At 43.4% G+C, this 57,671-nt stretch carries 54 protein-coding genes and 1 other RNA gene (2 of these 55 cut by a window edge); 32 read left to right on the plus strand and 23 right to left on the minus strand.

What is annotated here, in order from left to right:
- The 3 genes in view from AAEO56_RS09575 to AAEO56_RS09585 are tightly spaced (at most 51 nt apart) and all read left to right on the plus strand, a layout consistent with a single transcriptional unit that may run on beyond the window.
- Window positions 1-299, plus strand: the end of a protein-coding gene (locus AAEO56_RS09575) for a TonB-dependent receptor (protein WP_341696826.1). 1,171 nt of this gene lie to the left of the window's left edge; the window shows 299 of its 1,470 coding nt (coding positions 1,172-1,470); its start codon lies beyond the left edge, outside the window; it ends in the stop codon at window positions 297-299.
- A 51-nt stretch (window positions 300-350) separates the two neighbouring features.
- The gene (locus AAEO56_RS09580; protein WP_341696827.1) at window positions 351-698 is read left to right on the plus strand and encodes a hypothetical protein; all 348 of its coding nucleotides are present in this window, start codon (window positions 351-353) and stop codon (window positions 696-698) included.
- A 3-nt stretch (window positions 699-701) separates the two neighbouring features.
- A complete protein-coding gene (locus AAEO56_RS09585; protein ID WP_341696828.1) occupies window positions 702-1,463 on the plus strand; it encodes a 5'-methylthioadenosine/adenosylhomocysteine nucleosidase in 762 nt (253 codons plus the stop codon).
- Here AAEO56_RS09585 and AAEO56_RS09590 read toward each other — a convergent pair.
- Complete coding sequence (locus AAEO56_RS09590; protein ID WP_341696829.1) at window positions 1,460-2,218, minus strand: LuxR C-terminal-related transcriptional regulator; 759 nt, start codon at window positions 2,216-2,218, stop codon at window positions 1,460-1,462. The genes AAEO56_RS09585 and AAEO56_RS09590 overlap by 4 nt on opposite strands.
- Window positions 2,219-2,414: 196 nt before the next feature.
- On the opposite strand from AAEO56_RS09590, the gene AAEO56_RS09595 reads away from it, so the two are divergent.
- A complete protein-coding gene (locus AAEO56_RS09595; RefSeq protein ID WP_341696830.1) occupies window positions 2,415-3,470 on the plus strand; it encodes a transglutaminase domain-containing protein in 1,056 nt (351 codons plus the stop codon).
- A gap of 10 nt (window positions 3,471-3,480) precedes the next feature.
- Here AAEO56_RS09595 and bcp read toward each other — a convergent pair whose 3' ends face one another.
- A complete protein-coding gene (bcp, locus tag AAEO56_RS09600) occupies window positions 3,481-3,933 on the minus strand; it encodes a thioredoxin-dependent thiol peroxidase (protein ID WP_341696831.1) in 453 nt (150 codons plus the stop codon).
- 33 nt (window positions 3,934-3,966) lie between these two features.
- Between bcp and AAEO56_RS09605 the strand changes: the two genes are divergently transcribed.
- The 4 genes from AAEO56_RS09605 (at window position 3,967) to AAEO56_RS09620 (ending at window position 9,063) form a co-directional block, all read left to right on the plus strand.
- A complete protein-coding gene (locus AAEO56_RS09605; protein WP_341696832.1) occupies window positions 3,967-4,626 on the plus strand; it encodes an endonuclease III domain-containing protein in 660 nt (219 codons plus the stop codon).
- 294 nt (window positions 4,627-4,920) lie between these two features.
- Complete coding sequence (locus AAEO56_RS09610) at window positions 4,921-6,774, plus strand: DEAD/DEAH box helicase (RefSeq protein WP_341696833.1); 1,854 nt, start codon at window positions 4,921-4,923, stop codon at window positions 6,772-6,774.
- 78 nt (window positions 6,775-6,852) lie between these two features.
- Window positions 6,853-7,623 carry a carboxypeptidase-like regulatory domain-containing protein gene (locus AAEO56_RS09615; protein ID WP_341696834.1) on the plus strand — a complete coding sequence of 257 codons (771 nt, stop codon included), beginning with the start codon at window positions 6,853-6,855 and terminating at the stop codon, window positions 7,621-7,623.
- 525 nt (window positions 7,624-8,148) lie between these two features.
- Window positions 8,149-9,063: a hypothetical protein gene (locus AAEO56_RS09620; RefSeq protein WP_341696835.1), complete on the plus strand. Its 915-nt coding sequence runs from the start codon at window positions 8,149-8,151 to the stop codon at window positions 9,061-9,063.
- Window positions 9,064-9,422: 359 nt separating this feature from the next.
- Here AAEO56_RS09620 and AAEO56_RS09625 read toward each other — a convergent pair whose 3' ends face one another.
- The gene (locus tag AAEO56_RS09625; protein WP_341696836.1) at window positions 9,423-10,079 is read right to left on the minus strand and encodes a TrmH family RNA methyltransferase; all 657 of its coding nucleotides are present in this window, start codon (window positions 10,077-10,079) and stop codon (window positions 9,423-9,425) included.
- Window positions 10,080-10,135: 56 nt separating this feature from the next.
- On the opposite strand from AAEO56_RS09625, the gene AAEO56_RS09630 reads away from it, so the two are divergent.
- The 5 genes from AAEO56_RS09630 (at window position 10,136) to AAEO56_RS09650 (ending at window position 14,368) form a co-directional block, all read left to right on the plus strand.
- Entirely contained in the window at window positions 10,136-10,669 is a 534-nt protein-coding gene (locus tag AAEO56_RS09630; protein WP_341696837.1) for an RNA polymerase sigma factor, read from the plus strand.
- Entirely contained in the window at window positions 10,666-11,448 is a 783-nt protein-coding gene (locus AAEO56_RS09635; protein ID WP_341696838.1) for an anti-sigma factor, read from the plus strand. Before AAEO56_RS09630 ends, AAEO56_RS09635 begins: the two co-directional genes overlap by 4 nt.
- Window positions 11,449-11,607: 159 nt before the next feature.
- The gene (locus AAEO56_RS09640; protein WP_341696839.1) at window positions 11,608-12,297 is read left to right on the plus strand and encodes an SIR2 family NAD-dependent protein deacylase; all 690 of its coding nucleotides are present in this window, start codon (window positions 11,608-11,610) and stop codon (window positions 12,295-12,297) included.
- Between the two features lie 250 nt (window positions 12,298-12,547).
- Window positions 12,548-13,444: an NmrA family NAD(P)-binding protein gene (locus AAEO56_RS09645; protein WP_341696840.1), complete on the plus strand. Its 897-nt coding sequence runs from the start codon at window positions 12,548-12,550 to the stop codon at window positions 13,442-13,444.
- Between the two features lie 12 nt (window positions 13,445-13,456).
- The gene (locus AAEO56_RS09650; protein ID WP_341696841.1) at window positions 13,457-14,368 is read left to right on the plus strand and encodes a helix-turn-helix domain-containing protein; all 912 of its coding nucleotides are present in this window, start codon (window positions 13,457-13,459) and stop codon (window positions 14,366-14,368) included.
- Between the two features lie 203 nt (window positions 14,369-14,571).
- Here AAEO56_RS09650 and AAEO56_RS09655 read toward each other — a convergent pair whose 3' ends face one another.
- Both AAEO56_RS09655 and AAEO56_RS09660 read right to left on the minus strand, forming a co-directional pair.
- Entirely contained in the window at window positions 14,572-14,922 is a 351-nt protein-coding gene (locus AAEO56_RS09655; RefSeq protein WP_341696842.1) for a serine hydrolase domain-containing protein, read from the minus strand.
- A 137-nt stretch (window positions 14,923-15,059) separates the two neighbouring features.
- A complete protein-coding gene (locus tag AAEO56_RS09660; protein WP_341696843.1) occupies window positions 15,060-15,695 on the minus strand; it encodes a TetR/AcrR family transcriptional regulator in 636 nt (211 codons plus the stop codon).
- A 132-nt stretch (window positions 15,696-15,827) separates the two neighbouring features.
- Here AAEO56_RS09660 and AAEO56_RS09665 point away from each other — a divergent pair, with 132 nt between their 5' ends.
- Window positions 15,828-17,237, plus strand: a complete 1,410-nt coding sequence (locus AAEO56_RS09665; RefSeq protein ID WP_341696844.1) for a serine hydrolase domain-containing protein — start codon at window positions 15,828-15,830, stop codon at window positions 17,235-17,237.
- 92 nt (window positions 17,238-17,329) lie between these two features.
- Here the strand turns inward: AAEO56_RS09665 and fsa are convergent, their stop codons facing one another.
- The 3 genes from fsa to ffs form a co-directional block, all read right to left on the minus strand.
- Complete coding sequence (gene fsa / locus AAEO56_RS09670; RefSeq protein ID WP_341696845.1) at window positions 17,330-17,986, minus strand: fructose-6-phosphate aldolase; 657 nt, start codon at window positions 17,984-17,986, stop codon at window positions 17,330-17,332.
- 44 nt (window positions 17,987-18,030) lie between these two features.
- Window positions 18,031-18,834: an SDR family oxidoreductase gene (locus AAEO56_RS09675; protein WP_341696846.1), complete on the minus strand. Its 804-nt coding sequence runs from the start codon at window positions 18,832-18,834 to the stop codon at window positions 18,031-18,033.
- A 142-nt stretch (window positions 18,835-18,976) separates the two neighbouring features.
- Window positions 18,977-19,075, minus strand: an RNA gene (gene ffs / locus AAEO56_RS09680) — signal recognition particle sRNA small type.
- A gap of 88 nt (window positions 19,076-19,163) precedes the next feature.
- Between ffs and AAEO56_RS09685 the strand changes: the two genes are divergently transcribed.
- Together AAEO56_RS09685 and AAEO56_RS09690 are read left to right on the plus strand one after the other, a co-directional pair.
- On the plus strand, window positions 19,164-20,225 hold the full coding sequence (locus AAEO56_RS09685) for a glutaminyl-peptide cyclotransferase (RefSeq protein ID WP_341696847.1): 1,062 nt from the start codon (window positions 19,164-19,166) through the stop codon (window positions 20,223-20,225).
- Between the two features lie 76 nt (window positions 20,226-20,301).
- Window positions 20,302-20,775 carry a hypothetical protein gene (locus AAEO56_RS09690; RefSeq protein ID WP_341696848.1) on the plus strand — a complete coding sequence of 158 codons (474 nt, stop codon included), beginning with the start codon at window positions 20,302-20,304 and terminating at the stop codon, window positions 20,773-20,775.
- 45 nt (window positions 20,776-20,820) lie between these two features.
- On the opposite strand, the gene AAEO56_RS09695 is transcribed toward AAEO56_RS09690, so the two are convergent.
- Window positions 20,821-21,378, minus strand: coding sequence for a fasciclin domain-containing protein (locus AAEO56_RS09695; protein ID WP_341696849.1), 558 nt, complete (start codon window positions 21,376-21,378; stop codon window positions 20,821-20,823).
- A 221-nt stretch (window positions 21,379-21,599) separates the two neighbouring features.
- On the opposite strand from AAEO56_RS09695, the gene AAEO56_RS09700 reads away from it, so the two are divergent.
- Window positions 21,600-21,881, plus strand: coding sequence for a hypothetical protein (locus AAEO56_RS09700; RefSeq protein WP_341696850.1), 282 nt, complete (start codon window positions 21,600-21,602; stop codon window positions 21,879-21,881).
- Between the two features lie 129 nt (window positions 21,882-22,010).
- Here the strand turns inward: AAEO56_RS09700 and AAEO56_RS09705 are convergent, their stop codons facing one another.
- From AAEO56_RS09705 to AAEO56_RS09725, 5 genes are all read right to left on the minus strand, one after another.
- Window positions 22,011-22,595 carry a chemotaxis protein CheB gene (locus tag AAEO56_RS09705; RefSeq protein ID WP_341696851.1) on the minus strand — a complete coding sequence of 195 codons (585 nt, stop codon included), beginning with the start codon at window positions 22,593-22,595 and terminating at the stop codon, window positions 22,011-22,013.
- Window positions 22,577-23,386: a CheR family methyltransferase gene (locus tag AAEO56_RS09710; RefSeq protein ID WP_341696852.1), complete on the minus strand. Its 810-nt coding sequence runs from the start codon at window positions 23,384-23,386 to the stop codon at window positions 22,577-22,579. Before AAEO56_RS09710 ends, AAEO56_RS09705 begins: the two co-directional genes overlap by 19 nt.
- An 8-nt stretch (window positions 23,387-23,394) precedes the next feature.
- Window positions 23,395-23,757 carry a response regulator gene (locus AAEO56_RS09715; protein ID WP_341696853.1) on the minus strand — a complete coding sequence of 121 codons (363 nt, stop codon included), beginning with the start codon at window positions 23,755-23,757 and terminating at the stop codon, window positions 23,395-23,397.
- 9 nt (window positions 23,758-23,766) lie between these two features.
- Window positions 23,767-27,270, minus strand: coding sequence for a response regulator (locus tag AAEO56_RS09720; RefSeq protein WP_341696854.1), 3,504 nt, complete (start codon window positions 27,268-27,270; stop codon window positions 23,767-23,769).
- A 113-nt stretch (window positions 27,271-27,383) separates the two neighbouring features.
- Entirely contained in the window at window positions 27,384-28,589 is a 1,206-nt protein-coding gene (locus AAEO56_RS09725) for a sensor histidine kinase (protein WP_341696855.1), read from the minus strand.
- A gap of 365 nt (window positions 28,590-28,954) precedes the next feature.
- Here AAEO56_RS09725 and AAEO56_RS09730 point away from each other — a divergent pair, with 365 nt between their 5' ends.
- Both AAEO56_RS09730 and AAEO56_RS09735 read left to right on the plus strand, forming a co-directional pair.
- Window positions 28,955-30,511, plus strand: coding sequence for a T9SS type A sorting domain-containing protein (locus tag AAEO56_RS09730; protein WP_341696856.1), 1,557 nt, complete (start codon window positions 28,955-28,957; stop codon window positions 30,509-30,511).
- A 313-nt stretch (window positions 30,512-30,824) separates the two neighbouring features.
- The gene (locus tag AAEO56_RS09735) at window positions 30,825-35,492 is read left to right on the plus strand and encodes a T9SS type B sorting domain-containing protein (RefSeq protein WP_341696857.1); all 4,668 of its coding nucleotides are present in this window, start codon (window positions 30,825-30,827) and stop codon (window positions 35,490-35,492) included.
- A 55-nt stretch (window positions 35,493-35,547) separates the two neighbouring features.
- On the opposite strand, the gene AAEO56_RS09740 is transcribed toward AAEO56_RS09735, so the two are convergent.
- Window positions 35,548-35,877, minus strand: coding sequence for a hypothetical protein (locus AAEO56_RS09740; RefSeq protein WP_341696858.1), 330 nt, complete (start codon window positions 35,875-35,877; stop codon window positions 35,548-35,550).
- Window positions 35,878-36,006: 129 nt separating this feature from the next.
- On the opposite strand from AAEO56_RS09740, the gene AAEO56_RS09745 reads away from it, so the two are divergent.
- Window positions 36,007-37,050: a hypothetical protein gene (locus AAEO56_RS09745; RefSeq protein WP_341696859.1), complete on the plus strand. Its 1,044-nt coding sequence runs from the start codon at window positions 36,007-36,009 to the stop codon at window positions 37,048-37,050.
- A 4-nt stretch (window positions 37,051-37,054) separates the two neighbouring features.
- Here the strand turns inward: AAEO56_RS09745 and AAEO56_RS09750 are convergent, their stop codons facing one another.
- On the minus strand, window positions 37,055-37,675 hold the full coding sequence (locus AAEO56_RS09750; RefSeq protein ID WP_341696860.1) for an L-threonylcarbamoyladenylate synthase: 621 nt from the start codon (window positions 37,673-37,675) through the stop codon (window positions 37,055-37,057).
- A gap of 149 nt (window positions 37,676-37,824) precedes the next feature.
- Here AAEO56_RS09750 and AAEO56_RS09755 point away from each other — a divergent pair, with 149 nt between their 5' ends.
- Entirely contained in the window at window positions 37,825-38,226 is a 402-nt protein-coding gene (locus AAEO56_RS09755; protein WP_341696861.1) for a RidA family protein, read from the plus strand.
- A gap of 73 nt (window positions 38,227-38,299) precedes the next feature.
- Complete coding sequence (locus tag AAEO56_RS09760; protein ID WP_341696862.1) at window positions 38,300-38,755, plus strand: hypothetical protein; 456 nt, start codon at window positions 38,300-38,302, stop codon at window positions 38,753-38,755.
- Window positions 38,756-38,797: 42 nt separating this feature from the next.
- Here the strand turns inward: AAEO56_RS09760 and AAEO56_RS09765 are convergent, their stop codons facing one another.
- From AAEO56_RS09765 to AAEO56_RS09775, 3 genes are all read right to left on the minus strand, one after another.
- The gene (locus AAEO56_RS09765; RefSeq protein WP_407934960.1) at window positions 38,798-39,133 is read right to left on the minus strand and encodes a hypothetical protein; all 336 of its coding nucleotides are present in this window, start codon (window positions 39,131-39,133) and stop codon (window positions 38,798-38,800) included.
- A gap of 169 nt (window positions 39,134-39,302) precedes the next feature.
- The gene (locus AAEO56_RS09770) at window positions 39,303-40,997 is read right to left on the minus strand and encodes a DUF262 domain-containing protein (protein ID WP_341696863.1); all 1,695 of its coding nucleotides are present in this window, start codon (window positions 40,995-40,997) and stop codon (window positions 39,303-39,305) included.
- 129 nt (window positions 40,998-41,126) lie between these two features.
- Window positions 41,127-43,460, minus strand: coding sequence for an ATP-dependent helicase (locus AAEO56_RS09775; protein WP_407934961.1), 2,334 nt, complete (start codon window positions 43,458-43,460; stop codon window positions 41,127-41,129).
- A 423-nt stretch (window positions 43,461-43,883) separates the two neighbouring features.
- Between AAEO56_RS09775 and AAEO56_RS09780 the strand changes: the two genes are divergently transcribed.
- Both AAEO56_RS09780 and AAEO56_RS09785 read left to right on the plus strand, forming a co-directional pair.
- Window positions 43,884-44,462: a pentapeptide repeat-containing protein gene (locus AAEO56_RS09780; protein WP_341696865.1), complete on the plus strand. Its 579-nt coding sequence runs from the start codon at window positions 43,884-43,886 to the stop codon at window positions 44,460-44,462.
- A gap of 81 nt (window positions 44,463-44,543) precedes the next feature.
- On the plus strand, window positions 44,544-44,753 hold the full coding sequence (locus AAEO56_RS09785) for a hypothetical protein (RefSeq protein WP_341696866.1): 210 nt from the start codon (window positions 44,544-44,546) through the stop codon (window positions 44,751-44,753).
- Between the two features lie 301 nt (window positions 44,754-45,054).
- On the opposite strand, the gene AAEO56_RS09790 is transcribed toward AAEO56_RS09785, so the two are convergent.
- Genes AAEO56_RS09790 through AAEO56_RS09800 form a run of 3 tightly spaced genes read right to left on the minus strand, consistent with a single transcriptional unit; the run spans window position 45,055 to window position 47,482 of the window.
- Entirely contained in the window at window positions 45,055-45,717 is a 663-nt protein-coding gene (locus AAEO56_RS09790) for a DNA alkylation repair protein (RefSeq protein ID WP_341696867.1), read from the minus strand.
- 57 nt (window positions 45,718-45,774) lie between these two features.
- Window positions 45,775-45,996, minus strand: coding sequence for a DUF6814 family protein (locus AAEO56_RS09795; protein WP_341696868.1), 222 nt, complete (start codon window positions 45,994-45,996; stop codon window positions 45,775-45,777).
- A gap of 1 nt (window position 45,997) precedes the next feature.
- On the minus strand, window positions 45,998-47,482 hold the full coding sequence (locus AAEO56_RS09800) for an MFS transporter (RefSeq protein WP_341696869.1): 1,485 nt from the start codon (window positions 47,480-47,482) through the stop codon (window positions 45,998-46,000).
- Window positions 47,483-47,674: 192 nt separating this feature from the next.
- Here AAEO56_RS09800 and AAEO56_RS09805 point away from each other — a divergent pair, with 192 nt between their 5' ends.
- The 8 genes from AAEO56_RS09805 to AAEO56_RS09840 all read left to right on the plus strand — a co-directional run bounded on the left by AAEO56_RS09805 (window position 47,675) and on the right by AAEO56_RS09840 (window position 57,035).
- Window positions 47,675-48,286, plus strand: a complete 612-nt coding sequence (locus AAEO56_RS09805) for a flavin reductase family protein (protein WP_341696870.1) — start codon at window positions 47,675-47,677, stop codon at window positions 48,284-48,286.
- Window positions 48,287-50,599, plus strand: coding sequence for an oxidoreductase (locus tag AAEO56_RS09810; RefSeq protein ID WP_341696871.1), 2,313 nt, complete (start codon window positions 48,287-48,289; stop codon window positions 50,597-50,599). It begins immediately after the preceding gene.
- A 15-nt stretch (window positions 50,600-50,614) separates the two neighbouring features.
- Window positions 50,615-52,231: an AMP-binding protein gene (locus AAEO56_RS09815; protein WP_341696872.1), complete on the plus strand. Its 1,617-nt coding sequence runs from the start codon at window positions 50,615-50,617 to the stop codon at window positions 52,229-52,231.
- Window positions 52,231-52,665, plus strand: a complete 435-nt coding sequence (locus AAEO56_RS09820) for an acyl-CoA thioesterase (RefSeq protein WP_341696873.1) — start codon at window positions 52,231-52,233, stop codon at window positions 52,663-52,665. Before AAEO56_RS09815 ends, AAEO56_RS09820 begins: the two co-directional genes overlap by 1 nt.
- A gap of 89 nt (window positions 52,666-52,754) precedes the next feature.
- Window positions 52,755-53,735 carry a carbon-nitrogen hydrolase family protein gene (locus AAEO56_RS09825; RefSeq protein WP_341696874.1) on the plus strand — a complete coding sequence of 327 codons (981 nt, stop codon included), beginning with the start codon at window positions 52,755-52,757 and terminating at the stop codon, window positions 53,733-53,735.
- 244 nt (window positions 53,736-53,979) lie between these two features.
- Window positions 53,980-55,074, plus strand: coding sequence for a cupin domain-containing protein (locus AAEO56_RS09830; protein ID WP_341696875.1), 1,095 nt, complete (start codon window positions 53,980-53,982; stop codon window positions 55,072-55,074).
- A 175-nt stretch (window positions 55,075-55,249) separates the two neighbouring features.
- Window positions 55,250-56,170, plus strand: a complete 921-nt coding sequence (locus AAEO56_RS09835) for a fumarylacetoacetate hydrolase family protein (protein WP_341696876.1) — start codon at window positions 55,250-55,252, stop codon at window positions 56,168-56,170.
- A gap of 112 nt (window positions 56,171-56,282) precedes the next feature.
- Complete coding sequence (locus AAEO56_RS09840; RefSeq protein ID WP_341696877.1) at window positions 56,283-57,035, plus strand: maleate cis-trans isomerase family protein; 753 nt, start codon at window positions 56,283-56,285, stop codon at window positions 57,033-57,035.
- A gap of 30 nt (window positions 57,036-57,065) precedes the next feature.
- Here the strand turns inward: AAEO56_RS09840 and AAEO56_RS09845 are convergent, their stop codons facing one another.
- A protein-coding gene (locus AAEO56_RS09845; RefSeq protein WP_341696878.1) for a zinc-dependent metalloprotease family protein crosses the window boundary here: on the minus strand, window positions 57,066-57,671 show its 3' portion. It continues 18 nt past the right edge of the window; 606 of the gene's 624 nt are visible here — the last part of the coding sequence; its start codon lies beyond the right edge, outside the window; the stop codon is at window positions 57,066-57,068.

Here is a 57,671-nt window from a genome sequence, read left to right on the forward strand (position 1 = left end):
TTAAGGTGTTCCTTTACCCGATGAAAGATGAGGAAGGCAACGTAATAGATTCCGAAAATCTAAAGGTTCACCCGCGTATGAAGGAGTTGTATAAGTTCTTCAAATTTAATGGGAAAGTGGTAGATATTACCGATGTTGAGGAAAACCACCTGAGCATCTTCTCGCGTGAGGTACTTAAAATGATCAGCAAAGGAAAAACAGGCTGGGAATCTATGCTGCCTGCTGGTATTGCGGAAGTTATCAAAGAAAACCACCTTTTTGGGTATGATCCTAAAAAACTTGTGGCAGAACAGGAATAAGCAATTTCTTTACGGTTTTTTCGTTATCTTAGTTATCTAAAACCGACTACGATGAAAAATATAGCAGCAGCAATTTCATTGCTCACCTCTTTAGGACTGTATGCACAAGAAGAAAAGACTGTAGCCAAACCCATAACTGAGGACTACAATTTCATGTGCAAAACCATGGAAATCAATAAGGAAGCCAAAACTATCATCCTAACTGAAGATGCTTCCTATAAAGATAGTATAATAGAAATTACCGGTGCAGAGCAGATTGTTTTTGATCAGGCCAGTAACGAAATAATTGCTACCGGCCCATATAACTTTACTATAGACGGAGCTGTTACTTTAACCCCGGGCGAAGGAACTAAGAAGCTAAGGTATAAAATCGGCGAGGCTGTTGCTTATATAGAATAATACATGAGCGAACGCATCATAGGGATTATGGGTGCCATGCCCGAAGAAATTGATGGTGCGATTTCCCTGCTGAATAATCCGCAACGCGCAGTTATAGGGATGCGCAGTTACACTACCGGAACCATTAACGGGATTAAAACGGTTGTGGTTTTTTCACGCTGGGGAAAAGTGGCCGCTTCTGCAACTGCTGCAACCCTCATACATATCTATAAAATTACCGAACTTATTTTTACCGGTGTTGCCGGAGCCATCGACCCTACGCTGAAAATCGGCGATATTGTTATTGCTAAAAGGCTTATACAGCATGACCTGGATGCCCGCCCGCTGATGGGCCGGTTCGAGATTCCGCTGCTTGGTATCACTTATCTGGAATGCAATACACAACAGCTCGACAATGCCAGGAAAGCTATTACGCCGTTAATCGTTAATAATATATTGCGTGACACGATAGGTGAAAATGTTTTGTCAGAATTCGGGATCGTTAACCCCAATCTTCATATTGGCGATATAGCCAGTGGCGACCAGTTTTTCTCATCTGAATTGCAAAAGCAGCAGCTGAATGAAGCGTTGCCTACAGTAGTTTGTGTAGAGATGGAAGGAGCTGCTGTAGCGCAGGTATGCTATGAGCATAAAATACCGTTTACGGTTATCAGGACAATATCTGACACTGCCGACGAAAAATCACATATTGATTTCCCGATTTTCATCGAAAAAATTTCAAGCAGGTACTCCGTCGCCATAATAGAACAACTGTACCAAAATTAAATCCACCCTTTATCAAATGCAATGCGGATCACCTCATTAGTAGATCCTGCTTCTGTTTTTTTTAGCATGTTTTTACGATGCGCATCAACAGTATGCTTACTGATGCTTAATGCCTTACTGATCTCTGCACTACTAAGCCCGTTTGCCAGTGAACGTAATACTTCCTTCTCCCTTTTGGTAAACAGGTGCTTAACCGGCTTAAAAATATTTTTCACATCTACATCCATATAGGAAGGTTCGCCATCCATGCCAATGAAAGACAATACAGGCTTCAGGTCTTTTTTAAGGTGGCTGATATCCGTATGCACCACAAACGTCCGCACGTTCTCCGGATCGTGCTGGATAATGACATATTGGTTCAGGACACGAATGTACTCACCATCCGCCCTTTTTAGCCTGTGGTCATATTGCACTTTGTATTTAAATAGCTTATCTGTTGGAATGCGGGAAAAAAATACCTGAACTGCTGTTTCAAAATTAAGGTAAAAGGGAACGTCATCCGGGTGAACAAGATTTGAAAAAAAGTCAAGATCGATATCCTGTTTAGGATAGCCAAGCACTTTTTCTATCTCGGGACTGACAAGGTCAAACCCGGGCCTCCTTACATTATTGACTATATAGTAATAATCGCCGATCTGGAAAATATCAAGGAGTTTTTTGTGAAGTGCGATATCAAACGTGAAATCCGTTACATTCTCCTCCGTAGTAATATTTGCCCATATTTTTTGAAGCTCAGAATGCGGGTTAATTTGCATAATTGGTTAATTAGTTGGTCTGCACAAAATACTAAAAATTTGTCATGAACGCATAATAATAGTTCAAAAAACAAGAACTGCCATATTGCAAAATCTGCATCAACAGGATATATACGAATGCTTTTTGTTTTAAACAATGCAATTCATTAAAGGAATAAAATTTGGTGCTTATATCCGGCATGCATATTTTTACTCCATGCAAAAATTCACCCTGCTGATTATCCTGTTGCTATGCTGCCGTTCGTATTCGCAAACCGATACGCTGTCTCACAATAAAGACGGTAAATATGCCGCAATCGATGATTATGCCAGGACCGTTAAATACAAAAATGATCTGGGGTTGCTTTCGCGCGAACTAACACAGAATTATCATTCGGATCTTGAAAAAACACGGGCGATATTTATATGGATAACCGATAATATATCCTATGACTACAAGTTTGTCAACCGCAATAAAAAAATAAAATTCCCGAAATGCAAAAAGAACCAGGACTGTGGCACGATACAAAAAGCATGGGAAGATAAATTTTTACATAAAGTCATTACCCGTAAAAAGTCTATTTGCGAAGGCTATGCCCGGCTGTTCAAACGCTTATGCGATGATGCAGGCATCCAGGGTTCGGTAGTTGCGGGATATACTAAGCAGAAACCAGGACAAGTTGGAAAAATGGGCCCCTTGAGCCATGCCTGGAACGCCGTTCTTATCGATGGCCAATTTTATTATTTCGATGTCACCTGGGCATCCGGATCCTGTGCCCGTAACAAAAAGGGAAAACTTGAAAAATTCCAAAAGGGATATGATGATTATTACTGGTGTACGCCACCGGAAAAATTATACCGCAATCATTTCCCGAAAGACCCACTATGGCTGAAAGATTCCGGATATACCAAAGAGCGTTATCGTGATAATGCTTATATACGGGGCAATGAAATGAAATATCTGGATATTATTGAACCGGAGTCGGGTGTATTAAAAGTAAAAAATGGAGATACCATACGGTTTAAAATACATTATACACTAAACCTTGAGAATCTGGAGATCAATACCAACGTGAAGGAAAAACCGGAAGACCAAAAAGTGGAAGACAACGAGGATGAAGATATAGAAATGGAAGAAGTGGAGAGCACCATCCCTTTTAAAAGGGATGGTGACACTATAGAATTTGAATATATAATCGACCGCAAAAGCACCCGCTACATCGACGTGCTATTCGATTATAATCGTGTTATGCGGTTCAATGTGAAATTTTAAGACTTCAAGCCTACTTCAATATCTGCTCTGTATGCATCTTGCTTTTCACATCAGTAATAACCTCTTCAATTATCCCATTTTCGTCGATAACAAACGTTGTCCTGTGGATACCGTCGAATAATTTTCCCATAAATTTTTTAGGTCCCCATACACCAAAGGCGTTGATAACCGATTTATCCTCATCGGCTATAAGCGGAAAAGGCAGGTCGTATTTATTCCTGAAACTCCCCTGTTTCTTTTGGGTATCTGCGCTTACGCCCAGAAGCTCATAATTTTGAGATTTAAATCGCCCGAAATTATCACGCAGGTTGCAGGCTTCTGTCGTGCATGTCGGTGTACTTGCAGCGGGGTAAAAGAATACTACGAGTTTTTTGCCCTTATAATCAGCCAGTGAATGTTTGTTTCCATCCTGGTCAACTCCTGAAAAATATGGTGCTTTATCTCCTTTTGTAAGTGTCGTCATAAGTGTATATTTGTTTTTATAAATGTACTAAAAATGACCAAGGCACAAAAGGCAAAATTCGTTATTGAAACACTAAGGGAAATTTACCCAACCATACCGGTACCACTGGAACATAAAGACCCTTATACCCTGCTTATTGCAGTACTGATGAGCGCACAAAGCACCGATGTGCGCGTTAACCAGATCACGCCGCTGCTGTTTGCAAAAGCCGATAATCCCTATGATATGGTAAAGCTTACCGTAGACGAAATAAGGGAAATCATAAAACCTGTCGGGCTCTCCCCTGCCAAGGCAAAAGGAATCCACGGCCTGTCGCAAATACTGATCGACAAGCATGGCGGCAAAGTACCACAGAGCTTTGAAGCACTGGAAGAACTGCCTGCCGTTGGGCACAAGACGGCCAGTGTTGTAATGAGCCAGGCATTTGGTATACCTGCCTTTCCGGTGGACACGCACATTCACCGGCTGATGTACCGCTGGGGACTAAGTGACGGCAAGAATGTAGTCCAGACCGAAAAAGATGCCAAAAAACTATTCCCGGAAGCATTGTGGAACGACCTGCACTTGCAAATAATCTGGTACGGAAGACAATACTCCCCTGCCCGTGGATGGGATATCAAAAAGGATATCATTACCGCAACGATAGGACGGAAGAAAGTACTTGAGGATTATTTTAAAAAGAATTCAAAATAATTCTTATCGGTGATATATGGGATATCATTTATAATGTAAATGCCGTGAGTAAACAGAGGCAAACCTTAAATCACACACTTGCCCTTACTTTATAAGGTTAAACGTAGTTTTGTACAATTTTAGACTAATGCACAGACACAAATAAGACACTAAAGAACATCTTCAAAGTCTTGTAGTGGCTTTACAAAAAGTTAACATTCTGATTTTCAATTTCTTTAATTAAAATAAAACTGCAAACTGCATTAGATTATGTCGCTAATATACAGTACCTTTGCAGCAATTTTAAAAATATACATGAATAAATTTGAACAATTAGGATTGAATGAATCGCTTCTGAAGGCGATAAACGATCTAGGATTTGAGAATCCGTCAGAAGTACAGGAAAAAGCGATTCCCCTCTTGTTGGAAAAAGACACAGACATTGTAGCGCTTGCGCAAACGGGGACAGGGAAAACCGCGGCGTTTGGTTTTCCGCTTATCCAGAAAATAGATCCTGAAAACAGGAACACACAGGCACTTATACTTTCACCTACACGTGAATTGTGCCTGCAGATCACGAACGAGATCAAGCTTTACTCCAAGTACATTAAAGGCATCAGCACTGTTGCCGTATATGGTGGGGCAAGCATTACAGAGCAAGCCAGGGAGATCAAGCGTGGCGCACAGATCATTGTTGCTACACCCGGAAGGATGCAGGACATGATCAACCGCGGATTGGTGAACATCTCTAAAATCGACTTCTGTATCCTTGATGAGGCAGATGAGATGCTGAACATGGGCTTTTATGATGATATCGTAAACATCCTTTCTACATCTCCTGACGACAAGAGCACATGGCTTTTCTCGGCTACCATGCCGCAGGAAGTTGCCAGGATCGCGAAAGAATTCATGCGTAAGCCGCTTGAGATCACAGTAGGCCACAAGAACTCCGGTTCGTCTACCGTATCGCATGAGTTTTACCTTGTGAACGCACGTGACCGTTATGAAGCGCTTAAGCGTCTTGCTGACTCCAACCCCGACATCTTCTCGGTAGTTTTCTGCCGTACGAAAAGGGACACACAGGCGGTTGCCGAAAAACTTATCGAAGACGGGTACAACGCAGCAGCGCTACATGGCGACCTTTCGCAGGCGCAGCGTGACAGCGTTATGAAATCGTTCCGTGCCAGGCAGATACAAATGCTTGTAGCTACCGACGTTGCCGCAAGGGGTATCGACGTTGACAGCATCACACACGTTGTGAACTACCAGCTGCCTGACGAGATAGAGATATACAACCACCGTAGTGGCCGTACAGGCCGTGCCGGAAAACTGGGTACCTCTATCGTGATCATCACAAAAAGCGAGCTTCGTAAAATAGCCGCTATCGAAAGGACGATCAAGCAGAAGTTTGAGGAGAAAACGATACCTTCAGGTATGGAGATCTGTGAAATACAGCTTTTCCACCTTGCCAACAAGATAAAAGATGTAGAAGTTGACCACGAGATCGACTCGTACCTCCCTGCCATATATGAAGTGATGAAAGACCTTACTAAAGAGGAGCTTATCAAGAAAATGGTATCGGTGGAGTTTAACAGGTTCATCAACTACTACAAAAAGAACAGGGATCTTTCTGCACAATCTGCAGGCTCTGACAGGCGCGAAAGCACCGGCAGGGACATGGGCGGAAGCGGTGGCGCTGTGCGTTACTTCGTTAACATCGGGTCAAGGGACAACTTTGACTGGATGAGCCTTAAGGATTTCCTTCGCGATACCCTTAGCCTTGGCCGTGACGATGTGTTTAAAGTAGATGTAAAAGAAGGATTCTCTTTCTTTAACACTGAACCTGAGCATACCGAAAGGGTACTTGACGTACTGAACAGCTTCCAGATGGAAGGCCGCAGGATCAACGTTGAAGTTTCTAAAAACGACGGACGCGATAACAATGGCGGACGCAGGGACCACAACGGAAGAAGCGGCGGAGGCAGCTTTGGACGAAGCAGTGGCGGCGACAGGAGCAGTGATCGCAACGCAAGAAGCGGTGGCAGCGAACGCAGGGGCGAATCGTTTGGCGGAGGCAGGAGTGGTGCAAGGACACAAAACCCAACTTCAGGAAGGCCGCCAAGAAGAACCGATTCGGCATCTTCTTCAAAGAAACCGAGAAGAAGCTAAAATAAATATTTAGCTTAAATACATACTAACTACAAAATATCCCGTTTGTTTATTACTTTTACGTCATATAAGCAGCCGATGAGATATTTTGTAGTTTTTTTGTTTTCACTTTTTACCCTGGCCTCTTTTTCGCAGGACCGCCCAAAAGCGGAAACAGTGTCGGGCACCATTATAACCGACATCAGCCAGCAACCGATACCCGGCGTTAATATTATCAATATCAACAGGGTTAAAGGCGTTACAACCGATGTGAAAGGTAACTTTACCATTGAGGCTGCTGTAAACGATACGCTGCACATCTCCTACATAGGGTTCCAGTCCATAAAAGTAAGGGTGACCAATGACTGGATAAAATTTAAGAACGTTACTAAAATACCACTCACCGAGCGCGCTTATACGCTTGAGGAAGTTGTTATTGATAAATACCACCTCACAGGCTATCTTCAGATCGACTCCAAACTGGCGCCTGTAAAAGAAAATTACCGTTATAGTATTACCGGGCTCCCTTACGGCTATGAAGGCGGCGAACACTCCCCTAATGCCTTCAGGAGGGTTTTAAGCAGCATGCTGAACCCTGCCGACCTGCTGAATAATATTTTCGGCAAGAAGCCCAACGAAATGCGAAGGCTCCGCGAAATGAAAAAGGACGACACCGTGCGCAATGCCCTTGCCACCAAGTTTGACCGCGAAACACTCGCTGCGCTCTTAGGCATCACCAAAGATGACATTTCCGATGTACTTGAACATTGCAACTACTCCCAGGAATTCATCGCCACCGCCAACGACCTGCAAATCATGGATGCCATTAGTGGCTGCTATGAGGAATATAAGGTGTTGCACAGGAATTAAGTTTTTGTTGATAGGTTTATTTGTTGATGGGTTGATGGGTTGATTTGTTCACCATAGCTGATTTTCTTGTGGTACGTGTCATTTCGACCGCAGCTTGTGGAGTGGAGAAATCTCTCTTTTTCCTATACCTAAAAATGGAACGCGGATAATCGCACCTATTCTTGTGGTACGTGTCATTTCGACCGCAGCCTGCGGAGTGGAGAAATCTCTCTTTTTTCTGTACCTAAAAATGAAACGCGGATAATCGCACCTATTCTTGTGGTACGTGTCATTTCGACCGCAGCCTGCGGAGTGGAGAAATCTCAAAATCGAAATACAGAAATAAGTAAATTTCCTACATTCATACTTCCCTCCTATTTTAAATAATCAAAATTATTAGAGCGCCTTATTGTGGTGCAGGGTATCATACGCCGATTTTGTTTTTAGGTGGAAATTACGTGGTTGGTAAAAACAGGTGATTTTACTTAAAAGAATTAAAAATCAATTCTATAGATTTGCTTTAATAATTCTTTAACAACACTTGCAATGAAAAAAATATTATTTATCGTTATAGTCTGTATGTTTTTCTCTTGCGAACAAAAAAGCAAATATTCATACATCGAAATTATAGACGATGAAAGTTTATTGGGAGATATTTCTGAAAAAGAAAAAGAGCCAAGAATTATAGAGGCAATAAGTGATTCTATAGCTTACTTAGATGCGTATCAAAAATTTTGTGTATCTAAAAAAGTTAATCAAGATATGATTGATGCATCACAAAAAGTTTATTCAACTCCAAAATCTTTCAAGCTATTAGATGCAACTGGAAAAGACATAGCTCTTGTAAATTTTATTGATAAAGAAAAATTAGAAAAAGAAGTTGAAAACAGAATTTTTTCTCTTGAAAACAATATCATTAAAGATGAAAAAATTCGTAAAAAAGAAGATGAGAAAAATTTCCAAGCGACTGCTAATATTGATTCTTCAAAAATTCGTGAGCTTAAAAAATATTTTGTTATTAAAAGTGATGAATTTTCTAACGAAAATAAAAAGTGGTATACCCCTTCTAACGCACCTAAGTATACTAATATGAATGGTATTTATTTTTATTTTCAAACAGAAAATAATATACCATCAAATTTACGATTTCGACTACAATACTATGCTGATGATTGGTTGTTCTTTGATAAAGTCCAATTTTCCATTGATAACAAAGCTTTTGATTATGTACCCACGAACACAGAAACCGATTCCGGAGATGGGGGCTATATATGGGAATGGTTTGATGAAGGATTGACTATTACAGATAGGGATTTAGTTTATGCATTAGCCAATGCAAAAACTGCAAAAGTAAAATTGATTGGAGATAAGTATTATGATATCAAAACAATCACCAAAAAGCAAATTTTGAATTTTAAAAGAACTTTAGATTTATATAATGCCATGGGAGGGAATTATTAATGAAACCGTATATTTAGTTAAGCTCGCTCTCAAAAATTACTTCCTTATTCGTTCCCGCAATGACGGCTAGCAGAGAAATCCGTGGTCATCCGCCAAAATCCGCGTTATCCGCGTTCCTCTTTGTGATGTTTGTCCTGCAGTAGAATTTGAGATCGTGCCATGTTCTATAAATTTCGTTCGCATTTATAATACAATAGCCTGGTTTTGTTTCAAAAACTATTTTTGTTGTATGATATCTGGTTCCGGCGACATGAAATGTCCGAATAGTACAAATTTTTGTTTCATTTTTGAGATTTCTCCACTCCGCAAGCTCCGGTCGAAATGACACACAGACTGAAAACTGCGACTGCGACTGTCAACTAAACATACCTCTCCTTCACAAAATCAATATCCTTTATACTCTTCTCCGCCCAGTCAATTCGCTTTTCAAGAATCTCTTTTTCGCTAAGATGCCATTGCACATCCGACTGCCGCAGCCGGTGCATCAGGTGTTGTATGATAATGGCTGCCGATGATGATATGTTGAGGCTTTCGGTAAAACCCGCCATGGGGATCTTCAGGAAGCCATCAGCCTGGCTGAGTACATCTTGGCTCAGTCCCAGCCTTTCTGTCCCAAAAAACAGTGCCGACTTTTGCGTTATATCGAAATCCTCCAGCATGCACGAATCCTCATGCGGCGATGTGGCGATGATACGGTAACCATCGGCCTTGAGTTTTGCGATACAGGCATTTACAGAGCTGTAGCGGTGCACATCTACCCACTTTTGCGCACCCATGGCAATCTCCTTGTCTATGGTCTTGCCATACTTCTCCTCTACCACGTTCAGGTCCTGCACACCGAAAACCTCGCACGTACGCATTACAGCACTGGTATTGTGCAGCTGGAAGAGATCTTCTACCGCAACGGTAAAATACCTTGTGCGCTGTGAAAGCACCTTTAGGAATTTGGCGCTGCGGTTTTCGGTTATAAAGGTTTCGAGGTAATTGAGATAGTCGGTATCTGTTGTATTTTTCATAACAGGCGATAAATGTTAAAAAATCTTTCCTATATTTAGGCTGCCAAATTTAAATCATGACACAGGAAGAATTACTCGAACAAATCTACAAAAAAGATGGCAGGGCGTTTACCCTGCTGTATGACATGTATTCCAAAAGCCTGTACGGCATCATCTTCAACATCCTGAAAGACAAGGAAGAAAGCGAAGATGTGCTACAGGAAGTTTTTGTAAAAATCTGGAAGAACATCGATTCTTATAATACTACAAAAGGCCGGTTTTTTACCTGGATACTCAACATTGCCCGGAATTCCTCTATCGACAAGCTGCGATCTAAAAGCCATAATAACAGCCTTAAAAACCTCTCTGCCGACAATTTCGTACATATCCTCGACCATAACAGCAGCGTGATCAATAAAATAGATGCTATCGGGATAAGGGAGTTCATCCAGAAGCTGAAACCGAAATGCATTCGCCTGATCGACCTGCTTTTCTTCAAAGGCTATACGCAGCAGGAAGCCTCGGAAGAACTTGAAATACCTGTTGGTACCGTGAAAACGCAAAATCGCAGCTGCATCAAGGAATTAAGAACTATACTACAAGTACAATGAGCACGAGAGAATACATAGATTCCGGAATATTAGAGCTTTACGTGTTCGGACGGCTCTCTGAAGCGGAGAACGACGAAGTGCACCAAATGGCCGAAAGCAGCCAGGAAGTACGCGACGAGATCATCTCCATCGAAAAGGCGGTCATTAACCTGTCGTATAGCGTGGCTCCTTACCTTTCTGCCGAAAATTATGAAAAGATACGCCAGCAGCTTATAGAGAAGCATTCGGGCGTTGTGCAAATGAAAACGGGGCGCGGCATGTCGCCGTGGCTCGGATGGGCAGCGGCTGTGGTGCTAATGTTCGGCCTGGGCTACCAGTACTACCAATATAACGAAGTGACCAAAGAAGTTGAAGCCGTAAATAAAGAACGTGGCAAGTTTGAGCAAATGGTGGCCAGCCTACAGGTAAAGAACACAGAAAATGAGAAGACGCTTGCCGTTATCAGGGACAGGTTCAGCAAAGTCGTGCAGCTGGAAGGCCAGGCCGCAGCGCCGGAAGCTTACGCCAAAGTATATGTGAACCCTAACAAAAAAGAGATTTACGTGGATATAGCCGGGCTTCCGGCAGCTCCCGAAGGCAAGGTGTACCAGGTTTGGGCTTTGAAACTCGACCCGCTTACCCCTACCAGCATCGGCGTACTTGACAACGCCTCTAAAACCAACGGCATTTTGCAGGTGGAGAATTTTGACCAGGCAGATGCTTTCGGTATCACACTTGAGCCTGCGGGCGGAAGTGCAGTGCCTACTATGGAGCAGCTGTATACTTTAGGGAAGGTATAGATTTATTTCTAGGGTCTAATATTGTTTATACCTCAAATTATCTTTAAATCCTTTGTAGAGACGTAGCAATGCTACGTCTCTACTTCCAAATACCTTTTGAAAGATTACGTAAGACAATCGCCTTGCGTAATACAAGCTTTGAGAGAAAACAACCAATCAATGAAAAAGAAACTTGTTGTGCTTTCCGGTGCCGGTGTGAGCGCCGAGAGCGGTATAAATACATTTCGCGATGCGGGCGGATTATGGGAAGGCCACGACGTTATGGAAGTAGCCTCCCCGGAAGGCTTCCGTAAAAATCCTGCGCTCGTCCTCGACTTTTACAACCAGAGAAGAAGGCAGCTTTTTCAAGTGCAGCCCAATAAAGCCCATACTATTATTGCGGAACTTGAATCGGATTTTGATGTTACTGTCATTACCCAAAACGTAGACGACCTGCATGAGCGCGCCGGAAGTACCAACGTACTCCACCTCCACGGCGAATTGCTTAAAGCCCGCAGTGTCAATAGCTACGAATCATTTAACTGGAAAGAAGATATTAACCTCGGCGACCTGCATACCGACGGCCACCAGTTACGCCCGCATATCGTGTGGTTTGGCGAGGCAGTCCCTGCCATTGCCGAAGCCATAGAAATTGTAGAGGAAGCAGATTATGTAATTGTAATAGGCACTTCGCTACAGGTCTATCCCGCTGCCGGATTAATGGACTATGCAAAGCCCAACGTGCCGATATTCTATATAGATCCTAATCCTGCGACAATTCCGTACCTTACAAATCCTGTGGAGGTTATTGGTAAGGTTGGAAGCGAGGGGATGGAGATTGTGAGGGAGAGACTACTTGATTTGAAATAACACATATTTTTTTGGCGTGCCGGCTCCGTAAACTACGCCGTCGGGCCATCCGCTGTATCCCTCCTATCGTCGGGGATGCCGCTTATGTCCCTCACGCTGCTTCCAAATCATATTTTCATTTAAAAACATAAAAGAGTTCTGTACATAAACAAATCCTTGCGTTATGCAGATTTGGCTACAACGACAATAGATTCGGCTACACCTGTTTTTTTATTGCTGTGCAACTTTGCAGTAACAAAAAAACAGTAATATGAAAATCATTGTAACAGGCTCACTGGGCCACATCGGGAAGCCGCTCACACAGGAATTGGTGCAAAAGGGGCATGATGTAACGGTTATCAGCAGTAACCCTGAAAAACAAAAAGAAATTGAAGCGCTTGGTGCTGCCGCTGCAATTGGCTCATTGGAAGATATCGAATTTCTGACGGCTACATTTATCGGCGCAGATGCCGTTTACAGTATGGTGCCGCCAAACAATTACTTTAATCCTGAACTTGATCTGTTAGCCTATTACATCAGTCTTGGCAACAACTATGCGCAGGCCATAAAGGTATCAGGTGTAAAACGCCTCGTGAACCTTAGCACTATTGGGGGACATCTCGAAAAAGGTTCGGGGATCCTGCTCGGGGCACATAATGTGGAACGTATCCTTAACCAGCTGCCTGCAGATGTAGCTATTACCCACATTCGCCCTACCTCTTTCTTCTACAACCTTTACGGCTACACCGAAATGATAAAGAATGTCGGCGTTATTGCGGCCAATTATGGAGCCGATGAGCTGATTCCGTGGGTGTCCCCTGTTGATATTGCGGCAGCAATCGCTGAGGAGCTGACTACACCATTCAACGGGAGGAAAACACGCTATGTGGGCAGCGAAGAACTGACAGGCAACGAAGTGGCAGCGCTGCTGGGTAAGGCCATCGGAAAGCCTGATCTAAAATGGGTTTTGGTATCTGACGAAGAAGCGCTTAAAAGCCTGACATCTATAGGGATGAATCCAAAAATTGCGGCAGGCCTGACAGAGATGTATGGCAGCCTCCATACCGGATTGCTCTCGGAAGATTACTTCCGAAACAGGCCGGTTATGGGTAAGATGAGAATGGCTGATTTTGCAAAAGAATTTGCTTTGGCATACAAACAAAATTAGCTACATTAGTGCATGGCAGCCACATCACCACACCGGTTCAGGACAATAAGCGAATACCACCAATTCAGGAATTTGCCCAAGCCGCAGCACCCACTGATCAGCCTTGTAAATGTTGCCACCATACAATTACAGGACACTGAACCTAAAGCCATTATCAATGATTTTTATACTATTGCACTGAAAAAGGTCATTAATGGCAAGATGAGGTATGGCCAGCAGGAATACGATTTTGATGAAGGCACTATGTTCTTTATAGCACCCGGGCAGGTTTATTCTATCGAAGCAGGCGGGGTTTTAAGGCATTCGGGATGGGTATTGCTCATCCATCCCGATTTCCTTTGGAACACACCTTTATCAAAGGCTATAAAGCAATATGATTTTTTTGGCTACTCAGTAAACGAGGCTTTATTCCTTTCGGATAAAGAGAAAACGATCATTACAAATATCGCAGAAAATATCGACCGGGAATACAATTCAAATATCGATCGCTTTAGCCAGAATATAATTATTGCCCAACTGGAGCTGTTATTTAGCTATGCTGACCGGTTTTACCACCGCCAATTCCTGACACGGAAAATATCCGGCCATCAGGTGCTGGACAGGCTGGAAAGCCTGCTCGAATCCTATTTCAACAATGAAGATCTTACAATAAAAGGAATTCCGAAAGTTCAGTACATCGCTGAAAGCCTGAATGTTTCATCGAATTATTTAAGTGGATTATTGAAGGTGCTAACAGGCCAGAGCACCCAACAGCACATCCATGATAAGCTGATCGAGAAAGCAAAAGAAAAGCTGTCTACCACTACGCTGTCTGTCGGTGAAATTGCCTACGAATTGGGATTTGAGCATTCGCAGTCATTCAGCAAACTGTTCAGGACAAAGACGAATCTCTCTCCAATAGAGTTCCGGCAGGCGTTTAATTGAAATATCATAATCTTAAGCCCCAGCGAAAGTTCCGCTTTAATTTAGTATCGCAGGCAGTAAATACTCCCCTACTATCCTGTCGGTTTGCGAATGGCCATACGGTTTGTTATAGGACTTCAATGTTATGATGATGACAAGCGGCAGGTCCTTGAAAATGATAAATTCATTGCCTCCATTCCCCGCGCAATAAAACACTTCATGGCTTACGCCTTTGTAATTGTATGTTTTATTTCAAAACAAATAGCCGTAGAATTGATTGTCCCTATCAGAATTTGTATCTGTCGGGTCAGGGTCTTTTGCACCCATGCGGCAGGAAGGAGTTGCTTGCCGTTCCAAACGCCATTGTTTTTATACAGTTGGGCATATTTTGCATAATCCAAAGAGCGCATTTGCAGGCTGCCTGAGCTATTTACTACATGCTGCGGGGTATATTGCCATTGGTAATGCCAGTCCACTTTATCATGGGTATAAACAGTATCGGTCAACGTTATTCCATCCAGTGAAATAGTAGTGTTGGTTTGCCCGAAAAACTGCCCTTTCTGTAATTGCTTCATGAAGTGCAATATAGAGGAAAAAATTTTCTGTAATATAAAAACAGGTTTTGCTTTCTGTAAAATGATATTTTTTCGAAGTATGGTATAGGTTGGTATCGATATTTCATTTAGTTATTAAAAGCATTTATTGGGGCAGGCTATCCTGTTACATGATCGTACAGTAAGTCCACCACAATAGCCATGGCTTTTTTAATTTGCTCTTTACCTTTAGTGGTTGTCATGTCTATCCCGCAAAACGTTTTCCCGTTTACGCCGGCATACATGTTAAGGTAATAATTACCCGAAATAAGCAGTGCCATAACTGCCCGGTACATTTCTGCTTCTTTACCAAAATAGGGATCGGTAATATGGATAAGCAGCTCCTCCCCTATAGCCTCCCTTTCATCTGCAACACGCTTCAACGGTTCGCGGCTTTCGGTTAATCCCCAAAGTATTATTTTACGGAATTCTGCATTGGTATTGATGTAATCAAATTGTTTCAGCAGCATCTGTTTTGAAAATTCCCGTCCGCCATCTGCTATCTCTTGCGGTGCATTCTCCTTTTTTACATTGCTCCAAAAATCAAGCGAACGTATATACTCATCGATAAGCGCATCTTTACCACCAAAATATTTGTATATAAGTTTTTTGTCAAGCCCTGCCGTTGCTGCAATATCATTAACCTTAAGCGCCGAAAAGCCTTGTGCCAAAAGCAATTCGCCAACAGCATCTAAAAATCGCTGCTTGCTTTTTTCCTTATTCCTTACTGTAGCTTTTGTTTTTTCGCCTTCCATAATCGTTGAATTGCCTTGTTAAATTGGAGTAAACAAAAATACAACTATAATTATCACTATTTAGTGACTTTGTATATATTTGCACTTCATCAATCAATTTTCGAATCAGTTAACCATCAATTTATGTTACACATGAAAAAAATCATTTTAATTCTCTTTCTAATTACTTTTCAGGGTTTATTCGCCCAGTCCTCCAAACAGGAAAAAACTCTCGACAGTATTTTCACAATGATGCAAAGGCAGAACCAGTTTAACGGAAGTGTACTTATTGCAGAAAAAGGTAGAATAATTTTGAAAAAGGGCTATGGCTATAGTAATGAAGACACCAGGAGTAGTAATAACCCTGCTACGGTATTCGAACTCGCGTCATGTTCAAAGCAATTTACCGCCGCTGCTATAATGCTGCTTAAAAGGCAGGGCAAACTTCGTTTTGAAGATAAACTATCGAAATACATACCGGAACTGGACTTTTGGCAGGATGTCACAATATATGATATGATAAAGCATACAAGCGGCCTGCCCGATTATATAATGGATATGCCAAAAACCTGGGACAACGCTATAATCGCAACGAACAACGATGTTATAAAGTTTTATGCAGCAAGAAAAGATACATTGGAGTTTGCTCCGGGAAGCATACATCAATACAATAATACTAATTATGTCCTTTTGGCAAGTATTATTGAACAGGTTTCCGGGAAAAGCTATGCAGATTTTCTGAGTGAAAACATATTTAAGCCCCTCAAGATGAAAAACACGTTTGTATACAGCAGGCGGCTACACCCCCAAAAACTAAAGAATTATGCAATAGGCTATACGTGGGCCCACAATTCATTTACCAAAGTGACTTTAGATGATCCCAGGCATGATGATAAAATGACTTATTTTTTAGACGGCGTTGCAGGAAGTGCAAAAGTCAATTCTACCGTTGAAGATCTTTATAAATGGATCACAGCCTTAAAGGACAATACGTTTTTTAGTAAAAGCGAGTTTGAAGAGATGACAGCTGTAACAAAAACATCGAAAGGTAAGGACATCCCGTATGGATTTGGACTGGACGTATCTAAAGGCAAAGACAAGTTTGCCTTTGGGCATACGGGCGGTTGGGATGGCTACATGACATTTACATATCATGATGTAGTGAATGACAGGACAATAATTACATTGCAAAATTTTACAATGGGCGCTTCCCTTTTTCAAAACATAATGGAAGTTTTAAAAGGACAACCCCTCACAACAGAGTATAGGAAGAAAGTTCCTTTACCTGAAGCAGCGCTGACAAAATATACGGGGACTTACATCAGTGAAGATAAAAATGAAGAACATATTATAACGGCTCTGGACGGCCATCTCATCTACAATTCAAAGAAGCTGCAATGGGATATGCGCTTTTTCCCGGTTTCAGGAAATGAATTCCAGGGCGCAAGGTACGGAGGTACTGACGGGGTTATGCGCTTTACACCATTAGAAGATGGCAGTGTAAAACTCGAGATGCTGCAATATGGAGAAATAATTGGAAGTGGGGTGAAAAGTCACCTGTAAGTTTAAACAAAGAGGCTGCCTAATTTTTAGACAGCCTCTGATTATTTTAAAATAGCTCAGATATCTCTCTTTCTACCGGCTATTCGAAATGACTATTTATTACCCTTCTCGAAATCAGCTATAAATTGTGCAAGGCCGATATCGGTAAGTGGGTGTTTTAACAACCCTGTTATTGCAGAAAGCGGACCTGTCATTACATCGGCACCGATTTTGGCACAATTTACAATATGCATGGTGTGACGTACGGAAGCAGCAAGGATCTGGGTTTCGTAACCATAATTATCATAGATAAGGCGTATCTCTTCGATCAGTGCAAGGCCATCGGTAGAAACATCATCAAGGCGGCCTATAAACGGAGATACATAGGTGGCGCCTGCTTTAGCGGCAAGCAATGCCTGTCCCGCAGAAAACACAAGTGTTACATTGGTCTTGATTCCCTTATCAGAAAAATATTTTGCAGCTTTTACGCCATCTTTGGTCATTGGCAGTTTTACAACAATTTGCTCATGCAGGTCGGCAAGCTCTTCACCTTCTTTGATCATGCCTTCAAGATCTATCGCGTTAACTTCAGCGCTTACGTCGCCATCCACAATATTACAGATGTCAACATAATGCTTAAGGATATTATTTTTTCCTGTTATGCCTTCTTTGGCCATTAGCGACGGGTTCGTTGTAACGCCATCAAGCACTCCAAGTTCCTGGGCTTCTTTAATCTGGTCAAGGTTGGCTGTGTCAATAAAAAATTTCATCAGAATAATATTTGTTTAGTTGTATTGAAAAATTTTGTGCAAAACTACAATTTATAATGGTTCATCAGCATTTTTTCATAGACTTTATCGGGCAATATCCTTTTAAGGACAATAGAGAATTTTTGCATAAAGGCGCCTACTTTATAATGTACACCAGGGTTGGGGGTTTTCATTATGGCATATATTGCTTCGGCCATCTGCAACGGGTTGCTCCCTGAATCTACATGGGTATTCATTTCGTTTAGTGTATTGCCATACAGTGTCTCATAAGCCGAGCCTTTAATAACCGGGGCATGGTAGCGGCCCGCAGCTATATTTGTAGCAAAATCGCCCGGAGCAACACTGGTTATGGTTACCCCAAATCCTTTCACTTCCATCCGCAATGCTTCCGTTATAAGTTCCAGGGCGCCTTTGGAAGCCGAATAAACGCTGCGGTATGGCAGGCCCATATATCCGGCTATAGAGGTCACGTTGATGATTAGCCCGCTCTTTTGCGCCCGCATTTGCGGCAGTACTGCTTTCATCACTTCGATTGGCCCGAATAGATTGGTCTCAAAATTGTTTTTAATTTCCTGTGCAGGAATTTCTTCTAACGGCCCCGTAATACCAACACCTGCATTGTTAATTAAAACATCTATAGTGCCCGCTTTGGTTATCACTTCAGCTACGGCTTCGCTGATGCTTTGAGGATTGCGTACGTCAAGGGCTACTAAAGGGAAAACAGAACCGGTTACTTTTTCAGGGTTACGGCTGGTACCGTAAACACTATAGCCTTTTTCATTAAGGAATTCGCCTATGGCTTTGCCGATACCTGATGATGCGCCGGTGATGAAGATTACTTTACTCATTGTTTATGTAATGAATTGCGAAAATAAGGATTTTGTTTCAGACACTAAGTGTTGCGCCACTACCATCGCTATGTAATGAACATTTTAGTAACGTCCCAAAACAAAAAAATCCCCTTACGGAGATCATCTGAAAAAAAGAAAAAAATGGCAAGCGATCTACATCGCACCGCTACAACCACATACCTTTGCTGTGTTCCCACCCTGGAGGAGTCTGCAGGAGCTGGTCGTGTAGGACTTGCCGGTGCAAATATACAATCTTTTTGTATTTTTGCAAACCAATTGCACGTTATAAAATTCATTGTATATTGGCACCATTATTCTATTTAGCCATGAAAAAACATAACTTACTAAAGTTCACTTTATTGACAGGACTCACAGTCGCGTTTTCCAGCGTAATAATAATTTCATGTACTGATGAAAAAAAATTATTTGAGCTGGATCTTACCGATGTGAAGGAACAATATAAGCCCGATGAGACGGTTCCGCTTATTATTGCAAACCCTAAAAATGACGCAATAGACTCCGTGGCTTACTTTGCCAACGGGAAGCGCATCGGCAGCGTGAAGGGCAACAGTAAGTTTAATTTTAACCTGAAAGGAGCCAAGTTCGGCTATCAGGAACTAAAGGCAGTTGTATATACTGATGGCAGCAACAGCGAAGCCACGGCCAGGATCGAAGTAATATCCGGCATTAAAACCGAATTGGTGAGCTTCGAGATTGTCAATAAATACCCCCACGATACAGAATCCTACACGCAGGGCCTTGAGTTTTACCGTGACACATTATTTGAAGGTACCGGCCAGTACGGAAAATCAACCCTTCGCAAGAATAACTATAAGACCGGTGAAGCCTATATACGCATAAGCCTGGACGGTAAATATTTTGGCGAAGGCGTTACAATCTTCAATAATAAAGTATACCAGCTTACGTGGAAAGAAGGCACCGGATTTATCTACAATCCCGACAACCTGCAAAAAGAAAAAGATTTTGCTTATTTTAAAGATGTACAGGGCTGGGGGCTTACACATGATGATAAATACCTCTACATGAGCGACGGTTCTGAAAAAATATACAAGCTGGATCCGGTAACACTTAAAGAAGTGGATTATATCAATGTTTATACCGGCGGTACAAAAGTAAAATCGGTTAACGAGCTGGAATGGATAGATGGCAAGATATACGGAAACATTTACCAGGAAAACGCGATTGCTATTATCGATCCGGCAACGGGAGCTGTAGAAGGCGTTATGGACATGAGCAGCCTCGATAAAGCAGTGACCAACCCGGGAAGGGATGTGCTGAACGGTATTGCCTACAACCCAAAGACGGGAACTGTTTTCGTTACTGGAAAAGATTGGGATACTATGTTTGAGATAAGAATCAAGAAATAGTTGATTTGTTTATCCGGCATTACAAACCTTAAATATAAAGCTACCTTCGGGTGGCTTTTTTTATTACATTAGAGGTATGAAACAGCTCATCTTCAAACTCATCCTCCCGCTTACACTTTTCTCTTTTATATTTGTTACCAAATGGTCGTATGTAAAGGTAGAAGACGGGCCGGACGAAGTGCTGCATGGCTTTCCTCTTCCCTACCGCTGCCCGGGCTGGCATACCTCTATGTCTACCCAATATTTCCTTACCGAAATTGTATTTGACCTTTTGGTGTATTTCCTGTTTTGGCTGGTACTAATTTATCTTGTAAACCGGTTCCTGTTTACTTTAAAGCCGCATAAGTTCACCGTGATCGTGCTTTGGTTCGTTACAGGACTCACGCTTTGCCTGCCGGTATTGCTCGCAACGATACCCGACAATGTTTTTCAGGCCAAAAGGGATTTCAATTATGAAGAAATTGATACCGGTGTACAATTCATGTGGGACAGCGAATCGAAATCCGATTATTATAACAATTTTTCGGAAAAAGGTCGCGGGAAACCATAAAAAAAGCCTTCACTAATGAAGGCTTCCTTTCAACAAAATCACACACTATTTATGCATCAATACGGTGTCGATAACATGTATCACTCCATTTGACTGGTTAACGTCAGCGATCGTAATCTTGGCTTTTCCGCCTTTTTCATCCATGATCCAAACGTCTTTGCCATCCATCATAAACCATAGCTTGCCGCCTTCAACCGTAGTTACTTCAGCTTTACCTCCACCTTTTTTAATAGCAGCCATAACATCTGCAGCGCTCCAGTTACCGCTCACTACATGGTAGGTAAGCACGCCCTGAAGCATTTTTTTATTTTCAGGTTTCAAAAGGGTTTCCACGGTTCCTTTAGGCAGTTTGTCGAAAGCTGCGTTTGTTGGCGCGAATACTGTAAAGGGCCCTTTACCCTGCAATGTTTCTACAAGGCCTGCTGCTTTTACCGCCGCCACAAGCGTGGTGTGGTCTTTGGAATTCATGGCATTCTCTACGATGTTTTTAGTAGGATACATGGCAGCACCGCCTACCATTTTTGTTTTTTGTGCGAATGATGCTGTTCCGGCCATCATTGTAAATGCAACTAAAGCAACTGATAAAATTTTTGAAACTTTCATGATTGGTTTATTTAATGTTATAAAAGCAATTACGCCTTGTAGCCCTATGCGGTTTTGCATGAAATGCAATTTTTGGAAAAGATTAACTTTTGCCGTAGATACTGGAATCAACCTATTGCACCGATACGGCATTTACCTGTTTTATAAAATCAGGTAAAACCACGTAGAAAAATCTGAATTTAATTTTACTACTTTGTAACGATTAATAAATACCAATTTCTATGGCCGATTTTTCAAAATCAGATCTTAAGTACACTGCGTATAGCTGGAATACCGCTGAGGATGATAATAAAACTATTGAAGGATTTCCGGATAATGTTCCGCTGAACAGGGCCGAAGGTTATGAAGTCCTGTATTTCATAAACCGCTATATGAAGGACAGGAACTATTCGCTACACTCAACTTTTGAGAAAATAGAAGAAGCCCTGTGGACACGTGTCCCTCTCGACAAGCGTACCCACAGGAATATAAAGGAATGGCTTGAAACAAGCTATAGCTTTTAAGCAGTTACTCTAATGCTATCCTTTCGTCCATTACGGAAATAACCCTGCCTAATGTTTAGCAAAGGCAAAAAGTAAAAACTATTGAACTTCAGGGATTATTTCAACCTGCAGAAATAGCGCCTGTATAATTCACGAATTAATATGCTCTATAAGCCATGTTAATTCCTCCGGTTTTAAAATATAATCCGGTTTTATATTTTCAATGGCATTGCGCGGCATAAATGGCATTTCGGCCGTTTCAGGATTTTGTACTATAATCGTGCCCCCTGCATTTTTAACAGCAATGAGTCCCTCCGTACCGTCGGCATTGGCGCCGGAAAGCAGTATAGCAGCCAATCCGGGGCCATAAATTCCGGCAGCCGATTCAAATGCCACGTCAATGCTCGGCCTGCTGTAGTTTATTTTTTCGGATATATCCAGCGATAACGTATTATTGTTCTCAAAAAGCAGGTGGTAATCGGATGGGGCAATGTAAATACATCCCGGCAACAGTGGGGTTTTGTCTTCTACTTCCGTTACAGGTATGACGGTTTTAACAGCTATGAGTTCTTCAAGGGTTGAATCTTCGCTGCTTCGGCGATGCAGCACAATAACTATAGCGTATGAGGGTAGTACAGTAAGCAGGGGTAGTATTTTCAGGAGCGCGTCGAGGCTTCCGGCTGAGCCGCCGATGATCAAGACCCGGCACCCTGATATTATTTTATTTTCTTCCATATTTTTTCTTTGTTCACCTGTTCATACCGTATTTTCAGGTCAGAGAATTTTATGGTTTCCTTGGTTCCAAGAGCCAGGTAACCGAGTTTTGAAAGGCTTTCGTCAAACAGGGAAAGCGCCCTGTCCTGAAGGTCTTTATCAAAATAGATCATCACATTACGGCACAATATCAGGTCGAATTCATTAAATGACCTGTCTGAAACAAGGTTGTGCTGTGAGAATACCATCTTTTCAGACAGTTCTTCGCCAAATTTAGCAAGTCCGTATTGGGCTGTATAATAGTCTGAAAAATCTTTTTTGCCACCGGATGCGATGTAGTTTTCAGAATATTGCTTCATCATACGCAAATTGAAAACCCCAATTTTAGCGGTGTCAAGTACGGTCGGGTTAAGGTCGGTGGCATACAACAGCGATTTATGCAGCAACCCGGCTTCTTCCAGCATTATTGCCATCGAATATACTTCTTCACCGGTAGAACAGCCCGCATGCCATATCCTTATAAAAGGCTTTGTAGCCAATACCGGCAACAGTTCCGTACGCAGTACTTTATAAAACAACGGATCCCGGAACATCTCTGTAACATTAACAGTGATCTCCTCTACCATCCGTTGAAAATAAACGGAATCTGTACGCACTCTGGAAAGGAATTCAGTAAAGCTTTCAAACCTGTCGAGGTTATAAAGCCTGTCTATACGGCGCTTGAACGAAGCCAGCGAATAGCCGCTGAAGTCATAGCCATAGTATTCGTAGATCTCATTGATCAGCACTTCCAGTTCCCTGTCATTTACCATAACTCTCTCTATATAGTGCTTAAAGCCTGCAATAATTTATCAACATCAATGGGTTTCGAGATATAATCATCAGCGCCGGCACGAAGGCATTTTTCCCTGTCGCCCACCATCGCCTGCGCCGTAACCGATATAACGGGTACACCCTGCCTGTGTGGAATATCCTTTATAAGCGGAATAGCTTCGTAGCCATCCATATCGGGCATCATCATATCTATGAGTATGGCATCTATAGCGGTATTCCCTTCCAGCAATTTTAGTGCATCAGCCGCACTGGTACACGACACGCAGTCGAAAGATTTCGCACGAAGCGTAGCGCTCAGCGCAAAAATATTACGTGAATCGTCATCTATAATCAAAATTCTCTTTTTCATTCTACCCTATTATTGTTTATCATAGAGCCATACCCTAAGTAATGACATAAGCTGGTCAATATCTACCGGCTTGGTTATATAATCAGAAGCACCGGCGTTTATACATTTTTCCCTGTCGCCTGTCATGGCTTTCGCAGTAACTGCTATCACCGGCAGGTTTTTAAGGCTCCTGTTATTCCTTATACGGGCGGCAGTCTCATAACCGTCCATGTTCGGCATCATCATGTCCAGTAATACAACATCGGTTTCCGGATGGCGTTCCAGCATTTTGAGCGCTTCTTTACCATCTATAGCTGTAATTACATTCATCTTTACCGATTCCAGAGCTTTTGTAAGGGAATAGATGTTGCGTACATCATCATCAACCACAAGCACAGTCTTATCGCTCAGGATATTGTTCAGCAAATTCAGTTTTTTGTGGCCTGCTGTCCCCTCTGTCTTTTTATTTTCTTCGACCAAATGCAGGAATAATGATACCTCGTCAAGCATCCTTTGGTACGAATGCGCGGTTTTTACCACAATAGAGTCGGCATATTTCTTGATCTTAAGCTCTTCTTTTAGTGAAAGGCTCTTACCCGTAAACACAATTACCGGAAGGTTTTCGAGCCCGGGGTTCTTTTTGATGTTTTCCAGTATATCATAAGCCTGCCTGTCCGGTATGCCCATATCCAGTATTACGCACTCTACCGTAGTATTCTGCAATGTATCTACCCCTTCCGATATTTCGCTTTTTATTTCAGAATTTATATTAAAGGTCTCCAGGAAGTAAGCAAGCGCCTTGGCATGTTTGGGGTTGTCTTCTATAATTAGCACTTTTTGCGATTCACGGTTGATGATGTGCTCTATCCTCCTGAATATTTCCGGCATCTGTTCAAAAGCTACCGGTTTGTCTAAAAAGTTTACAGCGCCCTTCAGCAGGCTTTCCTGCTTCATTTTGTGCGATGACATCATGTGTACCGGTATGTGCCTTGTCTGTGCATTTCCTTTCAGGTCTTCCATTACTTCCCATCCGCTTTTTATTGGCAGCTGTATATCAAGCAGCACACCCACCGGCCTGTAGACCATTGCCATATTAAGCGCATGGTCTCCCCTAACGGACACAACACCTTTATAACCGCGCTTGCGGGTAAATTCCAGAAGCGATTTGGCAAAGTTAACATCGTCTTCCACGATAAGTATCACTTTATCATTTTCGCCAATATCATCCCTGTCGTCCGGTACATCTTCAGGGATCACGGGGCTGATGAATTTTTTCATCTCCAGCGCTGCGGCTTTTTCTTTTTCAGCCTCATCGTCGCGTGTGTCCTCTGTATCTGCAACCGTATTTTCCCTCAAGCCGGTAAGCTGCACTTGTGGCACTCCTGTTACAGGAATGCACAGTGTAAATTCGCTTCCTTCACTCACCGCACTCTTCAGCGTTATTTCACCTTTAAGTAAACGTGCAAGTTCCCTGCTGATGGACAGCCCAAGCCCGGTACCGCCGTATTTGCGTTTAGTAGAGCCGTCCGCCTGTTGGAAAGCTTCAAAAATGAGCGGCTGTTTTTCTGGCGGGATACCTATACCGGTGTCTTTTACGGTAAAGCAAACTATTTTATCATTGCCGTTATGCCTTTTGATCTCAAGGGTAACCGAGCCGTCCGACGTAAATTTAATAGCGTTGGAGATAAGGTTTTTCAGGATTTGCTCCAGCCTCATCTTATCGGTTTTTATTACTAATGGCGCCTGGTCATAAAGTATTTTAAATTCTATGCCCTTCTGTTTTGCTACTTCGGTAAACAGGTCTTTAAGGTTGCCTGTTATTTCCTGTGTTGAAATATCCATGTACTCAAGGTCCATTTTCCCTGCCTCTATTTTCGAAAGATCAAGTATTTCATCAATCAGGCCTAACAATCCGTTGCCGGAGCTCTGGATCACTTTAGCAAACTCAATCTGCTCATCGTTCATATTGGCATCGTTGTTCTCAGAGAGCAGGCGGCTCAGTAACAATATTGAGTTGAGAGGTGTCCTGAGCTCATGCGACATATTTGCCAAAAACTCCGATTTATAGCGTGTGGTCAGTTCCAGGTCTTCCGATTTTTTCTGGATCTCCATATTCCGCTCTTCCAGCAATACGCTGCGTTCAGCCAGCTCTTCGTTGGTCTGCTGCAGTTCTTCCTGCTGTACGCGCAGTTCTTCTTCAGATGCCTGTAGTTTTTCGGTCTGCGTTTCCAACTCAGCATTTATGCTTTCCATTTCGCTGTGTTGTACCCGTAGCTCTTCCGATTGTGCCTCGGTTTCCTCAAGCAGCTCCTGTACACGTTTCCTGTTTTGTGCTGTAGTTATCGCAATAGCAATATTATGAGCGGCAGAAGTCAGGAATTCCAGTTCCCGTGGCGAATATTCTCGTACCGATGCCAGTTCTGCAACACCTGAAAGTTTATCATCTATCAGCGGAAGCGCAACAACATGGGCTGGCTTCACCTCACCCAGGGCATACGATATACGTATGTCTTCAGCGGAAAGCCCCTTCATCTCAAGCATTTTTCCGGTTACAGCCGCCTGCCCCATAAGGCCCTCGCCCAATTTTATACGGTTTCTGTCCTTACCCGGCAGGTAACTATAGCCACCAGCAGGATAAAGCACATCTCCTTCCGGCAGGTAAATTATACCGGCACTGCTTTTTGTATAAATGGAAATATATTCTATAACGTCTTTTGTAAGCTGTTCCGGGGTTTTCTCACCGATCATTACTTTATTTAGCTCGGCTATACCCGATTGCAGCCACTCTTTATCTGACAGCGACCTGAATGATTTATCCAGCGCCCGCGCCATATTGTTGAGCGACTCTCCCACACTTCCCAATGCATCGCTTTCGGTATCATCCACACGAATTTCATAGTTCCCCGACGATATTTCGCCGGCTACCCCACTGATTACCCTTATCCTTTCTGCCGTCTCCTTCTCACTTTTTTCAAGCTGTAGCTGTAGTTTCAGCCTTTCGTTATAGTCTCGTAGTATCCTTACAAAAAATACCACGCTTATAAAGAGTGCAAGCAATGCAGCAACAATTATAAGTACCTGGCTGTAAAGCGCATATTTTTCTGATGTCGAAGTTCTTTCTTTCAGCAGCTCCTGTTCGCGGTTTTCCATACGCTTGGATATCCTGCGTATGTTCGCCATGATCCTTTTACCGGTATCCAGATCGGTTGACAATGTGGGCTGGCCTCTCTGCTTTTCATATATCCTTACCTTCATGTAGCTGAAAAACTCATTTACTAATGGCTCCAGCTCTTTCAGGCTTTTCTGCTGAAGCTCATTGTCGCCGGTAAGCGTCGTGAGCTTTTCAATATAACTGTCTACACGCACTTCGGATTCTTTATACTGGTCCAGCATATTGTCATTGCCGGTTACGAGGTACCCCCTCATGCCTGCCTGGGCATCTACGAGTACCGAGGTGCATTCATTAAGGTTATAAATAACATCCTGCGTGTGGCTTACCCACTGCGTACTGTCCAAAAGATTTCTGATGCTCAAAAATGAGGCAGTGGAGCTAATTACAAGAATTAGCATCGAAATGCCCGAGCTTATTAATAATTTTCTTCTAAAATTACCTTGCATACACTATTTATAAGGTGTTACTATCTATTTTAAACCGGCAGTACCATAGTAAAGCAGGATCCTTTGCCTACTTCGCTTTTTGCTGTAATAATGCCATTGTGTTTTTCTATTATTTTTTTTGCAATGGCCAGGCCAATACCTGTCCCTTCGTAACTGCTGCGGTCATTGAGACTCTGGAATATAATGAATATCTTGTCCAGGAACCTTTCGTCAAACCCGATGCCGTTATCTTTTACGGTCATCCTGCAAAACTGGCCGTCGGGCGATGCTTCACTGTTAAAATCCTTTTCCAGCACAAGTTCCGCATTTATCTCAATTACAGGCGGGGTATCTTTCTTCGAAAATTTAAGCGAGTTACTCACCAGGTTTTGGAATACCTGCCTCATCTGGCTGCCCACGCAATGTATAATGGGCATTTCGCCAATTTTTACAACAGCATTTTTCTGTTCGATCATGTAATCAAAATCTGTTATTACCTCTGCTATTACACCGGCGATATTAGTTTTTACAGAAGCTACATTTGAAGACAGCCTCGAATAATCTAGGAGGTCGGTTATGAGGGTAGACATTCTTTCTGCCGATTTGATCGTGCGGTTCACATAATCAAACGCCGTAGGGTCATCTTTCAGGTATTTTTCTTTGATGATCTTAATGAAGAGCTCAATTTTCCGGATCGGTTCTTTAAGGTCATGCGATACTACCCACGAAAATTGCTGTAGCTCATGGTTGCGCATCTCCAGTTCCTCGTTTTTAGAGACGAGTTCTTTTGTACGCTCCGCCACTTTTACTTCAAGGTTTTCCTGTGCTTCTTTACGAATCTCGATCTCTTTGAACAAAAGATCGCGTATATCCTTCAGTTCCCTTTTCTGTTCGTAAAGCTTTAAAAAAGTTTTTACTTTAAGTATGAGCAGGTCAGGGTCTACCGGTTTGGTAACATAATCTACACCGCCGGTTTCATAGCCCCTCGATATAAATTTCTTTTGCTTGTTCACTGCCGATAGGAATATCACGGGTATGTCCCTGGTCCTGTTACTGCCTGCAAGGGTCTCAACTACTTCAAAGCCATCCATTCCCGGCATCTGTACGTCCATTATTATAAGGGAGTAATCCGTTTTCAGGATTTTGCGCAATGCATCTTCACCAGACTCTGCAGTATCAACCGGAAGGCTGTGAAGCTCCAGTATTTTTTGCAAAGCGACAATATTTGCCCTTATGTCATCAACAATTAGTATCATAGTATTTCACGGCATAGTTTTGGGGGAAATGTAAAACCCTTGCCCACAGTCTATTTTAAATTCATCGGAATATTGCAACATAAAAAATGGCCGTAAGCTACGGCCACTTTCAAAAGTATAAAAATTAATGTTAAAGCGATGTTAATTCAACTAGTGGTTATCTTACAATATTTCACCAGTCAAAATAGCTAAATTCAACTTAACCGAAGTCGATTATGATTGAAATCAATCTCTTAACCTGTTTATAGGGTTTGTCTCAACCGAATTCTCAACTGAATGTCGTGAATCCTAAGTGGAATGCAGGAAATAAACATTTTATCCGGAACTACTCTTACATCATCGCTATTTTTGTTAAAAAAAGACCTATGAAAAATATATTTTACGCTGTAGTAGCATTTTCGGCCATGGGAATGCAGGCGCAATCATTCCAGTGGCTGAAAACTCCTGCTTTGGATATAAACCCTAATCCGGACAGGTTTGGTTATTCTGTGGCTAATGACCCGTCAGGCAATGTGTATCTTACAGGATTTAAAAGCCAGCCGTACAACTATCATGACCTGATGGGCAACCTGTACTATAATAAATACGACACCAACGGCCAATTGCTTTTCTCAAAAGAGATTGGAGGAAAGGCCTGTAACTATAATATGGCTTCTGATTCTGACGGAAACATAATTATGGAACTTGGCTATGTGGAAACCATTACTATTGATGGCACTACTATAAATACTACAGAACAGGGCGACCATTATGTGCTGGCAAAATTTAACCCGCAGGGAAACCTCCTTTGGTATAAGCTCATTATTTCAGAGGAAGAGTTCACATGGACCAATGAGTTAAGGGCGCTCGATATTGACGAACTGGACAATATCTATATAGGATATGATAACTATGGGACCTCGTATATCGATAAATATTCGCCCGAAGGCGACAAAATAATGAGTATAGTGCAGGATCATGTAAGTATGATCACCTCTGTAAGTGTAGATAGCGATGGTAATATTTATGCCGCCGGTGCATGTGCCGATAACATGGCAACTTATGCCGGTGTGACAATGTCTTCCCCTTTTGCCTATAATACTTATGTTGTAAAATATTCGCCACAGGGTGTTTACCAATGGATGCAGTATACCGATAACATTACCTGTACAAATGCCCAGGTTGTAGCCCGTACACCTTATGAGGTATATTACAGTTCCGGTCTTTCCGGGCCTTATGCGTTCGGTGAGATTAATGCAGAAGGCCCGGCAGGAAATGCATTTGAAGATTTCTTTTTGGCAAAGCTTAATGCAGCCGGAGATTATGAATGGGTGCGCGAAGTTCCCGGTGCCGGCAAGGGAGTTCCCGGCAAAATGAATTACCTGGCACTGGATAACGATGGTGCCATTTATTTTGCAGGACAGACAGGCGGAAACATCGACTGGGGCAATGGCGTAACCACCAGCATACCGGTTATGGGCAGCGACATTTTAATATTGAAATATAGCCCAGATGGTAATGTGCTGATGGCAAAGACTGCCGGTGGAGATGGCTACAACCATGCCGACTGTATATCAATCAGCAGCAATGGCGATATTTATATTGCCGGAATGGGAAACAACACAACTACCTTTGATAGTTTCCAACATGAAGCAGGAATGTATGATAATTACCCCTACCTGGCCAAACTTAGCAGCACAACTATGAGCACGGAAAATAATAGCTCTACAAGTGCAACCTTATACCCTAACCCTGTAACAGATCACATTTATCTTTCGGGCCCTGACGAAAAAAGATATGGGGACATCCTAAATATGCTGGGACAAAAAATAGCAAGTTTCGAAACAGATGGCGTTTCCCCTATTGACGTACGGCAGCTTCCGGCAGGAACCTATTTTATAAAAGCCGATGGCCTGCGAGCAATGAAATTCATAAAAAATTAAGGGAAAGCCTAAAAAAAACCAACAGAAATATTTTCCGTGAAAACCTTTGTGCGTTAACGACTTCGCTTCCTGTTTTACACAGATTTATTTCACAAAACCCGAACGTTATGTTATAATCATTTAATTGTAAAGGAATTTTTAATAAAAAATAGCCTACTTTTACGGGCTATTTTTTTTATGCCCGCATAGTAACGTTGCAAATGCCAACTCTTAAATGCAGGTTAATCTTTTAATAAAAGTTACTTAATGACGAAACATGTTGACTTGTTAAGTAATTAATTTTGTACAGAATCCTTTGCTAAAAGAAACAATTATGGAAAGAAAAATTACCCATTTCAGGCTTATTTTATTACTCACATTCTTATTTGTAATCAAGCCCGGAAGCTATGCGCAGGTGTACGTGCACAATTTTGGCACGACGAACATTACCACGCATCCTTACACCGTAGCACCGGCTACATTAAACCCAGACCTTTCGGGTTCATCCTGGTCAAACAGCACCGGCACATGGACAAACCTTGGAGGCGCAACAGGAGAGGCAATTGCTCTTAATGACAGTGGCGGATCGCCTACGATTACCCTGACATTTAACGTTGCAGCGGGAAAAACGCTCGATATCACATCATTCAGCTTTTGGAGAAGGCGCAGCAATACCGGCGCTCAAAACTGGACAATGACTATAAATGGGGTCAATGTAGGAAGCGGTAACGTACCTACTACGGGCGCAGCAATACCCACTACTACCGTAACAAATCCTGTAAATGGGCTTACGGGCACTGTAACGGTTGTATTATCGTTAAGCGGAGCTTCCGGCAGCGGAACCTTCAGGCTGGACGACTTTACACTAAACGGAAACGTAAACTCAGGCTGTACTGCCCCCGTTATCACGTCGTTTACGCCAACATCCGGCCCATCGAATACCTTGGTAAACATCACGGGAAGCGGTTTTAATGCCGGCACAACATCGGTTAAATTCGGTGGTGTTGAGGCAGCGGGCTTTACGGTAGTATCTGATACCGAGATAAAAGCGATAGTACCTTCAACAGCTACTACCGGAAACGTAACAGTAACAACAAGCGCGTGTGTGGGTACATCGGGCAACTTCACAGTTATCTCATCAAACTGCCCTGTATTTGTTGGCCCTACCGACCTATTCATTTCAGAAGTATATGATGCAGAAGCGGGAGAAGGCGGCGCAATAGAACTGTACAATGGTACAGGCGCTACGATCGACCTTTCGCAATACAGCATTGTACGCCACGGGACAATAAACGGACCTGCAACTTTTACACTTAACCTTACAGGCATGCTTACAGATGGCGGCATACACATTGTGCGCACCAGTACCTCCGTTTGCGGCCTTACAGGTACCCCCACCAATATGTTGCCAAGCGGCTTTAACGACAGCGATAAACTGGAACTTGTAAAAAACAGTGTGGTTATAGACGCTGTGAATACCCCTGGAAACGTTGGGTATTCTCTTATAAGGAATGCCAATGCACAGGTGCCTAAAGCAACGTATGATGCTGCCGACTGGGCAATATCTGACATAGAGGACTGCTCCAACCTGGGCATCCATAACATAACTTCTTCTACATCAGACCATATTTCAGCACAGCCCCTTAGCGCAGCAGTTTGCGAAGGCGAAGATGTGCAATATACTGTTTCCCTTAGCGCATCGGCAACATTTACCTACCAATGGAAAATGCTTAATGCATCGGGCAACTGGGTAAATATAACGGATGGGCCTAATTTTTCGGGTACAACTACTACAGTGCTTACCGTACTGGATACGCCACTGGAATTTAACGGTGCGCAGTTTTACTGCGAAGCTACAACTACAGGGTGTGCATTGGTGAGCAATGCGGTACAGCTTACGGTATCGCCGCTGCCTCTTGCTGTAGTGATACCTGTAGCCCCTACATGTGCTATCCCTACAGGCGGGCTTTTGATTATACCTTCTGTGGGCGACGGCCTGACTTATAGTATAGACGGCGTGACGTTCCAGGCAGGCCTTGCCTTTAATGGTATTGCTCCGGGCACCTATACCCTTACGATAAAATCATCAGCAAACTGTATTTCTATAGTTCCTTTCACTATTGGCCTGGCACCGCTTTCACCTGCAGTTGCTACATTTACCGTGACACAGCCTACGTGTACTACTCCTACCGGAAGTATTACTGTGGACGCGTCCGGAGACCCAACACTTACGTACAGCATTGACGGAAGTAACTTCCAGGCGGGTACTACGTTCAATAGCCTTGCCCCGGGAAATTACACTATAACAACCATGACTGCTTTGGGATGTACATCAGTAACTGCATCTATTACTATCAACGCAGCGCCGGCTGCACCTGCAGTAGCGACAACAACCGTAACACAGCCAACATGTACTACAGCCACAGGAAGCATAACCGTTACAGACCCTACAACTCCGGCCGGAGAATATACATATAGCATAGATGGTACGACCTTCCAGGCTTCACCTGTATTTGCAAACCTTGCTCCGGGCAATTATACTGTTACCACACAAAACAGTGCAGGATGTAACTCGGTTACGGCAACAATAACTATAAATACAGCTCCGGTTGTACCTGATGTAGCTACAACTACAGTAACACAGCCAACTTGTACTACCGCTACAGGAAGCATAGTAGTAGATACGCCTGCAGGCGCAACATTTACCTATAGCATCGACGGAATTACCTTCCAGGCTTCGACTACATTCTCAAATCTTGCTCCGGGCAACTACACCATAACAACCCAGGGAACCGGCGGATGTACTTCGGTTACATCGGCGATAACAATAAATGCAGCTCCTACAGCACCTGTAGTAGCGACAACTACAGTAACACAGCCAACCTGTACTACAGGCGGAAGCATTGTGGTAACAGATCCTGCTGAAGGCGGAGAATTTACCTATAGCATAGACGGCACAACATTCCAGCCTTCTGCTACATTTGCAAACCTTGCTCCGGGCACCTATACTATTACCACGCAAAATGCTGCAGGATGTACATCGGTTACAGCTACTATAACAATAAATGCTGCGCCGGGTACTCCTGCTGTTGCAACAACAACAGTAACACAGCCAACCTGTACTGCCACCACAGGAACTATAGAAGTTACAGCACCTATTGGAGCATTCACCTACAGTATTGACGGAACTAACTTCCAGAATACTACTACCTTTGCTGGCCTTGCACCGGGAAGTTATACACTTACAACCCAAAACGCGGCAGGATGTAACTCTACAGCTACGGTAACGATAAATGCGGTTCCGGCCGCACCAGCTGTGGCAGACATTTCGGTTACACAGCCTACCTGTGCAACGCCAACAGGAACTATTGTTGTAGATTCTCCAACCGGGGCAGGACTTACTTACAGCATTGATGGAACGACTTTCCAGAACACAACAACATTTGCCGGCCTGGCACCGGGAAGTTATACAATCACTACACAAAACGCAGGTGGATGTACTTCGGTTTCAGCATCGGTAACTATCAATACTGCACCGGGCGCACCAGCAGTAGCAACAACTACGGTTACGCAGCCAAACTGTACCGGTACAACTACCGGAACAATTGAAGTTACTTCGCCAACACCTGGATTTACTTATAGCATTGACGGTACAAACTTCCAGGCTTCGCCAACATTCGCCAACCTTGCACCGGGCAACTATACCATCACTACAGATAATGCAGGATGCCAGTCGGTAACAGCAACGATCACGATCAACCCGGTTCCTACAACTCCGGCAGTTGCTATGACCACGGTGACACAACCTACATGTGCGGTACCGACAGGAACTATTGTGGTAGATGCTCCAACCGGAACAGATCTTACCTACAGTGTTGACGGAACTAACTTCCAGTCTTCAGCTACATTTGCCAACCTTGCCGGCGGTGCTTATATAGTTACCGTAAAAAATGCAGGCGGATGTACTTCAACTACAGGTTTTATCAATATCGATAGTTCACCGATACCTGCTGTAGCTACTACCACTGTTACACAGCCTACATGTTTTACAACTACAGGAAGAATAGACGTGACAGGGCCTGCAGGATCAGGATTCAGCTATAGCATAGATGGTATCAATTTCCAGAACGGTGACAGTTTTATCAATCTTGCACCTGGTAACTATACCATTACCGTAAAAAACATCAACGGATGTACATCTACAGCTGCAGTTACCATAAATGCAGTACCAGAAACACCTGCTGCTGCTACAACTACAGTTACACAGCCTGACTGTGCTACCGGAACAGGATCATTCTCAATCACAGGGCCGCTTGGTGCACAATACAGTTATAGCGTTGATGGCATTAACTACCAGTCGGGAACAACATTTGCAGGCCTTGCACCGGGCAGCTATACAGTTACCGTGAGAAGTAATGGCGGCTGTACATCACCAGATGCCAGCGTAACACTTAATGCGCCTGTAAATAACATCGCGATTAGCGGAAGCCAGGGATGCGAAGGAAACGGTTTCGAAAGCAATTATATCCTGAACGCTAATGTAACAGGAGCTGATGAAAGCACTGCAACATTTGTATGGACAGACAGTAACGGAACTGAAGTAGGCATGGGCGCTTCTTTCAATGCTACAGAGTATGTAGATGCAAACCCTATAAACTCTGCACTCTACCCTATCGGCCTTACGCTTACCGTTACAACACCGGGAGGCTGTACTGCGGATTATACCTTTAGTGTAGATGGTACTTTCTGTGATATACCAAGAGGTATTTCGCCAAATGCAGACAATAAGAATGACAACTTCGATATATCAGGCATGGATGCGAAAAAGCTTTCTATCTTTAACAGGTATGGTGAGGAAGTGTATACTAAAAATGACTATACGAACCAATGGTACGGACAAACCGATAACGGTAATGAATTGCCAACCGGAACGTACTTTTATGTAATCGAGCGTCCGGGACAAAGCAAGACCGGATGGGTTTATATAAACAGGCAACAATAAATTTTTCTTCCATGAAAAAATCCCCATTGCGAAATTGCAATGGGGATTTTTTTTATCAAATATCGCCAGCAGCTTCTTTAACCCGCTTCTTTTGGTTTCGCAGTACATCGCGCACATCGCGCACCGCGTCCCGCACCAGCTTGTCTATCTTCACTACTTTTCCGGATACATCTTCCATTTTCTCACGGTCGCCATCCTGTAGCCTTTGTGCCAGTTCATCTGAAAGTTTTTTGAATTCAGCAACAACAGCTTCAATACCTTCATATCCGGATTTAAGGTCGTCGTATAATTCTTCAATTTCTTTAACAGCTTCTTTGTTTAGGCGTACATTTTTTTTAGTAAATTCCTGCTTAAGGCTTTTTTCTTTTTTGTTGAACAGTCCCATTTAATGTTATTGGTTTTACAGGGCGCAATCTCATCACTAATAACGATATCCATGTTACTTAAAAATTATATTTAAATTAAATTACACTTACTAAAAATATAATACATTGGCTACACTAAAAACACCTACATGAAACTCGTTATATTATTCGTTTTTACTTTTATTCTTGTATCATGTAAAAATGTACAGGTTATAAAGACGGTACCTGTAAGTGAAAAACAGGATTCTATTACCTATAAGTATAGCGATGCTGAGTTAGGGAATTTTCTGGACAGCATAGGGAGGCTGGATACGGAAATCCTGAAAAGAGACATTACATCATCATCTGATTCTGTCTTCAGAAATCATGAAAATATAGGCCGCACTTTAAGCACTACTGAGTTTGAAGCACTGAAGAAAGAAGATGCGGGCCACATTTCCAACTATGATCTTTTAAGGCGACTATTCCCCAAAGATGCTGAATATCTCAATGAAGATATGATGTCTGGCGTTATATTCTATCATTTCTCTAAAAACAAATTCGGGAATTTTGCTGTTGAGCTTCCTGGTGGTATTGGCAGTTACGTCTATTTTTTTTCCGGAAATAAACTTCTTGCCCGGCATTCCATATATCATAAATATGGATTGGAAATGGATTCATTTGTAAATGAAAATGGAAAAACTGTCATTTACTACAAAGTCAATTATTTAAGCGGTACCGATGTCTTTCAGGATAATTACAACTTCTACATGTATGCTGATGAAGGACTTATACCTGTCCTGAATGAACTGGAAAACAGCAACCTCGGATTTGAATGGGGTACGCGTAGTTATTGGCTGGAGAGTACTATAGCAGGCACTACTCCGTTGGTAATAAAAATGGTATATGAGCAGAAGGTGCCCTATCCTGAAGATGACGATGCTGAATACACTGTTGTAAAAGATTCAGCAATAGTGACCTATAATTGGGACAACATCGCCAAGCAGTACACGCCGGATTTTTCGGATACAAACCTGAACAGTAACATTATACTTACTTACTATCTTAATGGTAATGAATTACTCTTCATTAATACGCATCATAAAAAACTTAAAGAGGTCTTGCAGGGTAATGACGTTGATGCCCGCAAAGCTGTATTGGACTATCTGAATACTATTATGCAAGCGTATTCAAAAAACGGAGGCAAAAATTAGTAACTTAAAAAATATCCGGGTCGCCTTTACCTTCCCTGATCACTACAGGCTCATCGCCGGAAAGGTCGATGATGGTAGACGCGGTGTTGTCGCCATATCCCCCATCAATCACGGCATCCACAAGGTTCTGCCATTTTTCGAAGATCAGTTCTGGATCAGTAGAATATTCCAGTACTTCATCTTCATCATGTATGGAAGTCGAAATGATGGGATTGCCTAACTGGCGCACGATTTCCAGTGCAATATTATTATCCGGCACACGAATACCTACGGTGTTTTTCTTTTTGAACTCCTTTGGCAGGTTGTTATTACCCGGAAGGATAAACGTATAGGGACCGGGTAGCGACCTTTTCAGTATTTTGAATGTAGCGGTATCAATTTGCTTTACATAATCCGAAAGGTTGCTCAGGTCGCTGCATATAAACGAGAAGTTGGCTTTATCCAATTTAATCCCTTTGAGTTTGGCGACACGCTCTAATGCCTTGCTGTTAGTAATATCGCAGCCAAGGCCATATACGGTATCGGTAGGGTAAATTATAATGCCGCCGTCTCGGAGTATTTTAACCACTTTGGCTATCTCTTTCTCGTTGGGGTTTTCGGGGTATATTTTTATAAACTGGGCCATTTTTGGTTGATTCGTTGATAGGGTTATGCGTTGATTCGAAAGTTTAAAGTTAATGAAGTTGTGGGAATAGTGATGTTAAAACGAATATAAACATTTAATGGAATATCTGATTACTGCGTAAATTTATAGTCCATTTTAAACCTAAAATCATGGCAACCCAATTTATAAACCCCGACGGGATGATGAAAAGCCCGGCCTTCTCGCAGGTAGTAACTACTTCGGGAAATGGAAAAACAATTTACATCGGCGGGCAGAATGCTGTAAATGAAAAAGGCGAAACCATTGGCAAAGGCGATATAGCTGCACAAACGGAACAGATAATGAAAAATATCGGGGTAGCCCTCGAAGCATGCGGCGCAGGTTTTAAGGACATTATAAAAATGAATATTTACATTACACAGGGCCAGGACATCCGGAAAGGCTTTGAGGCATCACAAAAATATTTGGGAAGCAATGCCAATCCACCAATTGTAACCGCACTGTTCGTGTCCGGCATGGGTAACCCTGATTATCTCCTGGAAGTTGAAGCCGTGGCTTTTGTGAATGAATAAATACCTACTTATAGGTATTGCCGGTGGTGTAGTTTACTATTAGATTTGGCAGTATAACTAAACCCATACTACCATGAAAAAATTTAAAACATTAGCTGCATTGTTTCTTCTCACTATGGCTGCTATTACAGCACAGGCCCAGTCTAAAGTTGTAAAAGAATTTGTTATTGACGGAAAGACCTATTATGGCACCAAAGCCATTCCCGAGGAATTGCTTGGACTCTACCAGTACGAAAAAACAAAAGCACCGATTGTCGATGTAAAGCGTGAAGGCCAGGGTAAGTTCCAACCCCATGATGTACCTGCATATCCTACAGAGTTTTGGGTACAAACCGATGCCAAAGGAAACATTGAAAAAACTACCGGTGTAAACAATAACTACATGATTATACTGATCGTCTTGTATGGCGATAATGGCGAGAGCGGCTGGAAAGGCAATAAAAAAGGGCTTTATGACAGAATGCAGGCCGTCGTAGCCTACGACCAGGGTTATGCCATCATTCTCGGTGAGCGGTTCAAACCACTGTAATAATAAAAGAGGAAGCTGTAAGCTTCCTCTTTTATTTTACTGCTAACTTATTATATCAAGTTTTGCAAACCTTAAAAGTAGCTTCTTGATACCTCCTACCTCAAAGCGTATCTCGGCTTTTTTATCGGCGCCAACACCTTCAAGGTTGAGCACCTCGCCTTTGCCAAAGGGTTCGTGCATCACGATATTGCCTGCAACAAGCTTGCTGTCGGGTATGGGTGTGCTGCTTACGGGCGCACGCCCTTCCAAAGGCTTCAGGCGGCGTATACCGGAATCTGGTTTGGGATCGTTCGAGGTGACGGACGCGGGCAGTTCGGAAGGCATTGGTCGCAGCTGCCTCGACATTGAAAGAATCACAAATATATTTACATCATGCATAGGCAGGATATCCGGAAAGGTTTTGAGGCTTCGTAAAAATACTTAGGGAGTAATCCTAGTCAACTAATTTTAACGGCATTGCTTATATCCGACACAAGCAATCCTGAGTATTTGCTTGAGGTCGAAACTGTAGAATTTGTGAATGTAATGATTGATTAATATTACCTTATTATAGATTGGTAACAATAAAATCAATTATCTTTTTCTTCCTATCTTTAATTAACTGTCTAGACCAAATTAATTTTTCTTGATTAACTATTAAACGTATTTCTCTTTGTTGAGCCAAATTATTATAACTATCATATTTGTCTTTAAAGGGTTTATTGCCAATAGAGCAATTATGTGATTTAGAAATTAATAGATAGTTACCTAAACAATTTAGATATTCATTAACAAACTCATCATCATATTTACTATACCCACGGGCTAGCGATTCTCCTGATGTAACTTTTGGTGAAATATGTTCTAATTCAGGCTTGACAATTTTATCATATCTTGAGGGATTATAACCTGAATTACCTAAGCTTTCTAAATGATTTTCATATTTCCATAATATATATTTTGCCAATGAATGATTGATAGCGCCCTGTAAACTCTTTTGTAATTCAACATCATTCCAATATGACCACCACCATTCATCAGAATTTTTTAAAAAATTTACTCTATCAACTATAGGATCAATGTTGGTATTTTCAGCAATAAATTCAATGAAAACTTGATTTATTCTTGTAATTAATTCCGCTCTTGTACCAATGAGCCTGTGTCGAAACACTAAACTCTCAAGTGAACTACATAAACGACCAATCTCATCAAGAGGCAGTCCAAATTTATAGGCCTTTATTATGAAAGGAATTGCAATTCCAATATTTCCTATAGTTATAAAAGAATGTATTGAAAAATTCTTTCTTTCATCCCTTCCAAAAAATAAATTCAGGTATTCAAAACTATTTGACAATGCATGAGTAAACTTCATTATGAAATTTATTCTATTACTATCATTAAGTTTTTCATTAATTTTTTCTAAAGCATTTGATTCCCATAAAGAATTGAAATATACTCTTTGTGTATAGACCAATACATCATCCTCGTTGATCTTATATTCTATTGATGATATTGATTTATATATCTTTTCAAAACGCTGTTTAATTTCAAGAATGAGATCATTTTTTTCATCACCTGAGTAAAGGTGTATATTATACATAAAGAGAGCTTTAATAACTTCCAGGCTTGAAGGTTGCTTACCCCTGTCATTTTGGAAAATAAACATTTGAATTGCTTCAGATTCATTTTTTACTTGATGTGTTGTACATGAAGCTTCACTTATGGATCTAATAATATTTTCTAAATATAATATATCTTTATTCTTTAATTTTTTAGTAAAATAATCAAATGCTGATATTATACGCTTAGCGGATTCAGTTTCAATCGTATGAATATCAGTTTTTATTTGATCAATAACATAATCTTTAAAAATCTGATTATCGTAATCTACTGTAGAAAATCTATAAGTTACATTTCTCTTGATAATGTCTTCATAGATTTCATTTTCAATATCGCTAAGCTCTCTTAAAGATTTAAGCTTAGCAAATGCAGATGATAAAAAAATAATTATAGTTGTTAGTCTTTGCTGACCATCAATAATGTAAAATGTATTTTCTTTATATTCATATAAGAAATGACCAAAATAAAAAGGAGAATTTGATTTACTAATTAAATAATTATCTATATCCGAAAGAAAAACATCAGTCTGAGTTTTCCTAAAATTATTTTCTAAAGGAGTATCCCAAGAATATGCTCTTTGGTAATTTGGAACAAGTATTTTATTTCCTGCAAGCATTTTTCGAACTGAACTAGAAGTTTCCATTTTATAAGATTTTTACAAATCTAAACATTCTGACAATAAATGAAACACTTCCTGTTAATTTTCCCAACAGCTTTAGGACTTCAAACTCACTGTTCATGTAAATCGCCTTAAATTACTAGGTAGAAACCCTTAACTTATCACATCTAACTTTGCAAACCTTAAAAGCAACTTCTTAATTCCTCCTACCTCAAAGCGTATCTCGGCTTTTTTATCGGCGCCAACACCTTCAAGGTTGAGCACCTCGCCTTTGCCAAAGCGTTCGTGCATCACTATATTGCCTGCAACAAGCTTGCTGTCGGGTATGGGTGTGCTGCTTACGGGCGCACGCCCTTCCAAAGGCTTCAGGCGACGGATAGCTGCATCGGGTTTGGGATCGTTCGAGGTAACCCACGCCGGTGGTGTACTTGCGGTTGGTTTTACCTGGCGAAGCTTCGACTTATCCACATCGCCAAAAATATCGGCATCGATCATTGGCTTGTAGCGATAATTGTTCTCTGCCGGGGTAAGGTATTCCAGGAAATGATCGGTTATTTCTTCTATAAAGCGCGATGGCTCGCTGTCTACCAGCTTGCCCCAACGGTAACGTGACTGGGCATAGGTAAGGTACGCCTGGTGTTCGGCACGGGTAAGCGCCACGTAGAACAGCCTCCGCTCCTCCTCGAGCTCGCTGCGGGTATTCATACTCATTGCGCTAGGGAAAAGGTCTTCTTCCATACCCACGATAAATACATATGGGAATTCAAGGCCTTTCGCAAGGTGGATGGTCATCAAGGCCACACGGTCGTCGTCGCCGGTATCTTTATCAAGGTCGGTAGCCAAAGCCACATCCTCCAAAAATTCCGAGAGCGCTCCCCTTGCCCCGTCAACTTCACGCTGGCCCTCAATGAAATCGCGGATACCGTTCAGTAACTCTTCTATATTCTCTATACGGGCAATGCCCTCCGGTGTGGCGTCTTTCTTCAGTTCCTGTATTAGCCCGGTCTTTTTGGCTACATGTTCCGCAAGGTAAAACGCATCCTGATTCTCATTGATGATCTGAAAGCTCTTTATCATCGTCACAAAATCCTGTAGCTTGTTTTTGGTGCCGCTGTTCAGTTTGAGGTCGATCTTGTCGATGACCTCCATTACCTCAAATATGGAGCGTTTGTAATGGTTGGCGGCTACCGTAAGCTTTTCAACCGTACTGTCGCCAATACCACGCGCCGGATAATTGATGACACGGATAAGCGCTTCCTCGTCCTTAGGATTAATGACAAGCCTGAGGTAAGACAGTACATCTTTGATCTCTTTTCTTTGGTAGAATGACAGCCCGCCATAGATGCGGTACGGAATGTCACGCTTGCGCAGGGCATCCTCCATCGCACGCGACTGGGCGTTGGTACGGTACAAAATAGCGAATTTCCCGTTACCGAGCTGGTTGCGCATTTTCTCCTCAAAAATGGTGCTTGCCACAAAACGCCCTTCCTCACCATCGGTAAGACTGCGGTGCACTTTTATCTTGTGGCCTTCGTCATTAGCCGTCCAAACCACTTTATCGAGCTTGGTCTTATTCTTATCGATGATGGCATTGGCCGCCTCTACAATATTCTTACTCGAACGATAATTCTGCTCAAGGCGGTACATCTGCACATTGTCGTAATCTTTCTGGAAGTTAAGGATGTTATTGATGTTCGCACCCCTGAAAGCATAGATACTCTGCGCATCATCGCCAACCACACAGATGTTCTGGAACCTGTCCGACAGCGCCCTTACAATAAGGTACTGCGAATGGTTGGTATCCTGGTACTCATCCACCAGGATGTAGCGGAAACGGTCCTGGTACTTCATCAGTACATCCGGAAAACGGCTCAAGAGCTCGTTCGTACGCAGCAGGAGGTCGTCAAAATCCATTGCGCCCGACTTAAAGCAGCGGTCCACATACTCCTGATAAATTTCACCCAAACGCGGTTTTTTCGACATCGCGTCGGCTTCCTGCAATTCGGGATTATTGAAATAGGCTTTTACTGTTATCAGGCTGTTCTTGTACGAAGATATGCGCCCCAGCACCTGCTTAGGTTTATAAACATCCTTATCGAGCTGCTTCTCTTTGATGATGGCACTGATCAGGCGTACGCTGTCCTGTGTATCGTATATCGAAAAGTTGGAAGGAAAACCAAGCTTATCCGCCTCAAAGCGGAGTATCTTGGCAAATATCGAGTGGAATGTCCCCATCCAGAGATTTTTGGCTTCGGAGCTTCCCACAATTTCCGAGATACGTTTCTTCATTTCCTTTGCCGCCTTATTGGTAAAGGTGAGCGCAAGTATGTTGAACGCGTCAACACCCTGGCTCATAAGGTAAGCGATCCGTATCGTGAGCACCCTGGTCTTTCCGGAGCCTGCACCTGCGATCACGATCATCGGCCCGTCCTTCTGCAGCGTGGGTGCCTGCTGGGCCTCATTCAACTGGCTTATATACTTGTGGATATCAATATTCATAGGCACAAAAATACGGATTTTAGGTGAGATTTTCAGGATTTTAAGAGGGAACGCGGATTGGATGGATCTCGCTGATTTACACAGATTTTTTGCCACGAATTACACTAATTCAACAAATTTTATAATCGTTTATTTAAGCAGCAGCCATCGAAGCGCATTTTTAAAATCGTCCGTCCTGCCATCGCCTTTATCTGCCTCCTCAGGCTACGGCAGGATATCGTCTCTGTCAGGGCTAAAAGGAAAGGTGATTTTGTGTTGGGTCAGGTGGTGTAGCGAGCCTATGCTGCATCTATATGGTAATTCTTACTCTCATGCGAGACACAAAGCATTGTGTCTCTAAGTCACGTATCTAATTTAAAATTTGTGGAATTAGTGTAATTCGTGGCAAAAAAAAACTGTTACTTTTACCCCATGACAGAAAACTATATCATAGGACAGGAAATAAACGGGACGGTCTACCAGCCCGAAGATATCATGTACAAGGATTTTGAGCGCTGCACCTTTACGGACTGCGACTTTGTGGATTGTAATTTTACCGGTGTAGCGTTTATCGACTGTATCTTTATCTCGTGTAATTTCAACCAGGCACAGATCAATTATGTGGCGTTTCGGGATGCTGCTTTTACCGACTGCGATTTTACCGCGGTGAATTTCACAATGGTAGATGCCCTGCTTTTTAAAGTAGAGTTTACCGGTTGCCGACTGGATTATGCTAAGTTCTATACCCTTAAAATAAAAGGCACGCTTTTTACCAATTGCAGCCTCACCGCCGTGGATTTTATGAATACCGACCTTACAGGGGTTACTTTCGATAACTGCAACCTGCACAAAAGTGTATTTATTGATACTATTGCTAACAAAGCCGACTTTACCACCAGCTATAACTTTACTATTGACCCTGAACGGAATAAGCTGAAAAAAGCGATCTTCTCCCAGGCAGGGCTCAAGGGATTGCTTGAAAAATATGATATCGTAGTGGTAAATAAATGATATAATATGAACAAAACACGAGTAAAACAAATAGTTGTAACGTTGTTGCTCACCACCGCTGTCTTCGACATTATTTGTATAATGTCTTGGAAGAATGACCTTCCTAAGGATGGCTCCCTGCGTGTAGGATTTCCAAATGCATTTTATATGCAAAGTTCAGGCGACAATCCTATCGGACCTGTAGGGCCTCAGGTATTTTACTCTGCATTGGTTATTGACATTTTGTTCGCATTTCTTGCAGCCGCCGCAGTCCATGCAATTATACTGAGAGTAAGGAAAGCCACCGCGTAAATATATAGCAACCGGAAAAATATGATATCGTAGTAAAATAAATTAGGCATTACAAAAAATTTATCCTACATTTGTAGCTTACTATCGACCATGTTATAGGTTGGTAGTATTTAAAGACCCAGGGGCTTCCACCCACGGGTCTTTTTCATTTTAGGAATATTTTTTTGCCACGAATTACACAAATTTCACGAATTATTTTAGCTAATTTACGGCTTAAGTGATTCCAAGAATTGCATCATTACTGAATTTACGGTAATGTTTCCACAGCACTTTTTAGAATTAGTGAAATTCGTGGCAAAATTTACTTTTGCCGCTTTACCATCTCATTAATCCATATCGGGGCAAATGGCGATGTACATCCCTTAGACACAGGAAAGTCACGGTAGATACCCAGCTTCTCTCCAATTTCAAGCGCCCTTTGGCGGTATTGCGGATGGTTAATACCAATGTTGGCAAGTGACGTGTTCATCGTCCATTGCACTTCGGGTTGGGCATTCGGCATTTGCTTTTCAATGCGGTCCAGGGTTGCGCTAATATCGATCCCTTCAGGCTCTCTTGCTATCCTTCCTGCCATCAGGCTCCAGCCGGAACGGGCCGCCCACTTGTTATCCGAATCCATCCACTTTTCCCTGAACTGCTCCTTATCCGGAAAGTCTTTCAGCAGATAGGAGTTGAACCAATCGGCCTCATGCACAAAATCGATAGAATGCGCCATACGGGTAACCTCTTCCGCAGAGAGTTTTTTCGGATTGACGATCAGTGTCGCCAATAATCTCGCTTCTACATAGCCGGTTTCCCACAATTCAAACGCCAGCTCATGGTTGATCTTTATCTTTTTAGCGATAGGCCGTATATCACCCAGCTTTACGCCAAATTGCTTTGCTGCTCCGTATTTGGCATTATGGGCGAAGGTAGTTTCGTTATGGAGGGATTCGAATTGAGTGAGGATTTCTTTGACGGTCATAGGTTTGTAATTGCTATAGCTAATTTATAGAATTATTTTTAGCAACGAAACGTCCCATTAAACATTGTCATATTCCCCTTTCAGGGCGTAATACCCAAAAGTCCCCAGCCCTAAGACAATAAGCGGTGTGAGTACGAACAGTATAATGATACCGAAAACAAGGTCGTTTTGCTTGCCTGTCGAAAACTTTGGCAAGCCGAATTCTACGATGCAGAAATAAGCCGTAGCAGCCGCGAGCGCTATCCATACAATCCCTAATATTCTTTTTAATGTTTTCATATTAATCGTGTTCGGTGTTATTTTTTGACTTAAGATAAACCATCCCAATTACAAAGCAGATTCCGCCAATGATGATGGGATACCACAGCCCTTCGAGGTAGAATTCAGGGTCACCGTTCTGTTTTGCATTGCTGACGAGATAGGTCGCTATTGCAGGCAGCAGTCCCCCAAAGATACCATTACCCACGTGGTACGGCAGCGACATCGAGGAATAGCGTATCCTGACAGGGAACATCTCAACCAAAAAGGCAGCTATCGGGCCATAGACCATGGTAACGAAAAGCACCTGGATAAAGACGAGGAAGATGAGATACCATTTATCAGCAGAATTAACTGTTATATTATTCTTAACTTCTTCCTTCCCGGTTGCCTTATTAATGTTCCTTATAATATCCAACTTTGTCCCATCGGTATATATCTTAATATCCGGCGATGGCAATTCATCGGGTGCGTGATAATATTGCTCAGGCCTTATTTCCGTCTTTAGCGATAAATCCGTTGTCCTATACATCTCCTTATATATGGGCCTGTACAATAAAATCGCCATTAGCATCCCAATCATCATAATCGGTTTCCGGCCCACCTTATCGCTCAGCCATCCGAAGAAAACGAAGAATGGCGTTCCGAAAAGCAATGCGATTCCCAGCAGTCCGTCTACCTGCGAAGACTCCACGAACATTACCGTCTTTAAGAAATTCATAGCATAAAACTGCCCGGTGTACCAAACAACCCCCTGCCCCATAGCCGCACCAAATAATGCCAGCAATACGAACTTGAGGTTATATTTATTCCCAAAACTTTCCTTTAACGGGTTGGTGCTCGTCTTGCCTTCGGCTTTAGCCTTAGCAAACTCCGGCGATTCGTGCATCTTTTTGCGGATAATGTATGATACGATAACCATTAATATCGATATCCAAAACGGCACCCTCCACCCCCACTCGTCAAATTCCCCTGATGATAATAATTCACGCGTGACCAATATAACCATCAGCGATATGAATAGTCCGAAGGTTGCTGTTGTCTGTATCCAGGAAGTCCAGTAGCCGCGCTGGCCTTTCGGCGAATGCTCTGCCACATAGGTTGCCGCGCCGCCATATTCGCCACCAAGGGCAAGCCCCTGTAACAGCCTTAATATTAATACTAATAATGGCGCAAAGAAACCGATGGATTCATAACTGGGCACGCAGCCTATGAGGAATGTCGCTCCACCCATAAGCAGCAATGTGACCATGAAGGTGTATTTCCGCCCGATAATGTCACCCAGCCTGCCAAAGAACAGCGCCCCGAAAGGCCGTACCACAAAGCCTGCCGCAAATGTTGCCAGCGTGGAAAGGAAGGCTGCGGTGGGATTGTCCGAAGGAAAGAACTTAGTAGAAATGACCACGGCGAGGCTGCCAAAGATGTAGAAATCGTACCATTCTATGAGCGTTCCCATGGAAGATGCGGTGATCACCTTCCAGATGCCTTTGGTTGAAGTGCCTGCCATACGGGTTTATCGGTTAAATATTTTCATAAATATAGAAACTTAGGTGTGATCTAAAAAACAGTATATCTATAAAATGCAATACTTTTTTGTCACGCCTATTAAAATTTCCTTTAATTGCTGAATATATCACAAAAATCATTAAAATTAAGTTCATAATTTTTCTTTTATTTGTAACACCTATACAACACAACCATGCAGATCGACCCGGCACACACCAGCCAGAAGAACATCTACAAAATACTGACGGGTTCCGTTATCCCACGGCCCATTGGCTGGATATCCAGCGTCAGTGAAGACGGCACACCTAACCTTGCGCCTTTTTCTTTTTTTAATGCTGTTGGCGAAGACCCGCCACATGTGATGTTCTCCACCGTACGCAGCGGGAATACGAATAAAGACACACTGAATAACGTACTGGCTACGAAGCAGTTCGTTGTAAATATGGCTACAGAAGGGCTTGTTGAAGCCATGAATGCCACATCGGTAAACCTGCCTCCTGATGGCAATGAGTTTGAGTATGCCGGACTTACCGCAATACCTTCCGTTTTGGTGAAACCGCCAAGGGTTGCCGAAAGCCCTATCCATTTTGAATGCGAGCTCGTGCATCACTACAGCCTCGAAGAGCACCGGGATGGCGGCGCGACGATAATGATAGGTCGTATTGTGATGTTCCATGTGGACGAATCGGTACTGCTCGATGATTTTAAGATAAACAGGGAAACCTACAAGCCCATCGCCCGCCTTGAGGGGTGGAATTACGCGAAACTGGGCGAAGTATTTTCCATTAAAAGACCCTCCATATAAATGAAAGTAACAGTAATAGGCGGCGGCCCCGGCGGATTGTATTTTTCGATATTGCTAAAAAAAGCGATGCCGGATTGCGACCTTAGCGTTTACGAACGCAACAGAGCCGATGATTCCTTTGGCTTTGGCGTGGTGTTTTCGGACGAGACACTGAGCGAATTCCTTACCCGCGACCCGCAGTCGTATGACCTGATACGAACGAAATTTGCTTATTGGGATGAGCTTGATGTAGCACGGGATGGTGAGAAAGTACGCATTACCGGTAACGGCTTTTGCGGGTGCTCCCGTAAAACATTACTGCAATTGCTGCAACAGCGCTGCCGCGAAGAAGGTGTTAACCTTCATTTTGAGGCTAATGTGGACGATTTAAGCCAGTTTTCCGATTCGGATATAATTGTGGCCTGCGATGGCATTAACAGTGCGATACGCGAGAAATTCACAAAAGATTTCGGGACAAAAATAGAATTGAAAAGCAACCGTTTTGTGTGGATGGGCTCCACCCGGCCGCTGGATGCGTTTACCTATTTTTTCAGGACAACGCCTTACGGAACTTTTGTAGCGCATACCTACCAGTACGAGGAAGGCATGAGTACCTGGATATTTGAAACTACCGATGAAACCTGGCAGAAAGCGGGTTTTTCCGTTACCGATGAGGAAGATACGATTGAAAAACTTAAAGAAATATTCAAGGAAGAACTTGACGGCCATGGCCTGATATCGAACCGTTCGCACTGGAGGCAGTTCCCGGTAATTACCAATGATAAATGGAGCCATGATAATATAGTACTGTTGGGCGATTCGAAAGCTACGGCCCACTACTCCATCGGTTCCGGTACCAAGCTGGCGATGGAGTGCGCAATTGCTCTTGCAGATTCGGTAATAAAATATAACAATGATGTCCCTGCCGTTTTCGAAAATTATGAGAAGCTGCGCCGCAACCGCGTCGAGATGATACAGCATGCGGCCAACGTATCGCTGCAATGGTTTGAGGATATGGACCGCCATATACAGCATCCGTTCCAGCAATTCGCCTTTAGCGTAATGACGCGCTCCAAGAAGGTCACTTTCGAAAACCTTGGCCTGCGCGACAGATCGTTCACGCAAAAAGTACTGGCGGAATTCAATGCGAATTTAGCCGATAACAAACCCGATACCCCGGCGGCATTCACGCCTTTTTCATTACGGTCAATGGTGCTGGAAAACCGTATTGTGATGAGTCCGATGGAACAGTATTCGGCAAAGGACGGGTTGGTGTCCGACTGGCACCTGATGCATTACGGTTCACGCGCTACAGGCGGCATTGGCTTGATAATTACCGAAGCAACTGCCATTTCTCCAACCGGAAGAATAACTTTAGGATGTCCGGGTATATGGTCTAAAGAACAAACACTTAACTGGAAAAGAATAACCGATTTTATACATAAAAACAGCGCAACAAAGATCGGTGTACAGATAGGACATTCGGGACGAAAAGGAGCTGTGAAATTCCCATGGGAAGGCAGGAACGAACCGGTAAAAAATGCATGGGGACTCCTGTCTGCTTCTCCGATCGCGTTCAGTGAAAAGATGGCCGTACCGCACGAAATGACGGTTGAGGACATGGATATCATCACCGAGGAATTTGCGAATGCTGCAAAGAATGCAGACGAGGCAGGCATTGATATGATAGAGCTTCAGGCGCACCACGGATTCCTGCTGGCATCGTTCCTATCACCACTGACGAATACAAGGGAAGATGAATTTGGCGGAAGCATTAGCAACAGGCTAAAATTCCCGATAAGGGTGTTCAAAGCGATGCGCAATGTGTTCCCTCCTGAAAAACCGATGAGTGTACGCATTTCAGCATCCGACTGGGCAGAAGGCGGCATAACAGATGAAGATGTTCTGGCAATAGCCGAATGTTTTAAAAAAGCCGGTGCTGACATCATCAATGTTTCTACAGGATTAACTGTTGACTACCAAAAACCCGCAGTGGGCAGGATGTGGCAGACACCGTTCAGCGATATGGTGCGGAATTCGGTGAACATACCGACGATTACCGCCGGTTACATACAGGACATCGACCAGATAAATACGATACTTTTAAATGGCCGCGCTGACCTTGTAGCCCTTGGTAAAACCCTGCTGCTTGACCCGTCGTTCGTACGGAATGCACAGGCGTATGAGCAATACAAGGCGAATGACCTGGATTCGGTGGGCATACCGAAACAATATATGTCGGCTGCATCGCATTTTTACCCTTATAAAGGCGGAGAGCGAAAAGCAGCGGAAGGTATGAAGAAAGCGTTGAAACCATTGACACACAAAAAGTAATATTCCAGTATAGCAATGAAACATTACGAAGATAACTTTGCGCACGGCCACCTGCCCCACCCTTCGTTGCAGGCGGAGTGCTTTACAGGCCATCAGGACTTTGAGTTCCCTGACGACCTGAATTGCGTGGAAAAGCTGCTGGACAGGCATATCGCTGAAGGTAATGGCGACAGGATAGCGATTCGTACTTTTGAGAGCAGCTGGACATTTCAGGAATTATATGAGAAGGCCAACCAAATAGCGCATGTGCTAAAGGATAATCTTAATTTTATGCCGGGCAACCGCGTGCTAATACGGTCGGCGAACAACCCGATGTATGTGGCCTGCTGGTTTGGGATATTGAAAGCGGGCGGCATCGTGGTGGCAACCATGCCTTTGTTGCGTGAAAAAGAATTGAGCGTAATGGTGGAATGCGCGGAGATATCCCATGCGTTTTGCGATTATACTCTTGAAGATGCGATGCTGGCTGTGGATTCACCATTCCTGAAACATATCGTTACGTTTGACGGTTCGGGACAGCACGTTTCCAAACTGGAGACCCTGATGGGCAACAAACCGAAGACGTTTGAAAACCATCCTACAAAAGCAGACTCACTATCCATTATAGGCTTTACGTCCGGCACGACCGGCAAGCCAAAAATGACATCACATTATCATAAGGACATTTTGCTGATATGCGAGGCATTCCCAAAATATTCCTTACAGCCAACACCAGATGATATTTTTACAGGCAGCCCGCCACTTGGGTTTACCTTTGGTTTGGGTGGGTTGGTATTGTTCCCATTTTACTATGGGGCATCGACGTTTTTGATAGAAAAACCATCGCCGGATTTGCTACTAAAAGCGATTTCAGAACATAAAGTAACAGTATGTTTTACAGCACCTACAGCTTGGCGAATATTGACAACTAAAGTAAAGGATTTTGATATTTCCTCGCTGCGCAAATGCGTGTCGGCTGGGGAAACATTGCCTGTAAAGGTTTGGGAAGACTGGTATGAGGCTACCGGATTAAAGATCATCGACGGTATCGGTTCGACCGAAATACTCCATATCTTTATATCCTCGAATGAGGAGAATATGCGCAAAGGTGCCACGGGACTGCCGATCCGAGGCTATGAAGCGAGGATTCTTGATAATAAAGGTAATGAGATCACTGACGGCACACCAGGACGACTTGCCGTGCGCGGGATCACCGGATGCAAGTACCTGAACAGCCCCGACAAGCAGAAAGAATACGTGGAGAATGGCTGGAACATTACCGGCGATATTTTCCTTAAGGATGAGGACGGTTATTTCTGGTTCGTGGCACGCGGTGATGATATGATCATCTCGTCAGGCTACAATATTGCAGCCATTGAGGTGGAAAGCGTTCTGCTAACCCATGATGACATTGCCGAGTGCGCTGTTGTCGGACTGCCCGATGAGAACCGTGGGATGCTGGTATGCGCCTACGTGGTCTTAAAAGACAAAGAAAAAGCAAGTGATGCCTTTACAAAGGCGATACAGGACTGGTTCAAGGAAGTGGCCGCGCCATATAAGTATCCGCGTGAGATACGCTATATGGATGCCCTGCCGAAGACCGAGACCGGAAAAATACAGCGATTTAAACTAAAAAATACAGTTCAGGCCTGATGCAAAAATTTATAAAAAAAGAGACCGTCCGTTTCCAGCACGTGGATTTTGCGGGCATCGTGTTCTACCCGCGTTTTCTGGAAATGCTAAATAATATAGTAGAGGATTTTTATGACGAGGTGCTTGGGCTTCCGTTCAAAAGCATCCACAAGACCGGTGGAATACCTACGGTTGACTTAAAGATACAGTTTAAGAAAGCGGCCCGATTAGGCGATGAACTAACAAAATACCTTTGGGTGAAAAAACTGGGCACATCGTCAATGCAATGCGGATTTACCTTTGAGCATGCTGATGGATCGATCTGTCTTGAAGGCGAGGTGTCGCTGGTGCGTGTGGAATTTGCCGAAGGCCGCGATGAGATAAAATCGAGCCCGTTCCCGGAAGATATGAGGGCAAAACTCGAGGAGTATTTGATCCCGGATATGAGGTTTTAGAGAAGATTAAGAGATAATAGATGTGAGATGATAGACTTTACGAAACTGATAGGTCGTAATTCGTAATTGATAATTCGTAATTTAAAAATATGTTGGACTTACCAAAATTTAAGGCTGCGGCGGTGCAGGCCTCCCCTGTTTTCCTGGATGTGGATGCAACGGTGGATAAAGCAATTTCCATAATTGCCGAAGCTGCCGGAAACGGCGCGTCATTAATCGCCTTCCCTGAGGTTTTTGTGGCCGGGTATCCTTACTGGAACTGGATCATGACACCGGTACAAGGCAGCAAGTGGTATGAGAAGCTGTACGTTAATTCCATTACCGTTCCCGGGCCGGAAACAGATAAAATTTGCCAGGCTGCGAAAGAACACGATTGCCATGTAGTTATTGGTGTGAATGAGCGTGGGCAGAGCTTTGGGGAACTTTATAACACCAACCTTATCATTGATAATAAGGGCATGCTTGTAGGCAAGCACCGCAAGCTGGTTCCTACCTGGGCCGAAAAGCTCACGTGGACAGGTGGTGACGGTTCATCGCTGAAAGTTTATAACACAGAGATCGGCCCGATAGGGACATTGGCCTGTGGCGAGAACACCAATACATTGGCGCGTTTTACGCTGCTGACACAGGGCGAGCTTATACACATAGCTAATTATATTTCCCTGCCCGTTGCCCCACCGGATTATGATATGGCGGAAGCAATAAAGATACGTGCGGCGGCACATTCGTTTGAAGGGAAGCTATTTACCATTGTGTCGTGCTCCACCATTACGAAGGAGATCATCGATATTATGAAGGAAGACGTGCCGAATGCAGAGGAGTTGCTGACCCGAAAGAACAGCGCGTTCTCTGGCGTTATCGGACCGAATGGCGCAGTAATCGGCGAACCGCTTATTGATGAGGAAGGAATTGTGTATGCGGACATTGACCTGTCGAAATGCATACAGCCCAAGCAGATGCACGACATATTGGGGCATTATAACCGGTTTGATATTTTCGATCTGCGTGTGAATACGGCCCCAAGGAAAAATATTACGTTTACGGATGGCGACGAAAGCGGCCAAAAATAAAAATGGAAAGCCACTAGCCCTGACTGAAGCGGCATCCCCTGCTTTTTCGGCGGGGATATAGCGGAAGGCAGGAAAAGGGATGGCTGATATGGACTGGCCAATCCGCTTCAAATAGCTTAATGAAAATGGAACGCGGATTTGGCGGATTGTCGCGGATTTTCTATAGTTGCTAAATAGCGATTTAAGGCGGATTTTACAGCTTCGCTGCGGGTGGAAAAAAAATAATTCAACTAATTAATTTAGTATGGAAACAAAACATGACGATAGTGTTTTAGGCCGGGCGCGGGTGCAGGACACCCCGGAGCTTGAAGCGTACTACAAAGAACTGGAAGCACTTGGCGCAGGTGCCTTGTGGACCGTGGCTAACGACATTGAGCCGTGGGAGCCGCGTACCTCTTCGGTGCCGATGCTTTGGAAATATGAGCAGCTGCGGGAACTGGTATTGAAATCATCGGAACTGGTTACGCCCGAACAGGCAGGCCGCCGCGTGGTGTACCTTGTGAACGACAAACGTCGTGATGTGAGCGCTGCTGTGGGTTGGCTATACACCGGCATCCAGGTGACGCGCCCGGGCGAGAGCACTTCGGCGCACCGGCACAGGGCTTCGGCACTGCGCTTTATTATGGAGGGTGAAGGCGGCTATACCGTGGTAGACGGCAATAAGATAATGCTGGAAGTCAACGATTTTGTGATAACACCCAACAGTACCTGGCACGAGCATGGTGTAGAAGCCGGCGGCAAAACGTGCATTTGGCAGGACGGGCTGGACATTCCGCTTGTGAATGCACTGGAGGCCAATGACTATGCGGTCTTTGACGGAAAGCAGCCATTGACATCGCCGGTAAACCATTCGCCGATGACGTATAGTGGCGTAGGTTTAGTGCCAGCCGACAAAGAGTGGGATAAGCCGTACTCTCCCCTGTTTAAATATTCGTGGAAACAGGTATATCCTGCACTTTTGGAAGCCGCGAAAGTGAATGAAGGTTCGCCCTACGATGGCATCCTCATGCATTACACCAATCCGCTAACAGGAGGCCACGTTATGCAGACCATGGGGGCTTCGATACAATTATTACGACCAAGCGAGCATACTATGGCGCACCGGCATACGGGTTCATTCGTTTACCAATGTGCGAAGGGCCACGGCTACTCTATCATTGCAGGCAAGCGCCTGGACTGGAAGGAACGCGATATTTTTTGCGTGCCGTCGTGGGCCTACCACGAGCATGTTAACTTGAGCGAAACGGAAGATGCATGCCTGTTCTCGTTCAATGACCTGCCGGTGATAATATCATTGGGGTTGTACCAGGAAATGGCGCATCCTAACGAGCGTCAATAGGTTTGGAGTTCGGGGTTTAGGGTTTCGGGTTGCCTATTGGAACATGAATACCTTTTGCTTACGATGGTAGAGACGCAGTGCCTGCGTCTCGCGATTTGCATTATGTCAGACGCAGGCACTGCGTCTCTACAATGAATAGAATTAAAAATAATAGACAAACAACAACCAAAATATAATGAAATTAGTTACCTACAGGATAAATCATGCCCCGGAAAGCCTGGGATTTGTGGACGAGAATATGATCATTGATGCGCATAAGCTGGGGCAAATTAAAAGCAGCCACCTGCCGGACAACATGCTGGAATTTATCGACCTTGGCATTGAAGGCATCAACCACGCCGTGCATTTGATGAATACGGCTACGAAGGAAGAATTGCTGGAGTGCTCGATACCTTTGGCGAATGCCACGCTTTTGGCGCCGATACCGAAGCCACGTAAGAATATCTTTGGTATTGGACTGAATTATACAGAACACGTGGCGGAATCGGCTAGAACTTTGGATACATCCAAAGAACTGCCGCAGGAGCCGGTCATCTTTTCGAAGCCGCCTACCGCTGTGACAGGCAATGACACCGATATTATCCATAACCAAAAGATCACACAGCAGCTGGACTGGGAGGTGGAACTTGCGGTTATCATTGGCAAACACGGAAAAAATGTCCCGAAAGAAAACGCTATGGATCACGTTTATGGCTACACGGTTATCAACGATATCAGCGCACGCGACTGCCGCCGTGCCGGGCAATGGATCGTGTCTAAAGGGCAGGATACGTTTGCACCGATGGGTCCAGTATTAGTGACCCGCGACGAGATAGCCGACCCACACAACCTGAACTTACGCTTAACAGTAAACGGGGTGGAGAAGCAGAACTCGAATACGAAATTCATGCTTTTCAATATTGAAGACCTGGTGCAGGACCTTAGTAAGGTTTTCACTCTTGAGGCCGGCGATATTATTGCAACCGGAACTCCCGCAGGCGTTGGCGCAGGCAGGAATCCTCAGGAATTTATGTGGCCTGGCGATGTGGTAGAGGCGACTGTTGAGGGCATTGGAACGTTACGGAATACCATTGTGGATTCGGAAGACCTTAAATAATCAATAAAAAGCACCAAATAACAAGCATCAAATTCCAAACATTAGGACGGTAACCGACTTTGTTATTTGGAATTTGGAACTTGAAATTTATTAAATTGGAATTTTAAAGAAAATGAAAAAGACATATCGGATCGGCCAAATAGTGCCGAGCTCAAATATTACCATGGAAACAGAGATACCGGCATTGCTTCGCTCACGCGAGACGATATCTCCGGAACGTTTTACTTTCCACTCCAGCCGGATGCGCATGAAGAAAGTCACCAAGGAAGAGCTGGAAGCCATGGATGCGCAAAGCCTGAAATGTGCGCAGGAACTGAGCGATGCCCGTGTAGACGTAATGGGTTATGCCTGCCTTGTGGCCATAATGAGCATGGGGCGCGGCTACCACTGTGTTTCGGAAACCAACCTGCATGAGGAAACTGTGAAGAACGATGCCCCTACTCCTATCGTGACAAGCGCCGGGGCATTGATAAATGGGCTGAAAGTGCTTGGTGCCAAAAAAGTCGCAGTTATCACGCCTTATATGAAACCATTGACACAGCTTGTTGTCGACTATATAGAACACCAGGGATTTGAGGTAATGGACTTCATAGCCCTTGAGATTCCTGATAATTTAGAAGTAGCGGCACAAGACCCGATGAACCTGTTGGATATCTATAAGCGCCTTGACCTTACAGGTGTGGATGTGCTTGTGGTCTCCGCCTGTGTGCAGATGCCATCACTTGAGGCTATTGATGCCATTGAGAATGAAATTGGAATTCCGGTGACATCGGCGGCGGTTTGTACTACGTATGAAATGCTGAAGAAGCTGGCACTTGATACCAAAGTGCCTATGGGTGGGGCGTTGTTGAGCGGAAAATATTAAATAAGCCCCCTAACCCCAAAGGGGGAACAGCTACCTGATCCTGCTTTTGCAATTGCTACACAATTCAGGCCTTGCGTTATCAATAGTCGCGATCTTCTCGACGGCATCGGTCATGACGCATTTTTTGTTGGGGCAGTGTGGCAGCCCAAAGTTGTGGCCCAGCTCATGGATAACTACTTTTTTAAAGCGCCCAAAATGTACCTCTTTATCTTTGTGCTTTAGGCGAAAGCCGGAAACAATGCAGCTTTTCCCGGGGCAGTATGCCAGTCCCATAATGCCGAAATCATTGTATTTCCATTCCGGGGTTTTGATCTTGCCGTTAGCATCGTGTTTGGTTACGGATATATCGCTTTCGGTCAGCCCCAATATGTAATCTATACTATCAGGTATGATGCGTTGCTGTATTGCAATGAGGCTGTCAGCACGGTAACGCGGGGATTTTATATTTACGAATGCTGTTTTGGGCAATTCCTTTTCAGGCAATAATTTTGTTTCGATGCCGTAATACTCCTTTATGGACTTTTGCACCATAGCGACTTTTTCATGGCTAATCCCTTTGTAGGGAATGATGCCTACGACGGTTTCTTTCTGAATAGGCTTCTCGCTGCAGGAAAGCAATACCAGGAAAGCGGCTAG

Source organism: Flavobacterium arundinis (assembly GCF_038289855.1).
Lineage (GTDB): Bacteria > Bacteroidota > Bacteroidia > Flavobacteriales > Flavobacteriaceae > Flavobacterium > Flavobacterium arundinis.

Coding starts and splice junctions, on each gene's coding strand:
- AAEO56_RS09580 (WP_341696827.1), top strand. CDS start 351: ATGAAAAATATAGCAGCAGCAATTTCATTGCTCACCTCTTTAGGACTG.
- AAEO56_RS09585 (WP_341696828.1), top strand. CDS start 702: ATGAGCGAACGCATCATAGGGATTATGGGTGCCATGCCCGAAGAAATT.
- AAEO56_RS09590 (WP_341696829.1), bottom strand. CDS start 2,218: ATGCAAATTAACCCGCATTCTGAGCTTCAAAAAATATGGGCAAATATT.
- AAEO56_RS09595 (WP_341696830.1), top strand. CDS start 2,415: ATGCAAAAATTCACCCTGCTGATTATCCTGTTGCTATGCTGCCGTTCG.
- bcp (WP_341696831.1), bottom strand. CDS start 3,933: ATGACGACACTTACAAAAGGAGATAAAGCACCATATTTTTCAGGAGTT.
- AAEO56_RS09605 (WP_341696832.1), top strand. CDS start 3,967: ATGACCAAGGCACAAAAGGCAAAATTCGTTATTGAAACACTAAGGGAA.
- AAEO56_RS09610 (WP_341696833.1), top strand. CDS start 4,921: ATGAATAAATTTGAACAATTAGGATTGAATGAATCGCTTCTGAAGGCG.
- AAEO56_RS09615 (WP_341696834.1), top strand. CDS start 6,853: ATGAGATATTTTGTAGTTTTTTTGTTTTCACTTTTTACCCTGGCCTCT.
- AAEO56_RS09620 (WP_341696835.1), top strand. CDS start 8,149: ATGAAAAAAATATTATTTATCGTTATAGTCTGTATGTTTTTCTCTTGC.
- AAEO56_RS09625 (WP_341696836.1), bottom strand. CDS start 10,079: ATGAAAAATACAACAGATACCGACTATCTCAATTACCTCGAAACCTTT.
- AAEO56_RS09630 (WP_341696837.1), top strand. CDS start 10,136: ATGACACAGGAAGAATTACTCGAACAAATCTACAAAAAAGATGGCAGG.
- AAEO56_RS09635 (WP_341696838.1), top strand. CDS start 10,666: ATGAGCACGAGAGAATACATAGATTCCGGAATATTAGAGCTTTACGTG.
- AAEO56_RS09640 (WP_341696839.1), top strand. CDS start 11,608: ATGAAAAAGAAACTTGTTGTGCTTTCCGGTGCCGGTGTGAGCGCCGAG.
- AAEO56_RS09645 (WP_341696840.1), top strand. CDS start 12,548: ATGAAAATCATTGTAACAGGCTCACTGGGCCACATCGGGAAGCCGCTC.
- AAEO56_RS09650 (WP_341696841.1), top strand. CDS start 13,457: ATGGCAGCCACATCACCACACCGGTTCAGGACAATAAGCGAATACCAC.
- AAEO56_RS09655 (WP_341696842.1), bottom strand. CDS start 14,922: ATGAAGCAATTACAGAAAGGGCAGTTTTTCGGGCAAACCAACACTACT.
- AAEO56_RS09660 (WP_341696843.1), bottom strand. CDS start 15,695: ATGGAAGGCGAAAAAACAAAAGCTACAGTAAGGAATAAGGAAAAAAGC.
- AAEO56_RS09665 (WP_341696844.1), top strand. CDS start 15,828: ATGAAAAAAATCATTTTAATTCTCTTTCTAATTACTTTTCAGGGTTTA.
- fsa (WP_341696845.1), bottom strand. CDS start 17,986: ATGAAATTTTTTATTGACACAGCCAACCTTGACCAGATTAAAGAAGCC.
- AAEO56_RS09675 (WP_341696846.1), bottom strand. CDS start 18,834: ATGAGTAAAGTAATCTTCATCACCGGCGCATCATCAGGTATCGGCAAA.
- AAEO56_RS09685 (WP_341696847.1), top strand. CDS start 19,164: ATGAAAAAACATAACTTACTAAAGTTCACTTTATTGACAGGACTCACA.
- AAEO56_RS09690 (WP_341696848.1), top strand. CDS start 20,302: ATGAAACAGCTCATCTTCAAACTCATCCTCCCGCTTACACTTTTCTCT.
- AAEO56_RS09695 (WP_341696849.1), bottom strand. CDS start 21,378: ATGAAAGTTTCAAAAATTTTATCAGTTGCTTTAGTTGCATTTACAATG.
- AAEO56_RS09700 (WP_341696850.1), top strand. CDS start 21,600: ATGGCCGATTTTTCAAAATCAGATCTTAAGTACACTGCGTATAGCTGG.
- AAEO56_RS09705 (WP_341696851.1), bottom strand. CDS start 22,595: ATGGAAGAAAATAAAATAATATCAGGGTGCCGGGTCTTGATCATCGGC.
- AAEO56_RS09710 (WP_341696852.1), bottom strand. CDS start 23,386: ATGGTAAATGACAGGGAACTGGAAGTGCTGATCAATGAGATCTACGAA.
- AAEO56_RS09715 (WP_341696853.1), bottom strand. CDS start 23,757: ATGAAAAAGAGAATTTTGATTATAGATGACGATTCACGTAATATTTTT.
- AAEO56_RS09725 (WP_341696855.1), bottom strand. CDS start 28,589: ATGATACTAATTGTTGATGACATAAGGGCAAATATTGTCGCTTTGCAA.
- AAEO56_RS09730 (WP_341696856.1), top strand. CDS start 28,955: ATGAAAAATATATTTTACGCTGTAGTAGCATTTTCGGCCATGGGAATG.
- AAEO56_RS09735 (WP_341696857.1), top strand. CDS start 30,825: ATGGAAAGAAAAATTACCCATTTCAGGCTTATTTTATTACTCACATTC.
- AAEO56_RS09740 (WP_341696858.1), bottom strand. CDS start 35,877: ATGGGACTGTTCAACAAAAAAGAAAAAAGCCTTAAGCAGGAATTTACT.
- AAEO56_RS09745 (WP_341696859.1), top strand. CDS start 36,007: ATGAAACTCGTTATATTATTCGTTTTTACTTTTATTCTTGTATCATGT.
- AAEO56_RS09750 (WP_341696860.1), bottom strand. CDS start 37,675: ATGGCCCAGTTTATAAAAATATACCCCGAAAACCCCAACGAGAAAGAG.
- AAEO56_RS09755 (WP_341696861.1), top strand. CDS start 37,825: ATGGCAACCCAATTTATAAACCCCGACGGGATGATGAAAAGCCCGGCC.
- AAEO56_RS09760 (WP_341696862.1), top strand. CDS start 38,300: ATGAAAAAATTTAAAACATTAGCTGCATTGTTTCTTCTCACTATGGCT.
- AAEO56_RS09765 (WP_407934960.1), bottom strand. CDS start 39,133: ATGCATGATGTAAATATATTTGTGATTCTTTCAATGTCGAGGCAGCTG.
- AAEO56_RS09770 (WP_341696863.1), bottom strand. CDS start 40,997: ATGGAAACTTCTAGTTCAGTTCGAAAAATGCTTGCAGGAAATAAAATA.
- AAEO56_RS09780 (WP_341696865.1), top strand. CDS start 43,884: ATGACAGAAAACTATATCATAGGACAGGAAATAAACGGGACGGTCTAC.
- AAEO56_RS09785 (WP_341696866.1), top strand. CDS start 44,544: ATGTCTTGGAAGAATGACCTTCCTAAGGATGGCTCCCTGCGTGTAGGA.
- AAEO56_RS09790 (WP_341696867.1), bottom strand. CDS start 45,717: ATGACCGTCAAAGAAATCCTCACTCAATTCGAATCCCTCCATAACGAA.
- AAEO56_RS09795 (WP_341696868.1), bottom strand. CDS start 45,996: ATGAAAACATTAAAAAGAATATTAGGGATTGTATGGATAGCGCTCGCG.
- AAEO56_RS09800 (WP_341696869.1), bottom strand. CDS start 47,482: ATGGCAGGCACTTCAACCAAAGGCATCTGGAAGGTGATCACCGCATCT.
- AAEO56_RS09805 (WP_341696870.1), top strand. CDS start 47,675: ATGCAGATCGACCCGGCACACACCAGCCAGAAGAACATCTACAAAATA.
- AAEO56_RS09810 (WP_341696871.1), top strand. CDS start 48,287: ATGAAAGTAACAGTAATAGGCGGCGGCCCCGGCGGATTGTATTTTTCG.
- AAEO56_RS09815 (WP_341696872.1), top strand. CDS start 50,615: ATGAAACATTACGAAGATAACTTTGCGCACGGCCACCTGCCCCACCCT.
- AAEO56_RS09820 (WP_341696873.1), top strand. CDS start 52,231: ATGCAAAAATTTATAAAAAAAGAGACCGTCCGTTTCCAGCACGTGGAT.
- AAEO56_RS09825 (WP_341696874.1), top strand. CDS start 52,755: ATGTTGGACTTACCAAAATTTAAGGCTGCGGCGGTGCAGGCCTCCCCT.
- AAEO56_RS09830 (WP_341696875.1), top strand. CDS start 53,980: ATGGAAACAAAACATGACGATAGTGTTTTAGGCCGGGCGCGGGTGCAG.
- AAEO56_RS09835 (WP_341696876.1), top strand. CDS start 55,250: ATGAAATTAGTTACCTACAGGATAAATCATGCCCCGGAAAGCCTGGGA.
- AAEO56_RS09840 (WP_341696877.1), top strand. CDS start 56,283: ATGAAAAAGACATATCGGATCGGCCAAATAGTGCCGAGCTCAAATATT.